Origin of the sequence: Halomonas urmiana (assembly GCF_005780185.1) — a bacterium.
GTDB lineage: Bacteria > Pseudomonadota > Gammaproteobacteria > Pseudomonadales > Halomonadaceae > Halomonas > Halomonas urmiana.
The window spans coordinates 56,912-113,375 of the sequence record NZ_VBUI01000007.1 but is presented as its reverse complement, the minus strand read 5'-3'; the positions used below and the strand labels follow the sequence as shown (position 1 = coordinate 113,375).

Sequence of the window (56,464 nt, the reverse complement as noted above, 5' to 3'; positions counted from 1 at the left end):
TCCGCCTGCTGAGCGGCGAGAAGCGCCACGGCCGGCTGCTGGAGGTGACGCGCAGCCTGGCCGCCGAGCTGCTGGTGGCCGGCCGCCTGGTCGACTCACGCGAGGCCGCGCTGGTGAAGCTCGATGCGACGCTCGCCTCCGGGGCGGCCGCCGAGCGCTTCGCGCGCATGGTGGCGGGCCTCGGCGGCCCGCACGACCTGCTGGAGCGCCCCGCCGCCCACCTGCCGGAGGCCCCGGTGGTGCGCGCCGTCTACGCCGAGCGCCCCGGGGGTGTGCAGGCCATCGACACCCGCGCGCTGGGCCTTACCGTGGTGGCCCTGGGCGGCGGGCGACGCACGCCGGGCGCGGCCATCGATTCCGCCGTTGGGCTGTCGCGCATCGCCTCGCTCGGCGAGGTCGTCGACGGCGACCGCCCCCTGGCGCTGGTCCATGCCGCCAGCGTGGACGATGCTGACATGGCCGGGAGACGGCTGCGCGACGCCATGCGCGTCGGCGACGAACACGTTTCCCTGCCCCCACTGACCCACGACGTGATTCGTCGGGAGGTACCATGAGCCGCGCCGTCGTGCTGGTCCTCGACTCCTTCGGCATCGGCGCCACGCCCGATGCCGAGCGCTTCGGCGATGCCGGCGCCGACACCCTGGGCCATATCGCCGCCGCCTGCGCCCAGGGTGCGGCGGATAATGACCGTCCAGCGGGCCCCGATACCGGCCCGGGGCGCCGGGGCCCGCTCGCGCTGCCCAACCTAGCCCGGCTCGGGCTCTTCCACGCCCACCGCGAGAGTACCGGCCATTGGGCCGAGGGCGTCGAGGTGCCGGACGAGGTGATCGGCGCCTACGGTCACGCCCGGGAGCTCTCCTCGGGCAAGGACACTCCCTCCGGCCACTGGGAGATCGCCGGCGTGCCGGTGCGCTTCGACTGGGGCTATTTCCCGGCTCGCGAGCAGAGCTTCCCTGCCGAGCTGCTCGAGGCGCTGGTCGAGGAGGCCGGGCTGCCCGGCGTGCTCGGCGACTGTCACGCCTCGGGCACCGAGATCATCGCCCGGCTCGGCGAGGCGCATGTCGAAAGTGGCAAGCCCATCGTCTATACCTCGGCGGACTCGGTGTTCCAGATCGCTGCCCACGAGGAGGCCTTCGGCCTCGAGCGGCTCTATGAGCTCTGCGAGATCGCAAGACGACTGCTCGAGCCCTACAACATCGGGCGGGTGATCGCGCGGCCTTTCACGGGCAAGGACGCGACGACCTTCGCCCGCACCGCCAACCGCCGCGACTACAGCGTCGAGCCGCCCGCCCCCACGGTGCTGCAGCGGCTTTTTGAGGCCGGCGGCACGGTGATCGCCATCGGCAAGATCGCCGACATCTATGCCCACTGCGGGATCACGCAAACGCGCAAGGCGAGCGGCCATGATGCCCTGATGGACGCCACGCTCGCCGCCCTCGATGAGGCCGGCGAGCGCTCGCTGATCATGACTAACTTCGTCGACTTCGACATGCTCTACGGCCACCGCCGCGACGTGGCGGGCTACGCCGCCGCGCTGGAGGCCTTCGACGCCCGGCTGCCCGAGATGCTCGAGAGGCTGCGCGACGACGACCTGCTGATCCTCACCGCCGACCACGGCTGCGATCCCACCTGGACCGGCACCGACCACACCCGCGAGCACATCCCGGTGCTGGCGCTCGGCGCCGGGCTCGCCCCCGGCTCGCTGGGCGCCCGAGCGAGCTTCGCCGATATCGGCCAGAGCCTGGCGGTGTACCTGGGCCTGCCGCCCATGGACGATGGCGAGCGCTTCCTCTCACCCGCTGACACAGGAGCCTGGTGATGGCCACGCCCCATATCAACGCCGAACGCGGCGACTTCGCCGATACCGTGCTGATGCCCGGCGATCCGCTGCGCGCCCGCTACATCGCCGAGACCTTCCTCGAACAGGCGCGCGAGGTGAACACGGTGCGCAGCATGTCCGGCTACACCGGCACCTACAAGGGCCGGCCGATCTCGGTGATGGGCCACGGCATGGGCATCCCGTCGGTCTCGATCTACGCCAAGGAGCTGATCACTGAGTACGATGTGACACGGCTGATCCGGGTCGGCTCCTGCGGGGCGGTGCGCGACGACGTGGCGGTGCGCGACGTGGTGATCGGCCTCGGCGCCTGTACCGATTCCGGGGTCAATCGCACGCGTTTCGCCGGCATGGACTTCGCCGCCATCGCCGACTTCGATCTGACCCGCCATGCGGCGGATGCGGCCGCGGCGCTGGGCGTCGCGGTGAAGGTGGGCAACCTCTTCTCGGCGGATCTCTTCTACGACCCGCGCCCCGAGACCGCCGCGCTGCTCAAGCGCTACGGCATCGTCGGCGTGGAGATGGAGGCCGCCGGCCTGTATGGCGTGGCCGCCGAGTTCGGCGCCCGGGCCGCCACCATCTGCACGGTCTCCGACCACATCCTCAAGGGCGATTCGCTCTCCAGCGCCGAGCGTCAGAGCACCTTCGACGAGATGATGGAGATCGCCCTGGAGAGCGTGCTGCGCGACGACGCGCTCCGGGAGGACGAGGCATGAGCGAGCCCATGACGCCTGACGCCATTCCACAGGAAATCGTCGCGGCGCTGATCGACGTGCGCGAGCGCGCCTATGCGCCCTACTCGCACCATCCGGTGGGCGCGCTGGTGATCGGCGAGAGCGGCAGGCGCTACGCCGGCGCCAACGTCGAGGTCGCCCACTACAAGGGGCTCTGCGCCGAGGCCTCGGCCATCGCCGCCCTGGTCAGCGCCGGCGAGCGCGAGCTGCGCGAGGTCTACGTGATCGGCCCGGGAGAGCATCTCTGCACGCCCTGCGGCGACTGCCGCCAGCGCATCCGCGAGTTCGCCACCCCCGCGACGCGCATCCGGGTGGTCGACGCCCGCGGCACGCTGCTGCGCGACTACGACATGGAGGCGCTGCTGCCAGACTCCTTCGGGCCCGAGAACCTGAGCCCAGAGACCCTGCACGACTAGTGACAGCCACTATGCTTTCGTCACTCACTCTGGAAACGTCGGAGCCTGCTCATGTCTCGTGCCATCGACATACCCGCCGCCGACGGCAGCATCGACGCCTATATCGTCACGCCCGATAATGCCGCCGGCCCGCTGCCGGCGGTGGTGCTGTTCACTGATATCGGTAGCCTGCGCCCCTGCTATCACGAGAAGGCCCAGCGGATCGCGGACAACGGCTACGCCGTGCTGATGCCCAACCTCTACTACCGCGACGCAGCGGGTACCGTGGTACCGAAAGGAAAGTCCTTTCGCGACCCGGATGTGCGGCCGACCCTGCTCGAGTATGCCGCCCGCCTGACACCCGAGGCCCAGACCCGAGACTTCGCCGCCCTGCTGAGCTACCTCGATAATGAAGCCGAGTTCGCGCACGGCAAGGTGGGCGTGGTCGGCTACTGCATGACCGGCGCCTTTGCACTGCGCATGGCGGCACAGCACCCTCGCCACGTAGCCGCCGTGGCCGGCTTTCACTCGGCTCGCCTGGCAGAGGCGGACGACCCCGACAGTCCCGTACATGGGGTCGATACCATCGAGGCGCGGGTCTATTTCGGCCATGCCGACCAGGATGCGCTGCTGCCACCCGAGCAGATCGCCCGCATGGACGAGGCACTGGCCCACGCCGGCGTGCACTTCACCACGGAACTCTACAAGGGCGCGGCCCACGGCTTCACCGCCAAGGACGCCCCTTCCTACGACGCGGCCGCCGATGCCCTGCACCACAAGCGACTCGCCATGCTCCTGGAGGAGGCGTTGTAGCACGACCTTTTCAGCCCAGTCAGCGATCAAGGTAGAGGGCCCATCGAAGCCCCCACCCCACCCGATTAATGCATGAGGAGAGCTGATGGAGGGATGGATCTGGCCTCAATACGCAGCGGCTCAGCCGCCTGGCTTGGTCTTTTGCCCCGGCCCCTCCTCGTGCACCAGCTCGACGTCGACGATCTTCGAGCGGCTCATGACGATCTTCCAGCGCTGCAGCAGCGGCGTGCCGTTGCCCTCCACCTCGCGGATCACCAGGTTGATCAGGTGGCGCTTCTCCACCGGCTCGCGCACCACCTGCCCCTTCTCCTCGAGCCGATAGACGTGGTGGCTGCCCTTGTCCATCAGGCGCGCCAGGGGCGCGAGGTCCAGGGTCAGGACCTCGCGGGTGCGGTCATAGCCGCTGAGGAAGCGGGTCGGCGACATCCGTGAACTCGAGCGGTAGTGCAGCACCACTTCCTCGCGCTGGGCCATGTTGCGCTTGCGCACCCGGCGGATCTCCTCGTCGAGTCGCAAATAGCGCTGGTAGTCAAACCACTCGAGCTGGCGACCCAGGACGATATTGCTGGTGGGATCCAGGTACTGGCGCCGCCACTTGGGACGGCCCCGGCGCAGCCAGCGCCACAGGGTGATACGCAGGTCATCCTTGAACACTTCGCGCAGCGCATAGATCACCGCCAGGGTCAGTACGAACAGCGCGGTGATGTCGCCCAGGGACTCGCGGGCCTGCAGCAGGCCCAGGGAGACGAAGCTCATCACCACCGCCGTGGCGAAGGCCTTCACCGCCTTCTGCTCGCCACCGCCCAGCTCCTGGCTGCGCTGCTTGAGGGTCACGGGATGCTCGATCAGCCGCCTCAGCAGGCGCATCTTGTTGGACATCCGGGTGGGGTCCCGGGTCACCCGCTCGGAGTTGTACTCCCGGGCCCGGCGATGCTCGATCTCATCGCGGCAGATTGTCAGCAGGCGCTCGCGGATCGCGCGATAGTCGTTGCCCCGCGGCAGGTGGGCGATCAGCGCCAGCAGGTTCTGCTCGGTGAACCAGGAGAGGTAGTTGTCGATGTTGGCGTAGTAGCGGTGCAGGCTCTCGTCGCCGGGTTCCTGACGGCGCAGCCGCCTGAGGATACCCCGAGCCAGGTCGGCGGTCTCCTCGAGTTGGGTGCGCAGCTGTTCGACCTCCTCGTCGTCCTGTGCCGTGCTACTCCGGGCGGGCGCCGGCCCCTTCGCGGCCTTGTCGTCACCTCGTTTCTCCGCCCTTTGGGCACGACGCGACAGCTCCAGCAGCGTCTGGGTCGAGCGCTCCAGCGCCACCACGTACTGGTAGGCGTAGAGGCTCAGCCCCAGGCGGTACTGGTCGGCATCGAGGCGCTTGCCGGCGAGGCGGCTCATCACCAGCGGCAGCCGGTGACGGTCGCTGTAGTAGGTACGCTTGACGTGGATCGCGCCGTGGTAGAACGCCTCTTCCGACAGCACATGGGCGTTGAGGCCGAGCTCGACCGGCACGAAGAGGTAGGCGTCGAGCCGGTGCGAGCTCTCCTCGCGCAGCACCCGGGAGATCCGCAGGTGCAGGCTGTCGCGCCGTTCCACCGAGACCCGATGGGTCGCCACGCGCGCTTACCCCGGATCCGGGGCGGCGCCCCGGGCATTGGTGTCGCCCGCGGGGTCGGCGGCCCCCGCCTCGCCGGGTCGACGACCGCTGGCGTCGCGCCCCTCGGCGCCCTCGCCGGTGCCGTCCAGGCGGCCGCCGCCCTGGCCCTCCATGCTGACGCTGAGCCGTGGGACGCCGAGGTCGATGGCCTGGGCCTCCATCCGCTGCTTAAGCAGCAAGTTGTAGGCGCGTGCCACGTCCCACTGCATCTCCGGCGCGGTGCGAAAGCGCATGCGCAGGATGGCGCAGCCGTCCTGGAAGCTGTCGATGCCCTGCATCTCCAGGGGCGACCAGATGTGGTGGCGCATCATCGGGTCCTGGCGCAACTGCTGGGCCGTCTCCTGGATCAGCGTGGTGGCGTCGTCGATCTTCATGTCGAAGGGGATGCGGATGCGCATCAGGGCGATGCCGAACTGGCGCGACATGTTGTGGATCGACTCGATGCGGCTGAAGGTGATGATATGCACGATGCCGTCCAGGTCGCGCAGGCGCACGGTGCGCAGGGTCAGCCCCTCGACGGTGCCCATGTGGCCGTTGATCTTGACGAAGTCGTCCACCGCCAGCGAATCCTCAATGAGGATGAAGATGCCGGTGATCAGGTCCTGCACCAGGGTCTGGGCGCCGAAACCGATGGCCAGGCCGATCACACCGGCACCGGCCAGCAGCGGCGTGACGTTCACGCCGAGATTGGCCAGGCCGACGATGGTGGCGATGATCACGATGGTGGCGAAGATGATGTTGCGGATCATCGGCGTGATCGTCTGGGCGCGGGCCAGGTTGACGCGCCGCCCGCGGGCACGGGCGGGGCTGGTCAGCGCGCGCTGGATGGCGGTGTCGGCGAAGATCCAGGTCAGCCAGGCCAACAGCAGGGTGAAACCGATGGCCAGCAGGGCCTGGCCGATGCGCACGCTGGCCACCCCCTGCTGACCGATGCCGATCAGCGAGGCACCCCACACCTGCAGCGAAAGTTCGGCGAAGGCGATCCAGGCCAGCACATGGGACAGCGCGTAGCCGAAGCGCTCCAGGCGCCGGCGATAATCGCTCATGCGGCGCCGCTTGGAGCGGCGCTGGCCGTGGCGACGGATCAGGCCGGTCACCACCAGGGTCAGCACCAGCAGCGAGGCCGAGATGATCGAGCGCGCCAGCGCCGTCCCCACGTCGCCCACGGTGATGAAGATGGCCAGCAGGGAGCCGCCCACCAGCAGCATGGCGGGCACGTGCCACAGGCCGCCGACCAGCCGCATCACCTCGCCGATGCTACCCCGGTCGCGGCGCAGGGCGTAGGGCCGATTGCGGATCAGGTGCTGGATGGGGCGCTTGAAGCGCACGATGAAGCGCGCGCTGATCAGCGCCGCCAGCATGTTGGAGAGGATCGACATCAGGCTGGCCAGATCGGTGCCGATGATCCCCGAGAGCCGCGACGAGTTGAAGGCGTCGCCCAGCGCGATCAGCGCGCCGATGACGAACAGCGTGCGCAGGCTCTGGTGCTGCAGGATCTGCACCGCCGTGAAGCGGTGGCCGCTGGTGAATACCGAGATCACCGTCTCCACCACCACCGACAGGGTACGCCCGCACAGCGCCACGTAGGCGATCACCAGGGTCGCGGTGCGTCCGGCGCTCGGCGGCACCAGCTGGCCGATGCCCAGCACCAGCAGGAAGGCCAGCGCCCAGGGCAGCATGCGGCGCAGAAAGTGGATCATCAGCAACCCGCCTCGCGGCTCCCGGGGCAGGTCCAGCGGCCAGCCACGGCGCCGGGCCAGCTGTCGCCCGAGGCCGATCAGGATCACCAGCAGGCCGACCCAGATCGCCAGCAGCACGGCGAACTCGATCACGAAGCGCAACAGCTCCGCGTTGCCGGTCTGGACCACCAGATCCGCCAGGTCGCTCCAGCCCTGGCGCAGCTGGCGTCGCCACTCGTCCACCGGCGACTGGCCGGAGTCGGCCTGCTCGCCGAGCTCGGTGATGGTCTCCGCCAGCGCCCCGAGCAGCCCCTGGGGGCGGGTCAGGCCGCCCTGGTCGGTAGCCGCATCGTTGGCCTGCTGGAGCTGGCGCAGGTTCTCGAGCAGTGCCTGGCGCTGCTCGGCATTCTCCAGGGTGGCGATCACCTCGTCGAGCGAGGCCTGGAAGGCCTCGGGGTCGTGGATCTTGGTCGACTCGCCGCCGTTGGTCAGGCCGGACAGCGGCAGGGTCTGGGCCGACGCGACCGCCGGCAGTAGCAGTACCGACAGCAGCAGCCAGACCAGCAGGCCGCGAAAGCCAACGTACATGCGGTGCGCTACAGGCAAGATTCCCTCTCCACTCGCGTTGGAACGCGACAGGCGTCGCGTCCGTGATTCTTGAGGCAGTATGTTAGGCTGCCGACACCATGGCCTACAGGATGCCGACATGACGCCGCAACCGCCACCCGAACCCCGCAATGCCGACGGTGAGACGCGGCGCGTCGGGGTGGAGATCGAGTTCGCCGGCCTGCCCCCTCAGCGCACGGCCGAGCTGGTGCAGTCACTGTTCGGCGGCGAGATCGAGGTATTGAGCCCCCATCGGCTCAAGGTCGTCGGCGGCCGCTGGGGGGCGTTCGGCATCGAGCTCGACACCCAGTACGCTCACCCCGACCAGGAGATGATGGCCGCCGAGGCCGCCATCGACAGCGAGTGGGAGCGCATGCGCCGGGAGTTCCACACCCGCACCCGCGAGATGATCGGCGACATGGTGACGGGCCTGGTGCCCACCGAGATCGTCTGTCCGCCGGTGCCCTGGGACGAGCTGGACGAGCTGGATGCGCTATTCGAGGCGCTGCGCCAGCACGGCGCCAAGGGCAGCGACGCGAGTCTGCTCTACGGCTTCGGCCTGCACTTGAACCCCGAGGTGCCGAGCCTCGAGGTCGAGAGCCTGCTGGCCCACCTGCGCGCCTACCTGCTCACCGCCGCCTGGCTGCGCGAGCAGATCCACGTGGACATCACCCGGGAGGTGCTGCCCCACGCCAACCCCTTCCCCCGCGCCTACGCCCTCAAGATTCTCGACCCGGACTATGCCCCGGATCTCGAGACGCTGATCGCCGACTACCTGGAGGACAACCCGACCCGCAACCGGGAGCTGGACATGTTGCCGCCGTTCGCCCATCTCGCGCCCGACTTTCCCCATGAGCTGCTGCAGAACCGGCTGGTCAAGGCGCGACCGACCTTCCACTACCGCCTGCCCAACGCCCAGCTCTCGGAGCCGGGCTGGGGGGCGGTCACCGAGTGGAACCGCTGGCTCGAGGTCGAGCGGCTGGCCGCCACTCCCGGGACCCTGGCCGAACGCAGCGCCCAGTTTCTCGCCCGCCACCGGCCCTCGGCGCCCCGCCGACTGCTGATCCGCCTGCGTCGCTGGATCGCCGCACGATGAGTCTCCCGCCTCGCCCGCTGATCGGCATCACCACCTCCGATGCCAAGAGCCGGATCGCCTGGTGGTTCGACTGGTTCGCCGTGTGGCGCCACGGCGGCCGGCCACATCGCCTGTCGCCCTCCCGCCCCGTCCCCGAACACCTCGACGGCCTGATCATCGGCGGCGGCGATGATATCCAGGCACATCTCTACGACGATGAGGTGCGCCTGGACGTGCGCGTCGACCCGCAGCGCGACGAGCTCGAGCTCGAGCTGCTGGAGCGTTTCATCCCCCAGGGCACGCCGACGCTCGGGATCTGCCGGGGCGCCCAGCTGATCAACGTGCACCTGGGCGGCACCCTCGACCCGGATATCTACACCACCCACGAGGGGCTCAAGCGCCGCCGCACCGTGTTGCCGCGCAAGACCGTGGACATCGTTGCCGACAGCCAGCTCTACCGCATCCTCGAGGTCACCTGGTGTCGCATCAACAGCCTCCACCACCAGGCCGTGCAGAAGACCGGCAGGGGGATCGAGATCGTCGCCCGGGACCGCGACGGCCTGGTGCAGGGCATCGAGTCCCGTGAGCACGACTTCCTGATCGGCGTGCAGTGGCACCCCGAGTGGCTGATCTTCAACCGCCCCCAGCAGCGCCTGATCCGTGCCCTGGTGGAGGCCGCCCAGCGCGGCATCCCCTCGGCGTAGCTCGACCCGGGACAGGTGCAGTGCCCGGGTAAAGCAGTCGCTCGACACAAATCGCCGGGGCCACCTCACGGTGGCCCCGGCGCGATGAGACCGACCCTGCCGATCAGGCCGGCGCCTGGCTCAGTTTTCCAGCTTTGCCGACAGGCTGATCTCGGCGTTGAACAGCTTCGAGACGGGGCACCCTTCCTTGGCCTGGTCGGCCGCATCCTGGAAGGCCGCCTCGTCGGCGCCCGGGATCTTCGCCACGGTGTCGAGGTGGATGGCGGAGATGGCGAAACCGCCCTCGACCTCCTCCAGGGAGACCTTGGCCTCGGTGGCGATGCGCTCGGCGGTCATGCCGGCCTCGCCCAGGATCAGTGACAGGGCCATGGAGTAGCAGCTGGCATGGGCGGCACCGATCAGCTCCTCGGGGTTGGAGCCCGCCTCGCCCTCGAAGCGCTTGGCAAAGCTGTAGGGGGCATCCTGGATCGCGCCACTCTGGGTAGACACCGTCCCCTTGCCGTCCTTGAGGCCGCCCTGCCAGACGGCGCTGCCGGATTTATGAAAGCTCATATCGACTCCTTCTCGTTGTCAGGGGTAACTTGCTGCCTCTTCACCATACACCATGGGGATGCCCACCTCCTGAGGCAAGCTCGATTGCATCGGAGGCAGACAACGGCCAGACTTCATGAAAAACATTTCCACCTATATCAGGACAGGAGATCCCCATGCCGACACCGCCCAGCGTGCGACTCGCCGCCACCGCCCATGAGCCGGCCATCGACCTGCCGGCCATCGGCCAGGGCACCTGGTACCTGGGCGAGGGCCTGGCCCCGCGCAAGGACGAGGTGCATGCCCTGCAGCATGGCCTGGCGCTCGGCCTCACCCTGATCGACACCGCCGAGATGTACGGCGACGGCGGCGCCGAGGAGGTGGTGGGCGAGGCCCTCAAGGGACGCCGCGACGAGGCCTTCCTGGTCTCCAAGGTCTATCCCTGGAACGCCGGGCGCGACAGCGCCATCGCCGCCTGCGAGGCGAGCCTCAAGCGCCTTCGCACCGACCATCTCGACCTCTACCTGCTGCACTGGCCGGGCAATATCCCGCTGGAGGAGACCCTGGAGGCCTTCGAGCGGCTGCGCGAGGCGGGCAAGATCCGTCGCTTCGGGGTCTCGAACTTCGACGTCGACGAGATGGCTTCGCTCCAGAGCCTGCCCGACGGCGACGCCTGCGCGGTCAACCAGGTGCTCTACCACCTGGGCTCGCGGGGCATCGAGCACTCGCTGCTGCCCTGGCAGCGCAAGCAGGGCATCCCCACCATGGCCTACTGCCCGCTGGCCCAGGCCGGCAGCCTGCGACGCGACCTGCTCACTCACCCCGAGGTAACGGACATTGCCGCGGCGCTCGGCATCACCCCGGCCCAGCTGCTGCTGGCCTGGGCGATCCGCCCCGTCGCCGCGAACGGTGGCGACACCCGGCGCGACGTGATCGCCATTCCCAAGGCCACCGGCCTCGACCACGTGGAACAGAATGCGGCCGCGCTGGCGGTCGAGCTGGACGAGGCGAGCCTGGCGCGCCTCGACGCCACCTTCCCGGCGCCGAGCCGCAAGACAGCGCTGGATATCGTCTAGAGAGGCCCTGTCTAGCGGCGGGTGGAGGGAGCCTAGCCGCGCAGCCTGGCCAGCGCCTCGGCGAGCGCCTCAAAGCCCAGCGCACGCATCGCCTCGACGTTGCGCGCGGGAATGCCCTCGGGGTCGGGATGATGCTCGAGGGCCCGCTCCAGGCCCGCCTCGCGCAGCAGGTGCCACATCGGATAGGGCGAGCGGTTGGTGAAGTTGGCGGGATCGTCGGGCTCGGCGTCGGCGAAGACGTAGTCCGGGTGGAAGCTCGCCAGCTGGAAGGTGCCATCAAAGCCCTGATCGGCCAGCAGCGTCTCGGCGATCTCCAGCAGGTCCAGATAGTCGTCGAAGGCCTCGAGCCCCTCGGTGAGCACCAGCAGGGTCGTCTCCACGTCGGGCGTCTCGTCCAGGTGGCGGCACTCATCGAACAGCGCCAGCAGCGCCGCCTCGGGGTCGTCGGCAGGCACCGCCACATAGCGGACGGTATCGCGGGCGACCTCACGGCCGGCGAAGGGGCAGACGTCGCGGGCGACCACGAAGGTCTTCACCCAGGTACGGGTGGCGGCAAGGGGATCGGGGGGTGCTCTCATGGTCGGGCGCACTCGCTCTGGCTGATGCCGGTGGACAAGAACCGATAGCCTACACCCGTCACCGTCTCGATACAGCTTGCCTCCTCGCCCAGCTTTCGCCGTACCCCCACCACCACGGCGTCCACCTTGTTGCTCCAGCCCTGGTAGTCGCTTCCCCATACCGCTTCCAGAAGCCGCGTACGGGATACCGCCTCGCCGTCATGGTCGACCAGGTAGACGAGTACGCCGAACTCCAACGGCGTCAGCGCAACGCGCCGATCCCGTCGAACCAGTTCATGCGCCTGCCGATCCAGCCATGCGGTGTCATCCTGCAAGCCCAGCTCGCCCGCCGCCAGCCGGGCCAGCCAGCCATCCACCGAACGCGGCCCGAAATCGAGTACCGCCGAGGTATGCTCGAGGCCATCCACGGGCACGGTGTGCGCCAGAGGCTGAAAGCCGAGCGTCTTGGCCACGGCCGAATAGGGAGCGGGATCGGCAAGCACCAGGTAGGCGCGACGCAATGCCGGGCGCATCTCCATGTAATCCCGCTTGAGTGCCAGCCAACACGCGGCCTGAACCTCGCCCGGGCATTCACCGTCGTCGTGGCCCAGCCAACGGCGGATGAACAGCGCGCGTTGCCCGTCGGGCAAGGGCGAGTCTCTGAGCGCCCGCCCCCAGGCGGCGGTGACCGGATCGTCGGCCAGGCAGCCAGGCGGGGCTTGCTGTGAATCAAAACGACAACAGAAGCCCTGGCATCGACCGACGGCATCGCGCACCACCAGGAAGGCCTCGGGCATCACTTGCCACCAGCGCCAAAGGGCATGGGCGCCCTCGGGGCCTTCATGGCGGGCGAGGACGGCATGCAGGCTGGCAGCATCATCCGAGCGTGCCGGCTCGACGACCAGTTCGGGCCGATTGGAGGGGAAGAAAGCCTCTCGCACCACGGGATTCTCGATCAGATAGAGCAGATCGGCGGTGTAGCGCCATAGCTCGCTGCGTCCCGATGTGGTGCTCTGTGCCACCAACGCCTGCCAGGCCCGCCGCCGATAATGGCTATGGCGCCGCGGGTCACGTGCCAGCAGGCTGCGCTTCAGCGCCTCGCTCACCACCTCATGCAACACCAGCCCGTCTGGCAGGGCCTCGATGAGATCGAGCGTCCGCAGGCGAGCATAGGCATCATCGGACGAAATGCCGGGAAACATCGCCTGCAACAGCGGTTCGGTGATGCGGCGTATGACGCTGGCGCCCTCCAGCAGGCGCCGCAGGAGGGGGTCGGAGATATCCGCCAGGTAGAGATCGGTGAGGGCATCCATGAGGTGCTGCAGGGAGGCCTCCGGCAGCCGGAAGTCGGGGCGGGCGGGCAATGTCGCGGCGGCCAGCTGGATCGCCAGAGGGTTGCCGTGCAGCCGCCTGGCCAGAGCTGCCGCCTGAACCCCGGGAAAACCCCGCCTTTCCAGTAGCTGCAGCGCAGAGGACATGGTCAGAGGGCCCAACGACAACACACGGACCTCTCGCCCCGTCAGCCCGTCTAGCCAGCCCGTTGCCGGCCAATGACGCCCAGCGAGCAGCAGTCGTGCTCCCCGGGGCAACTGCGGTACCAGGCAGTCGCGTAGCCAGGTATCCAGCAGCCGCAGCGACTCGGCGGCATCCACGACAATGACCAGCGGCGCGCGCTGCTGAACGTGCACAAGCTCGGCCAGATCACGCGGCTGGTCGAGGCGGGTCTGTGCCGCCTCACCCAGGGCGGTCAGAAACCCCTCGGGCGTCGGCTCGACCTCCCGTCCGTTCAACCACAGGCCGCGTGCGCCGCCCCGCGCGGCATCACGCATGAAACGGCCCAGCAGCGTGCTCTTGCCGATGCCGGCAACGCCCTGCACCCACATCACGGCCGGCCCCGTCTCGTCCAGCAGGGTCGCCAGGTGGGCAAGTTCGGTTTCCCGGCCCACCAACATATCGTCGGGGCCCGAGAAAGCATGTTCCAGGCCAGCCATGGGTCCGTTCCGCGTGATGTCTTGCCTTCAGACTAACGCAAGCTCATCCAGCCGTCGTCCTACCTCGATTCTCATGGAATTCTCATCGTCTTTCGGCAGCGACCTCCTGCAAGAGCGCTATACCTGAGGGACACGGCATCAGCCGATGCCGGCCATCCCTGCCGACAGATGAGGAGGCTCTATCATGACAACGCAATGGCGAGTCGAGGGCACCTACTTCGAAGCCTGCACCTGCAAGGGGGCATGTCCCTGCCTCTTCGGCGGAGATCCCACCGAAGGCACCTGCGACGCCCTGGTGGCATGGCATATCGATCGCGGAAACATGGACACCCTCTCCCTTGACGGGCTGAACCTGGCCATGGCCCTGCACACCCCGGGTAACATGACCGCCGGCGACTGGCAGGTGGCGGTTTATATCGACGCCCGCGCCAGCCAGCAGCAGCATGATGCCCTGGTCGCGATCTTCGGTGGTTCCGCCGGCGGGCATCCGGCCACCCTGGCTGGCTTCGTCGGTGATATCCGGGGTGTCGAGTCCGTGCCGATGCGCTATGACATCGACGGCCGGCATCACCGACTCGAGGTGGGCGATAAGGCCAGCGCTTCGCTGACTGCCATCGCCGGACAGAACGGCGAGGAGGTCACTCTACACGGCCATCCCGTCGCCGTGGCGCCGGGTAATCCCGGTACGGTGGCGCAATCGGAACACGTCTCGCACCGCGGCTATGGTCTGGACTGGAGCTTCAGCGGGCGCACCGCCTTCTACTCTCCCTTCCAGTACCAGGCGGCTTGAGGAAAACGGAGGAGCGTGAAATGCTTGCCTTTTCCCTGCAACCGCTTCGCCATGAACGCGCCGTGCTGATCGGCTGCCTGACCCTGGCCATCGTGCTGAGCTGGTGGTTTCTGATACGCATGGCCGGGGGCATGCCGGCCATGGAGGGCCCGATGCCCTTCCGGCCCTGGGCCACCTTGAGCATGTGGATGGTGATGATGGTCGGGATGATGTTGCCAGGGGCGGCACCGGGCATCCTGATGTTCGTCGCCGCACGGCCACAGGACAACACAGGGGCAACGCTGCCCTACCTGTTCACGCTCGGTTATCTGCTCGCCTGGGCGGGTTATGCGGCGCTGGCCACCACCACCCAGTGGGGCCTCCATGCACTGGGACTGTTGACGCCGGCCCAGGCACTGGAGGGCAACGTCCTTGCCGGCCTGCTGCTGGTGGCCGCAGGCGCCTTCCAGTGGACGCCATGGAAACACGCCTGCCTGCGTCGTTGCCGCAGCCCATTGGGCATGGTCGCGGAAGGATTCCCGCAGACGCCGCACCGCGCCGTGGGCGGCGGCTTCCTGCTCGGCCTCTATTGCGCCGGCTGCTGCTGGGTGTTGATGGCCCTGATGTTCGTCGGCGGGGTGATGAGCCTGGCATGGATGGCCCTGATTACGCTGATCATCCTGCTGGAAAAAGTGATCGCCCCCTGGCGGCAGTTGGCCAATGGATTCGGCCTGGCACTGGTGGCCGTCGGTGGCTGGCTCGTGCTCATGTAATCGCCGCGATAGCAAGCCATCACGCCCCCCGCCGCGACGCCAGCCGATCGGCCAGCCGCGTCGGCTCCGGCAGCTTGGTGCGCCCCAGGCAGCGGACCACCCAGTCGAGCGCGGTGGCCAGCGACACCCGGTGCCCAGGCGAGACGAAGACCGGCTTCACCTTCGCCCGCGAGCGCAGCACCGCGCCGATCACCTCGTCGTCCGGGCCGTCGACCAGCGGCGTCCAGTCGCCCCGCACGGGGCCCGGCTCGCCGTGGCGACCGCAGAGCCGCGACTTGGCCACCCCGATGGTCGGCAGGTCGAGCCACAGCCCCAGGTGGCTGGCAATCCCGATCCGCCGCGGATGGGCGATGCCCTGGCCGTCGACCATGGCGAGCTGCGGCCGGATGCTGAGCTTCTCGAAGGCGCCGAGTGCCGCCGGCACCTCGCGAAACGACAGCAGCCCCGGCACGTAGGGCATGCGGGTCGGTTCGCGATGCACCACCCGCTCCACCACCGTGAAGGCGCCCTCGGCGACCGGCGGCCAGGCCAGCACCACCACCGCCGCCCGGGTGATCGCCCCCTCCTGCTCGAAGCCGATGTCCACGCCGGCGAGGTGGCGCACCGATTCGAGGCGATCCTCGCGCTCCACGCGCCCCGCCAGGCGCTTCTGCAGCGCGATGGCCTCTCTCGGGGCGAGGTTCCAGTCGTGCAAGGCGGTATCGGGCATCGGGGCTCCCTGAAGTGTCGGCGTCGCTCGGGTTAGACTACGGCCTTTGCCGCGCGACGGACCACCGGGGAGCCGACCTTGAGACTGATCCACACCGCCGACTGGCACCTGGGCCAGAGCTTCCACGGCCAGGAGCGCCACGTCGAGCACCGCGCCTTCCTCGACTGGCTGCTCGACACCCTGGTGGCGCGCCGGGCCGATGCCCTGCTGGTAGCCGGCGATATCTTCGACGTGGTCAACCCGTCGCTGGCCGCCCAGGCGCTGCTCTACGACTTCATCGTCGACGCCCACGAGCGGCTGCCGGACCTTCAGATCGTGCTGATCGCCGGCAACCACGACAGCGGCAACCGCGTCGAGCTGCCCGCCCCGCTGATGCGCCGGCTCAACACCCACGCCATGGGCCGGGTCCGCTGGCTGGACGACGGCTCCCTCGACGCCGAGCGCCTGCTGGTCCCGCTCACCGACGCCGAGGGCGCGACCCGCGCCTGGTGCCTGGCACTGCCCTTCCTGCGCCCCGCCGAGGTCACCGGCGCGCCCCGAGAAAGCGATGCTGATGCGCCCAACGACTACGTCGCCGGCATCGGCCGCGTGCATACCCAGCTGATCGAGGCCGCCCGTGCCCGGCGCGAACCCGGCCAGGCGCTGGTGGCGATGAGCCACGCCCACCTGCACGGCGCGGCGGTCTCCGAGGCCAGCGAACGGCCCATCGTGATCGGCGGCGAGGAGTCGATCTCCGCCGCCCTCTTCCCGGACGACGTCGCCTACGTGGCGCTGGGCCACCTGCACCGGGCGCAAAAGGTCGGCGAGGAGCGCATCCGCTACAGCGGCAGCCCCCTGCCGCTGGACTTCAGCGAGGTCAGCTATCCCCATCAGGTGGTGGAGGTCCTCCTCGACGGCGAGGCCCTGGTCGCCACCGAGGCGCTGCCGGTGCCCCGCCCGGTGGCCATGCATCGCGTCGGCCCCGCGCCCCTCGATGAGGTGCTGGCCGAGCTCGAGGCGCTCGAGGACGATCCCGACCTGTCGGATGCTCGGGGGCGGGAGCGTTCAAGAGACCGCTGGCCCTGGCTGGAGGTGCGCGTCGAGCTCGAGGCCCCGATCCCCGACCTGCGCGCCCGGGTGGAGACAGCCCTCGAGGGCAAGTCGCTGCGCCTGCTGCGCCTCGAGCGCCGCCTGCCCCGGGTCGAGGGCGAGAACGCCCCGGCGCGGGTCGACCTGGAGAGCCTCGGCCCGCGCCGGCTCTTCGAGCGCACCTGGGCGGCGCGCTGGGGCGAGCCGCCGGAGGCGGACGTGGTCGCCGACTTCGACCGGCTCTGCCAGGACGTGCTCGACGGCGACGATGCCGGCGCGGCAGGTGACAAGGAGCTCCATTCATGAGGATCCTCGCCCTGCGCCTGGAGAACCTGGCCTCACTGCCCGGCCCACTCGAACTCGACTTCACCGCCGCCCCGCTGAGCGAGGCCGGGCTGTTCGCCATTACCGGCCCCACCGGGGCCGGCAAGAGCACCCTACTCGATGCGCTGTGCCTGGCGCTCTACGGCGGCACGCCGCGGCTTCGCCAGGCGCCGGCCCGCGACAGCCAGATCGACGACACCCCGGACTCCACCCTGACCACCAGCGACCCGCGCACCCTGCTGCGTCGCGGCACGGCGAGCGGCTACGCCGAGGTCGACTTCGTGGGCCGCGACGGGCGCCGCTACCGCGCCCGCTGGGCGGTGCGCCGCGCCCGGGAGAAGGTCGGCGGCAAGCTGCAGAAAGCCGAGCAGTCGCTGCGCGATCTCGAGGACGACCGCCTGCTCACCACCCAGAAGCGCGAATTCGACCGCCTGCTGCCGGAGCGCCTGGGGCTCACCTTCGACCAGTTCACCCGCGCCGTGCTGCTCGCCCAGAGCGAGTTCGCCGCCTTCCTCCAGGCCGACGACAACGAGCGTAGCGACCTGCTCGAGCGCCTTACCGGCACCGCCGAGTACTCGGCGATCTCCATGGCCGCCTACCAACGCGCGAGCGCCGCCAAGAAGGCCGTCGAGGCCCTGGAGACCCGGCTCGCCGACGACCGGCCCGCCGAACCCGAGGCCCGCGCCGAGCTGGAACGCACGGCCGAGGCCACCCAGCAAGCGCTCACTGACCTGCAGCGCCAGGCGGCATCGCTTCAGGCCCGACGCCGCTGGCACGACGACGATGCCCGGCTTCACGAGGCCTATCGCCAGGGCCTCGCCCAGCAGCAAGGCGCCGAGGCCGACTGGCAGGCCCTCGGCGAGGCGCGCGCCGACCGCGAGTGGCGCCGGCTGATCGCGCCGCAGCGCCACGCCCTCGCCCGCCGGGCCGCCCTGCCCGACGAGATCGTCACCCTGGAGGCGAGCCACGCCGAGACGAAGCAAGCGCTCACCGACGCCGAGCGCGCCCAGGCACAGGCCCGCGAGGCCAGCGAGGCCAGCGAGCGCGCCCTGGCCGAGGCCAGTGAGGCGCGCCGAGAGGCCGAGCCCGAGCTGCGCGAAGCTCGTGAACAGGCCCAGCGCCTCGCCACCCAGGAGAAACAACTCGCCGACCTGGAAACCGCCCGCACCCGGCAACAGGCCCAGGCCGAGCGGCTGGCCCGGGAGCACCGCAAGGCCAGTGAGGCCCATCAAGCGCGGCAGCGACAGCGCGACGACTGGCAGGCGACTCTCGAGCGGTTGGTGGGCACTCACCCTCGCCTCGATGCCGCTCGCCAGGCCGCTCAGCAGGCCCACGACCAGGCGGCCCGGCGCCACCTGGCGCTGGGGGAGCTGGCCAGCCGCTGGCAGGAGCTCGGTCGCGCGGAGCAGGACCTAAGCCAGCTCTTCCTCCGGCTCGGCGACGATGAGACCCGCAAGAACAACTTGCTGACCGAGGGCCAGAGTGCCCGCCAGGCCCTGGACCGCGCCCAGGCCCACCTCGATAGCGTCGGCGCGCTGATCGATCGCAGCCGCGCCGTGCGCAGCGAGAGCGTGGCGCGGCTGCGCGAGGCCCTCGCCGAGGGCGAGCCCTGCCCGGTGTGCGGCGGCCACGACCACCCCTGGCGGCTGCACCCGCCGGCCACGCCGGAGGCCGCCCAGCTCGAGGCCCAGGAGGCGGAGGAAACCCGCCAGCTCGACACAGCCCGTGAGGCGCGCGACACGGCCCAGACGCAACGCGACGTGCTTTTCGGCGAGTATCGCGCCGTGGAGGCCGCCCTCGCCCGCCACCGGCAGGATCGCGAGACGGCCGAGCGGCAGCGCGATGCCGCCCGGGAGGCCCTGGAGGCGCATCCGCTGCAGCAAGAGCTCGCCGCCATCGAGGCGAACGAGCGCGACGCCTGGCTGCAGGCCGAGCGCGAGGCGAGCGAGACCCGTCGCCAGCAGGCACGGCAGCGCCTGGACGAGCTGGCCCGGGCCGAGGCCGAGCTCGCCCCGCTGGAGCAGGCGCTACAGGAGGGCCATGTCGCCCTGGCGCGCCTGGAGGCCGAGAAGCAGCACGCCGACACGGCGCTGGCCGAGCTGGACGAGCGGCTGCCGCCGCTGCGGGAAGAGCGCGAGCGGCTTGCCCGTGGGCTCGCCGCCCGGCTCGGCGAGCACGCCTCGCCGGATGCCTGGCAGCAGCATCTCGACGCCCGCCAGGAGCGGACCCGCCAGGCACGCGACGAGGCCCAGGCGCGCTGGCACGCGGCCCAGCAGGCGCAGCAGCGCCTCGCCCAGCGGGCCGAGCACGAGGCCGAGCGGCTGCAGGGGCTGCGCCAGGAGATCGACACCCTCACCCGCGAGCTTGCCGACTGGCGAGCGGCGCACCCCGAGCTGAGCGATACCACCCTCACGCGGCTGCTCGCCCAGACCGAGGAGGCGGCCCGCGATGAGGAGCGGCGCATCGAGGCCGCCGACCAGGCCCGCCAGCGCGCCGACGCCACCCTGGCCGAGCGCCGCGACGCCCTGCTGCGCCACCGCCGCGACCAGGGCCTGCTCGAGGAGACGGAGGAAGCGAGTCGCGAAGACGACAGCAACGAGGCGCTGCTCGGCGACGCCGTGGCCGAGGAACTGCGCCGCCGCCGGGAGGCGCTGGAAGAGGCCGAGGCCGAGCTGACCCCGCGCCTGGACGAGGCCCAGCGGGCCCGCGACGAGGCCGCCTTCGCGCTGAGCGATGACGATCGCAAGCGGGAGCGGCGCAAGGTCGGCCAGGCCGAGCTGGAGGCCGCTCAGGCCGAGTTCCGCCGCTGGGGCCAGATCAGCGAGCTGATCGGCTCCGCCGACGGCAAGGCCTTCCGGCGCATCGCCCAGGCCTACAACCTGGAGCAGCTGCTCGAGCACGCCAACGCGCACCTGAGTGGCCTCTCCCGCCGCTACCGGCTGGTGCGCGGCGGCAGCCCCCTGGGCCTGCTGGTGGTGGACATCGACATGGGCGACGAGCGCCGCTCGGTGCACTCGCTCTCCGGCGGCGAGACCTTCCTGGTCTCGCTGGCCCTGGCCCTGGGGCTCGCCTCCATGGCCTCCGGCGAGCTCACCATCGAGTCGCTGTTCATCGACGAGGGCTTCGGCAGCCTCGATCCGCAATCCCTGGCGCTGGCCATGGAGGCACTGGACGGCCTGCAGGCGCTGGGCCGCCGAGTCGGCGTGATCTCCCACGTGCAGGAGATGCACGAGCGCATCCCGGTGCAGATCCAGGTGGAACCGCTGGGCAATGGCACGAGTCGGGCGAAGCTCGTCAGCCAGTAAGGGCACTTAAGTCGGCTCGCGGGCGTGGATGGACACCTTCAGCGAGCCGTTTTCTCTGCATCGAGCCGTTAGCTTTCGGCCGAGTCAGACTTTGTCGTGGTGCCTCCCTAGATCTGGGCATGACGGCTTGCCTTACCTCGCCACCTCAAATTCACCTAAAGTGAACCTTAGCTTCCTTTACATGATGGCTTCATGTTGCGACGAGGCCAGGGCTGAATACCCGGCGAAACAGGAGAAACGATAGAGGTTGGGGCCACAGACTCGGCAAGACAGCAGTCTTGGCGCTGTGGTCGCCGGCTGGAAGACGCATCGTCCCGGCCGCCAAGCCGGGACGATGCGGGCTTTGCCCAGGGTCACAGCATACGTTTCAGCTCGCCGTAGTTTCCGTCGAGGCGCAGCACAACGGTCACGTCGTTGTCATTGCGATTCCGAAAGAACCAGCCGTGATTGCCGGTGAAGGCCGCTTCCAGGTCGCCCTCATCCTCGGGAACGCCACGACCCTTCTCATAACTGATGGCGTTACCGCCACCGTCGCCATGCGCGTCGAAGTTGATCGGGCCGCCCTCGGTCTCCCAGGCGAAGCTGGCCTCGGCGCCTTCCTCCATGGTCAGCTTGTACTCGGTGCCCTCGCCCGGCGTCAGGATGAAGCTCACCTCATCGCGCCAGGTAGCCGTCTCCTCGTTCGCTCCTGAGGCCTCTTCCTGGAAGGCGGAGATGCCGGCCATCGCTTGGTTAGCCTCGGGCTGCGCCGTCTCCTGGAAAGGCTCGGAAACCGCCACGGGATTAGCCTCGTCACCCGAGGGGGCCGCCGGCTGCTCGGTGGTGGAGCCGGCCGAGGCCTCCAGGGCCTCCTGTGATCCGCGACGGGTTGCGATGCCTCTTCCGTGGCGGCCTGTGTCGCCGCTCGGTCGAGCTCGGCTTCCTCGGCCAGCTGCTGCTTGTTCTCCCCCATGTCGGTCAGCCCCAGGAGGCGACCCGCTCCGGTGGGGTCGATGGCGTACTCTGCGGGCAGGATCACGGTCACCAGCAGGACGGTGGCCGCCACGGCGGCCAGCAGGGTCGAGCGGATCAGCTTCCCGGTAGAGGGCAGTTCGGCGCGGTTAGGCATATCGGTGTTGTACATCTCGGACTCGGTGAAATCAGGCGGTGAACAGGCCGGTGAGCTGATAGCCGATCAGTACGAAGCCGGCGCACATCATGGCGACATTGGCGGTGTAGGCATGGCGCAGGCAGCCGGCGGTGCGCCGCCAGAATCCCATCGCGATGAGGATGGCCCCCAGGGCCAGGAGCTGGCCGATCTCCACGCCGACGTTGAATGCCAGCAGGTCGGGGACCAGGCCGTCCGGCGAGATCTCGTACGCGATGATCTTGGTGGAGAGGCCGAAGCCGTGGAAGAAGCCGAAGACCAACGTCGCCGCCTTGGTATTGGGCTGGAAGCCGAACCAGCGCTGGTAGGCGCCGAGATTGTCCAGCGCCTTGTAGACGACGGACAGCCCGATGATGGCATCGATGAAGTAGCTGTTGATGCCGATGTTGAAGACCACCCCGAGCAGCATCGTCGTGGAGTGACCCAGGGCGAAAGGCTGACGTAGATGGCAATGTGCTGCATCCGATAGAGGAAGAAGATCACCCCTAGCAGGAACAGGATATGGTCGTACCCCGTCACCATGTGCTTGGCGCCGAGGTAGATGAAGGACATCAGGTGGATGCCGTAGATTTCCTGGATATAGCCCTTGTCGCCTTCCGCGACGGCATGGGCAAGGGCATCGCCGCTGGCTCCCAGGAGCAACACCAGCAGCGCGATCAGGGTCAGGGCATAGTGTCGGGCCTTGTCAGGCTCGCCGAACACGCCCCCATAGATGAGGGAAACATGAAACTCTCCACGGTTTAGGTATTGAATCACGGTCGCCCGCCGGGCGACCCCAGTCATGCGGCGATGACCGGCCGTGGAGGTCGTTCAAGAAGAAAGACTCGGCGTAGCGGGCTGCCATCCCGCCGGTGGCCCCGGACGGTGCCGGGCATCAAAGGTGGCATGACCACCCCAGTGGCGATCCGATCCGGACATGACCAGCCCCTGCACAATCAGCAGCAGGAGGGTCAGGTGACCAAGGCAATGACACAGGCGGTTGAGCATACGGGTAGACCAGCACCAGGGCGAAGACCGGGGTTATGCGCTATCTGGGCTTTTCCTCATGGGGCATTGGCAAGATAGCGGCTGAGAGCCTAGCATCCCCCCAAGGGGATAGGAACACCAACAGGGAACTGAGCATGACATCGCATACCCACCAGTCGCATCCCGACATCATCAAGCGTCTGAGTCGCGCCCGAGGACACCTGGAGAGCGTGACCCAGATGATCGAGGACGGGCGGCCCTGCCTGGACATCGCCCATCAGTTACATGCCGTGGAGAAGGCGATCCAGCAGGCCAAGCGGACCCTTGTGCAGGATCATATCGACCACTGTCTGGACGAAGCGATCGGTCCCCAGGACCAGGATCAGGATCAGGGACAGGGCCAGCGCGCGAAACTCGAAGACTTCAAGGCGATCGTTCGCTACCTGTAACCGACAGCCACGCCTAGAGGAGGCCCCATGCTCCAGGTGCTGAGCCACCGTCGTTACCGCCACTTGTTCCTGGCCCAGGTCACTGCCCTCGTCGGCACCGGTCTGACGACGGTCGCCCTGGCGCTGCTGGCCCATGACCTGGCGGCCGGACAGGCGGGGATCGTGCTGGGCACAGCACTCGCGATCAAGATGGTGGCCTATGTGGGCATCGCGCCGCTGGTCGGGGCCTACGCCTCGCGTCTGCCGCGCCGCACCTTGCTGGTCGGCCTGGACCTGCTGCGAGCGTCCGTGGTCTGTGCGTTGCCCTTCGTGACTGAGGTCTGGCAGATCTATGTGCTGATCTTCCTGCTCAATGCCGCCTCGGCGGGTTTCACCCCGGTCTTCCAGGCGACGATCCCGGATCTCCTCGATGACGAGGGGCAGTACTCCCGGGCGCTATCGCTGTCGCGGCTCGCCTATGACCTCGAGAACCTGCTCAGCCCCATGGCCGCAGCGGCGCTGTTGATGGTGATGAGCTTCGATGTGCTGTTCCTGCTCAACGGCCTGGCTTTCCTGGTCTCGGCCGGCCTGGTCGTCTCGGTGATCCTGCCATCGCCCCAGGACGCGGAAGACGAGGCTCCTAGCGTCTGGCGCCGGGTCTCCCACGGGATGGGGATCTACCTGAAGACACCCCGGCTGCGGGGGCTGCTGGCCCTGAACATGGTGGTCTCGACCGCCGGGGCCATGCAGATCGTCAACACCGTGGTCTATGTCCGCTCCGCCCTGGACCTGGGCGAGCAGGCGGTGGCCATGGCCTTTGCGGCGGTCGGCGGCGGCTCGATGCTGGTGGCCCTGCTGCTGCCGAAGGTACTGGAGCTCGTGCGCGAACGCCCGCTCATGCTCGCGGGCGGCGTCCTGATGACGCTGAGTCTCTACCTTGGCTTGTTCGCCCCGGGGTTCGTCGGCCTGATGGTGCTGTGGTTCTTGCTCGGCGCGGGCGCCTCGCTGGTCATGACGCCCACCGGACGCCTGCTCAAGCAATCGTGCCACCCCGAGGATCGCCCGGCGCTGTTCGCCGCCCAGTTTTCGCTGTCGCACGGCTGCTGGCTGGCGGCCTATCCGCTGGCCGGCTGGTTCGGGGCACGGGTGGGCCTGATCGAGACCTTCGCCCTGCTGGGGACGATCGCGCTGGTGTCGACGGCGCTCGCGATCCGTGTTTGGCCGTCACGAGACCCGATGGCGCTCGAGCATGACCATGAGGTCGTGGAGCACACCCACCGGCACTATCACGATGACCACCATCAGCATGAGCATGAAGGCTGGGAGGGACCGGAGCCCCACCGCCATCCCCATTACCATCCTGCCGGCCGGCATCGGCATGACTTCGTGATCGATCGCCACCACCTGATCTGGCCCCGGTGACCGCACCAGGGCCACCACCAAAAACGACGCGCCTCGCAGGGAACGAAACAATACTTCGAATGGAGAGGCGTATGACACAACTAAGATTCATGGCGGCATCACTGCTTGCCGCAACCACCCTGTCGGGCTGTGCCGTTTATGCGGATGGTTACGGTTACGGAACGGGCTATCCCGTGAATGAGCGAAGCTCAGGAGTGCCCAACGGTCACCTTCCGCCTCCCGGCGAATGTCGGATCTGGTATCCCGATCGCCCCGCGGGACAGCAGCCACCTCCCGGAGATTGTGCTGAATTTCGACATCATGTCCCACCTGGTGCGTGATTGATTCGGGGGTAACGTTGCACCGCACCGTTGGCCAAAAGTTTGCGTGATATTCATCTTTGGTACGTTTTTTCACATAAGAAAATTTACGGAATTTCTTTACGCAAAACCTGCCATCCAGGAAGTCTCCGTGTCATTTTCAGAAGACGACTTCACAGAACGTCAGAAGCCGAATGCACCACGGCAGCGGAGGGGGATCCATAAGGCAACGACGACTGTAGTACTAGAAGCAGCCGATCAGTGAGGTCCGATATGATGCAAAGCTTAGGGGTGCGAGCCTAGCGAGCATACCAGCGAGCGATCTGCTAAGTACTTGATCGTATATTTTCGCGCACCACTAGTGTACTGCCGAACCATTGACTGGTGAACTGGTGCGCAGTAACACAGTCAAGAACGGTCTAGGAGTAAATCACAGTCCGTTACCGAACAAAGGAGTTGGACCAAATGTTCCCTGCAACGGCTATGCCGGATCCTGGATGGTGGCACACTCTCTGGCCAAACCCGGAGGGCGTTATTCGATCTCTTGGCATAAGATCCAGCATGACTGTCGTGGACCTTTGCTGTGGAGACGGATACTTCACCGCACCTTTAGCCGCCTTCGTCAAGGGCAAGCTCTACGCCGTAGACCTTGATCGGGCTATGCTGGAAAAGGCGCAGGCCGAAGTCGAACACGTCGGTGCGAGCGTACGACAATGGATCTGTGCCGATGCACGCGACTTGGCGAAGCTAGTGCCGGAAGCCGTCGATTTCGTCATGATTGCTAACACGTTCCACGGCGTACCGGACAAAGCAGCCATGGCGCGCAGTGTAGCTGCCGCACTCACACCCGGTGGTCGTCTCGGGATTGTTAACTGGCACCAGCTCCCACTCGAGGAGACTGTCATTCTCGGACAGCCGCGTGGTCCCAAGACCGAGATGCGCATGTCGCCGGAGCAAGTTAAGAACATTGTGGAACCGGTGGGGTTTGAGTTGGAGAAGATCGTGCAATTCCCACCATTCCACTATGGCGCTGTTTTCCGCCGGAAAGAAGACAGCGATGAGCATATTACATAAGTTAGCATTCGATAATTCATCAATGTGACTTTATCTCAGCTGCATGATGAGAAGGAGAGAATGATGAGCGAAAAAGACGAAAAGGCGAAAGCCGAAGCCCAGGAACAAGATAGTGGTGGCAGCCCCATGGAAATGGGTATGGGCATGGCAAAGAAGATGATGGGCAAGGGTGGATCGAGTCCTATGGCCATGATGCAAAATATGATGGCGCAAATGGGTCAGGGGGAGCAAGGCGGCGCTCAGATGCCCCCGATGATGCAGATGTGCATGGGCATGTGTTCTGAGATGTTGACCACCATCAAGCGGACCACTGACATGGCGGCTTTCGCTACCCCTGAGCTGCACCAACTTTTTGCGGAGTGGCTGGAAACCTTGGAAGGTGAAGCGCTTCGACATCTGGAAGAGAGCGGGGAAACTGATGCAGCGGAGCTCGCAAAAGCGTTGAATATCGGCGAGAAGAGTGCCGCTTACCTCATTGCCCATATGGCCAGTATCGGTAAAGTACAGTCGAAAGTTTTGGCCTCCGAAAAGGGCCAAGAACAATAAATATTAAAGGAGAGGCGCAATGCCATATGGATGGAAAATGATGGCCCGCCAGTGGCTACCAGGCAGCTTCAGCGGGATTTATGCAGCGTTAGGCAGCGGCTCGCCTTTTCTGAACCTCACCGACGATGATGTAAGTGATGAGAAGCATCCAGGCTCCCAACAACGCGAAGTCAGTCACTACGCCAAGCAGCAGAGCTGCAGAGCTGCAGAGCTGCAGAGCTGCCAATCACCGTCCAAAGTAGAGGGATCACTACAAGCCTCCAAAGGGCTGGTGTCGACATGAAGAAGAGCCCGACCGTGAAGAGCGTGGTCGGACAAGGCACCCCAAACGTAGGGGTCTAAGGGTAGGGCTGAACGAGTGTCATGGCCAAGAGCGGGTAAGCCAAGGCGTACACGGCCAGTGAGACGCCAATCAAATGCCTTGCAGTACGCTTATAGACGTACCGAATCGGTTTGCGTTTGAGGCCAGCCCAACCAAGTAACAGCGCCTCGAAGAGGAAGATACCACCGAATAAGAGCGCCACCGAATTGATGGATGCGAAGTACCCAAGATGATAGGCAATACCAACCCAGGCAGAGTGCCATCGGGATGATCAGCCCAGAGGCCTTTGAGGCTCGAATGATCGCTTAGGTCGGTGTCCACCAATGCTGGGTAAGATCAGTACGTTGTAACCCACATTTCCTCAGCGGGCCTTGGCAAAGTGTAGCGGCCAGTGAATTTTCACACAGCCTCGGTCGATAGCTGTCATCCCCCTACTCCTGCCGAAAAACCAGAAACTGCTGCACACATTTCCGACAGCTGCCGGTGTACTCCGGGCCATCCTTGGACACGCGAACGCTCTTCCAGCCACAGGCGGGGCATGGCTGCTTCATCGAGGTGTTGGTGCTGCAGCGGCCGCACTTCACGTAGTAGCCGTACTGGCCGTACATGCCGGTGAGATGATGAACCTCTCCGCACTGCTTGCAGGTCACCAAGCTTTGGGTCTGCTCAGTAGGCTCGATTGGTGCTGAGGCTGCATCCGGCGCTGGGGTGGATGAATAGTGCGGCGCGGGCTCGGCAATGGGGGCGGCCGGTCCTGGCGTGGCGGGTGCGCTGGCGCTTCTGGCCGAGGCGGTGCTCACTTGGACGGTATGCTCGAGCAGGAAGCTGCCGATATTGTCGAGTTCCCCCGCGAAAAACCCGGCTCGTCCCTTGAGAAAGCCCACCTTCAAGTTGCCGACCAACTGCTTCACTTTGCTGGCCACGAACTCGGTTTTCACGACCCTGTTCGCTACGTCCTTCGGCATCTTGTCGCGATGCAGGATAGCGGTGCTGGAAATAGCGCACAGCGTGGTCCATTCGCGATGGGCCACTTGAGTCTGGATCCCCAGCAGCTTGCCGAGAAAATGTTCGACGTTATCGCTCAGCAGCGACTTAAGCAGGTCCAGTTGAAGCTCACCCTGGCAGATCGGCGACGGGATCCCCATCCAATTGCCCTGGTAACTGCGCGACCACTCGCCGGCGGCGTTGACCGTGACCTCGCCGACGATGCTCTTGGACTCGACGATGATGAACCCGTAGGGGTGGAGAATCAGGTGGTCGATCTGCGCCCACTCGCCGCGGTGTTCGAGGCGCAGGTCGTTGATGACGTGGATCTGCTTGTGCTCGCCGAACGCGCGGCGGAGCTGGAAAGCGACGTCCTGCTCCTGCTTGTGGCCGTAGAAGGCGCGCTCGTCGCCGCCCCGGCCCTCCCCGTTCGGGGAGGCATCCTTTTCCTTAAGGATCATCGTCTTATCCCTGCATATCGGCCCGATCAGCCGGCAATCGGTAGCATCTTGCAACTTTTCGTTACCGACCAGCCTGCCACCAAAGCGGCCTGGGGGCCAGCCATGCAAAGGTCGCGGGGGGAGCGGCGACGCTTATTTTAATTTACGAGCGAAATTAAAATAACGAACCTCGCTATTTTACTTTCGCTGAGAGGCGACGGCGCTGGCCGGAAGACGGCCCAGGCGCCTGCGGCGCCATTCGCGCTGCAAGCAGCGCTCCCACAAGGGCGGCATCATCCAGGCGCCTGCGGCGCTCATCGCGCTGCAAGAAGCGCTCCCACAAGGTTGGCTTTCGCGGGGTTATGCGACCGGCCTTGGCGGCGTCACGGCGAAGATGGTCACGCAGGACACGTCCTATGCGTCGGCGTAGATGGCAGCGATCCGCCGATCATCGCTCGTCAAGGGATGGAGCAGCATCAGCTGGTAGTAGTTGAGTCATTCAGCCATTGAAACAAACCGCGTTGCTATGTGAATGAGCAGCGTCATGATGCCGGGCAAGGCGCCACCTCGTTGCTGTCTTCGGTCATCAGGCGAACCAGCTTGGGATGCACGAACAGCTTTTCACGCCCGGCGCGGATCTCCTTGAGTACGCCGATCTCGCACAGCTGCTGCAGATAGCTGGAAGCGGTCTGCCGCTTGGCGATGTCGCGCTCCACCAGGTTGTTGATACGACAATAGGGCTGTTCGAAGATCACCTGCACCAGCTCGTGGCTGTAGACCCTGGGCAACTGCTGCTGGATATGGCGGGTCGTATCCTCGATGAGCGTGCGGGTCGCCGCAATCTTGTCGGTGGTCCAGCGAGCGGTAAACTCTACCGCCTTGAGCATGTAGAGCAACCACTCCTGCCACTGCCCTTCACGGGTCACGGCCAGCAGCAGGCGGTAGTAGTCGGGCTTGTGGAGCACGATATAGCGACTGAGATAGAGAATCGGCAGTGATATCAGTCGCTGCTCGATCAGGTAGAGGATGTTCAACACCCTGCCCGTGCGCCCGTTCCCGTCGGTGAAGGGGTGGATCGCCTCGAACTGGTAATGGGCCACGGCCATCTTGATCAGGGGATCGACACCATCCTCTTCGTGGAGGTAGTGCTCCCAGTTCGCCAGCAGCTCACGCAGCGCGTCCTCCCCCATTGGCGGGGTATAGATCACCTCGCCGGAAGCCTGATTGACCAGGGTGGTGCCGGGAACCCGGCGAATCTCCATATCGACGCCCTTGATGGTGCTGCAGATCTCCACCGCCGTATTGGTGCACAGAGGCCGCCTGGCCAGCTCACGATAGCCCTGGCTCAGCGCCGTGCGATAACGCAGCGCCTCCTTGGTGGCGGGATCGGCGTGGGTGCTTTCCTGGGCGAACTGAAAGAGCCTGTCGGTGGTGGTGACGATGTTCTCGATCTCGGAACTGTCACGAGCTTCCAGAAGAGGCAGCAGGTTGATGAGCAGGCCCTGGTTGGGCAGCAGCTCACCCGCCTGCTTCAGCTCCGCCAACGCGGCTCGAGCCGGAATGCAGGCCTTGAGCACAGCCGACGTCTCGAGCTCTTCGGCGGGCGGCAACGGCGGCAAACCGTTATGGGGATGATCGGGGCGCCAGCTCATGTTCATGTTTTCCAAAAAAATCGACATGTCGTCAGCTTATGTCGATGGCATGAACACTTCCAGCTGATGTGTCGAAGGAAATGGAATTTCTAAACATGTCTGATCGACATGCTTGCCGCATCGACACATCCATGTGACGTGTCGATAAAAACGCATTCTGCAAACATGTCGAAGCGAGCTGGCAATGACATCCTCCTCTTCAGGCGCCTGCGGCGCCATTCGCGCTGCGAGCAGCGCTCCTACAGGTAACGGTGTCGCCGCCCGGAGGCTGTGGACGCTGGGCATGCAAAGCGCTGGGCCGGGGTCGCTGATGCCGGCGCTGCGCGCCGGTTCGCGGTGCAAGCACCGCTCCCACAAGGGCGGGCATCATCCAGGCGCCTGCGGCGCCCTTTGCGCTGCCAGCAGCGCTCCCACAAGGGTGGCTTTCGCAGCCTTATGCGGCCGAGCGGCCGCTGGGGTCGAGGATCTCCCGGGCCATCTCGCGCCCCTGGGGGGTAAGACGCAGGGCCTCGCCTTCGCGCACGATCAGCCGCTGGTCGCTGCCGCGCTGCACCACCCGGCCGGCCTTGGCGGCGTCCCAGCGCAGGTGGTCGCGCAGGGCGCGGATGACGTTCTCCTCGCCCTGCTCCGGCTCCCCTTCGTGGTTATAGAGGTGCACGGCGAGGGTGCGGATCTCGTTGTGGCGGCGCTGGCCGCGGCGGCGCAGCAGCTGGGCGACGAGGCCGTAGCGCGGCCCGGCGAGGAAGGCCAGCATCAGGAAGACGCCGGTCATCACCGCCATCATGCCGCCGATCGAGACGTCCCAGACCACCGCCAGGGCGTAGCCGCTGACGCTGGAGGCGATGGAGACCGCGATGCCGTAGAGGAACATCAGCCACAGCCGGTCGGTGAGCAGGTAGGCCGTCGAGGGCGGCACGATCACGAAGGCCACGAAGAGCACCGCCCCCACCGCGTCGAAGGCCGCCACGGCGGTGCCGCTGGTCAGCAGCAGCAGGCCGTAGAAGAGCAGGCCCGGCGCCAGCCCCAGCGCCCGGGCCAGCGCTTCGTCGAAGGTGGCGAGCTTCAACTCCTTGAAGAACAGCACCACGAAGGCGGCGTTGAGCAGCGTCATGGCGCCCATCGAGAGCAGCGAGCGCGGCACCCGGTAGTCGCCGAGGGTCACGGTATCGAGCCACACGAAGCCGATCTCGCCGAGCAGCACGGTGTGGGTGTCGATGTGCACGTCCCGGGCGTAGAGGTTGAGCAGCAGCACGCCGATCGAGAACAGCACCGGGAAAACCAGGCCGATGGCGGCATCCTTCTTGACCCGCCGGGTGCTGACCAAAAGCTCGGTGAGAAACACCGTGAGCACGCCGGCCAGGGCGGCGCCGAGGATCTGCACCGGGCCGCTCTGCTGGTGGGTCAGCAGCCAGACGATGACGATGCCGAAGACGATGGAGTGGCCGATGGCATCAGACAGCATGCTGGTGCCGCGCAGCACCAGGAAGGTGCCCACCAGAGTGGAGGCGATGCCCACCAGGGCGCCCACCAGCATGATCTGCAGGGCCACGTTGTCGAGCAGGGCGGTGAGCATCAGGCGTTCTCCCTGCCAAGCGATGCCAGCACCCGCTCGGCCTCGGCGATGCCTGCCGGGGTCAGCACCCAGCGCCGGGGCGGCCCCGGCTCACCGGGCGGCGTGGCGCGCCATTCGGTCAGGCCGCGGCGCTCGAGCTGGCTAAGCACCGCACGGGTGCGCAGGCCGTGGTAGGTGTCGAGCATGCCCTGCTCCGAGCGGTAGACCGGGTCGTCGTGATGCACGGCGAGCCGGTAGAGGGTAGTCAGCACCTGCTGGTAGCGCAGCCGACGCCGCGCGCGCACCCGGCGCACCGCCTCCCACAGGAAGCCGCGCTCCGGCGCCAGGGTCATCGACACCAGCACCACGCTGGAAACGCTCAAGATGATCAGCGGCCCGGTAGCGAGCCCTCGGGAGAGGGCGCTTAACAGCGCGCCGAAGATCCCGCCGGCCACGCCGATCAGCGCGGCGAGCAGCACCATGTCCTCGAGGCGGCGGCTCCACTGGCGGGCGGCCACCGCCGGGGCGATGATCATCGCCGCCATCAGCACCACCCCGACCATCTGCAGCCCGACCACTACGGCCAGCGCCACCATCACCGTGAGCAGCACCTCCAGCCAGGCCACCGGCATGCCCAGGGAGGTGGCGAACTCGGGGTCGAAGGAGACCAGCTTGAACTCCTTCCACAGCGCCGCGACCAGCAGCAGGGCCACGGCGGTGATGCCGCCCATGATCCACAGGTCGGAGCGCAGGGTCGCCGCCGCCTGGCCGAACAGGAAGGCGTCGAGCCCACCCTGGGAGGCGTTGTTCATGCCCTGGATATGGGTCAGCAGCACCACCCCCATGGCGAAGAAGACGCTCAGGGTGATGCCGAGGCCGGCGTCGGTCTTGAGCCGGCTCATGCGGGTCAGCAGCAGCATCACCAGGGCGGCCAGCGCGCCGGTGGCCAGCGCCCCGAGCAGGATGCTGCCGATCTCCCGGGTGCCGGCGATGATGAAGCCCAGACAGACCCCGGGCAGCGCCGCATGGGACATGGTGTCGCCGAGCAGGCTTTGCTGACGCAGCACCGCGAAGGTGCCCAGCACGCCGCTGACCAGGCCCAACAGGGCCGCGCCGGCGACGACGTTCTGGATGGTGTAGTCGGTGAGCAGCTCGACGAGGGTCATTCGGCCTGCTCCGCGGGCTCGGCGGTGTCCTCGCGGGACAGGAAGGTGCCCTGGTCGAGCAGGGCGATCTGGCCACCGTAGGCCTGGCGCAGGTGCTCGGCGGTGTAGATCTCGGCGACCGGCCCCTGGGCGATGACCCGCACGTTGAGGATCAGCAGCCAGTCGAAGTAGCTGCGCACCGTCTGCAGGTCGTGGTGGACCACGATCACCGTCTTGCCCTCGTCGCGCAGGCGGCGAAGGATGTCGACGATGGCCCGTTCGGTGGTGGCATCGACCCCGGCCATGGGCTCGTCGAGGAAGTAGACGTCGGCCTTCTGCACCAGCGCCCGGGCCAGGAACACCCGCTGCTGCTGGCCGCCGGAGAGCTGGCTGATCTGGCGCCTGGCGAAGTCGGCCATGCCGACCAGCTCCAGCGCCGCCATCGCCTCGTCGCGCTCGCGCCGCCCGGGACGGCGCAGCCAGCCCAGCCGTCCGTAGAGTCCCATGGTGACGACGTCGAGGGCAGTAGTGGGGAAATCCCAGTCGACGCTGGAGCGCTGCGGCACGTAGCCGACCCGGCGGCGCTGCGCCTTGTAGGGGCGGCCGTGCAGGGTGACGTGCCCCGCCACCGTGGGCACCAGCCCCAGCACGCTCTTGATCAGGGTGCTCTTGCCGGCGCCGTTGGGGCCGACGATGGCGGCCATCACGCCGGGCGGCACGTCGAAGTCGATGTCCCACAGCACCGGCTTGCTGTGGTAGCTGACGGTCAGGTCCTCGACGTGCAGGGCCAGATCCGGTTCGTGTAGCGTCGTCGACATGGGGCTCTCCCGCGGGATGGCGGCTCTAGGGTGGCGGTCAGGACGAGGGGCTCGTCGGCAGCAGGCGATCAGCTGGCAGGGACCTCCCAGCGTTCGGCCCAGGCCTCGAGGGGCGCGGGCAGCGGGGCCAGCTCGCCGCCAAGCGCCTCGACGATGTGCCGAGTGTTGGCGTGGAGCATGCCGATGTAGGTGCCGCCGGCGGTGCCCGCCTCGCCCATGGCATCGGAGTAGAGCTGGCCGCCGATCTCCACCGCGTGGCCCTTCTCACGGGCGGCATCGATCACCGCCTGGACGGTGCGCGGGTTGATGGTGCTCTCGATGAACACGGCGGGCACATCGCGCTCGATCACCACCTGGGTCATGCGGCGGATGTCCGCCACCCCGGTCTCGGTCTCGGTGCTGATGCCCTGGATGCCGGCGACCTCGATGTCGTAGGCGCGGCCGTAGTAGTTGAAGGCGTCGTGGGCGGTGACCAGGATGCGCTGCTCCTCGGGAATCGTCGCGATGCTCGCCTCGATCCAGCCGTGCAGCGCCTCGAGCTGGGAGTTATAGGCCTCGGCGTTGGCGCGGATGTCAGCCTCGCAGTCGGGGCGTGCCTCGACGAAGGCATCGACGAGGGTGGGAATGATCCGCGACCACAGCGAGACGTCCATCCACAGGTGCGGATCGATGCCGTAGACGTCCTGCACGGTGATCAGGCTTGCCGTGTCGATGGAGGATGGCGCCACCGCCACCGTGGGCGTGATCTCGGCGAAGCGCGACAGCACCTCGCCGAGCTGGCCCTCCAGGGAGTAGCCGGAGTAGAAGATCTGCTCGGCCTGCTGCAGGGTCGCCACGTCCCGGGCGCTCGCCTGGTAGAGGTGGGGATCGACCCCGGGCCCCATGATCGCCGAGACGTCGGCGCACTCACCGCCCACTTCGCTGGCCACGTCGGCGATCATGCCGATGGTGGTCACGGTGGTCACCGGCGGCTCCGCCGCCATCGTCTGGCCGCCCAGCGCCAGCGGCACCAGCATGCCCAGCGTTACCTTCCAGCGTTTCATATGCCCTTCCTCATGAATGTGACCACAATGCTAATCAATATAGCCTTTGCTATACGACAGGTGAAAGCTTGCCATGTCTCGACTGCCCTGACATCCCCGGCGGCGTCCATTGTACGCCCCCAGCGGTGTCGCCTCGCCGGTCGGCACGGTAGGGAAGCGCGCATCGACGCCGCCCGTCAGCGACTCAGCCGTCGCCGAGAAAGCGCTCGAAGGCCGCCAGGGTCTCGCTACTGACGTGGTGCTCGATGCCCTCGGCATCGAGGCGAGCGGTCTCGGCGCTGACCCCCAGCTTGCGCAGGCAGGCCTCGACGAGGCGGTGTCGCCGCCGGCTCTCGGCGGCAAGGCGCTCTCCCGCCTCGGTCATGAAGATCCCCCGGTAGGGTCGCTTGACGATCAGCCCCTCCTCGTCGAGACGCTTGAGCATCTTGGCCACGGTGGGCTGGGCGACGCCGAGGCGACGCGCGATATCGATCTGCCTGGCCTCGCCGCTATCGGCGATCAGGTCCGAAATCAGCTCGACGTAGTCTTCCGCCAACTCGGTGCGCCGCGCATCGCGCGCCTTGCGAAAGCCCTGCACGTGGCTATCCGGCTCGATGAGTCGCTCATGGCGGGGCTGAAGCGCTGATGTCATCGGATCCTGACCTGAATGGATAGAAAGCTGGAAGGATAAGAGTGGGGCTTGGCCCCATGATGCATTGCGGCACCGAGATTGCAATTTTGGTGGCGCGCCGGAGCGCGTCGCCCGAATCGAGCAGCGGCGCTTTTGAAGGCGCGCACGCACTGCCGGCGGGTGCCCCGGCTCGCCCGCCCGAGACGCAGAACGCGCTCGGCTCACCATGCGCGGCCATTCAAGCAGAGCAAAACACTGCTTCGATACCTGTCATGCAGGCCGTATCACTATGATATGACCGAACCCTGGTATACTTATTGCCTATTACATCATGAGGGCCTACCCGGCCCGAGTGATCACGGCGCCCTAGCCGGGCACCGAACGAACGAGGAGAACCACGATGTCATCCGATCCGGTTACCCTGATGGTGGCGCGCCGCGTGGCCCGCGGCCGCTACCAGGACTTCAGCGCCTGGCTCGAGGAAGGCCGCGAGCTCGCCTGCGACTTCGCCGGCTACCTGGGCTCCGGCGTGCTGGCCCCGCCGCCCGGCGAGGACGAGTATCAGATCATCTTCCGCTTCCGCGACGCCGCCACCCTGGCCGCCTGGGAGCACTCCGCCTCGCGCCGTGCCTGGCTGGCCCGCGGCGAGGGGCTCTTCGAGGCGCCCCATGAGCACCGTGCCAGCGGCCTGGAGGGCTGGTTCCAGGAGGCCACCGGCCAGGCGCCGCCACGCTGGAAGCAGGCGATCGCCATCTGGCTGGCCTTCTTCCCGGTCTCGCTGGTGTTCCAGGCGCTGTTCGGCGAGGGGCTCGCGCCCCTGCCGCTGTTGCCGCGGGTGCTGATCGGCACCCTGATGCTCACCCCAGTGATGGTGTTCGTGTTCATCCCCCTCTCCATGCGCCTGCTGGGGCCGTGGCTGCGCGGCGAGCTCACCCCCTTGGCGCTTTTCCGCCGCCGCCTGCACCAGCGCAGGGCATGACGCCTCCGTGGCTCCTTGAGCGGCTCGTCGTTAACGGCTAGGGTCCACTTGCCGACCCAAGACGGGCGCGGCCATGGCCATTCCAAAGAGGGACAGTGACCCGATGAGCTCTAAAGAACACCGCATAGTGCTGCTGGACGGGGGCATGGGACAGGAGCTCAAGCGACGCAGCGACCGCCCCGCCACGCCGCTGTGGTCCGCGCAGGTCATGCTGGACGAACCGCAGCTGGTCACCGCGGTGCACCGCGACTTCATCGACGCCGGCGCCCGGATCATCACCACCAACAACTACAGCGCGACACCCCAGCGCCTGGCGCGCGACGGCGATCCCGCCATGTTCGTGCCACTGCAGGCCGCGGCGCTGAATGCCGCTCGCCAGGCCCGTGAGGAAAGCAGCCAGGCGGTGCGCATCGCCGGCTGCCTGCCCCCGCTGGTCGCGAGCTACCACCATGAGGTGGTGCCGGACGACGCCATCTGCCTGCGCGACTATCGTCGCCTGGTCCAGGTCCAGGCCGAGGGGGTCGACCTCTTTCTCTGCGAGACCATGACGCTGGCCCGCGAGGCGCTGGCCGCGACCCGTGCGGCGGTGGAGCACGGCATTCCGGTGTGGGTCGCCTTCACGGTGGACGACAGCGACGGCACGCGCCTGCGTTCCGGCGAGCCGCTGGCCGAGGCCGCCCGGGCGGTGGTGGCGGCCGGCGCCGAGGCGGTGCTGGTCAACTGCTCGGTGCCCGAGGCGGTCACCACCGCCATGTCGACGCTGGCCGATCTCGGCATGCCGTTCGGCGGCTACGCCAACGGCTTCACGGCGGCGGCGGATCTCGCGCCCGGCGGCACGGTGGAGGCGCTGGAGACGCGCGAGGACCTTGATCCCGCGGGCTATGCCGAGCACGCCTGCCGCTGGGTCGAGCAGGGCGCGACCATCGTCGGCGGCTGCTGCGAGGTCAGCCCGGCGCATATTGCCGCCCTGACCGAGCGCCTGACCGCCGAGGGCTATCGCCTGGTCTCCGCCTAAGGGCGAGAGGCCGAACTGACCCGGGCCGGCCGTGATAGGCTCGGTGCCACTATCACTGTGAGGAGCGCACCATGACCGCCGCCCAGCTACTCGACCGTCTGGTGGGCTTTGCCACCGTCTCCCGGGACTCGAACCTGGACCTGATCGCCTTCGTGGAGGGCTATCTGGACGAGCACGGCGTGGAGTACTGGCGCGTCGAGAGCGACGATGGTCGCAAGGCCAACCTGCTGGCGCGCATCGGGCCGGCCGTGGCGGGCGGCGTGGTGCTCTCCGGCCATACCGACGTGGTGCCGGTGGACGGCCAGCCGTGGTCCACCGACCCGTTCACGCTGGTCGACAAGGGTGACGGCCGCCTCTACGGCCGCGGCACCTGCGACATGAAGGGCTTCATCGCCTGTGCGCTGGCCGAGGTGCCGCGCTGGACTTCCCTGGAGCTCGCGACGCCGATCTGGCTGGCCCTCTCCTACGACGAGGAGGTGGGCTGCATCGGCGCCCCGCGCATGATCGAGACGCTGCTCGCCGATTATCCCCGTCCGGCGGCGGTGATCGTCGGCGAACCGACGATGATGCACCCGGTGGTGGCCCACAAGGGCGCCACCAACCTGCGCACCACCGTCACCGGCCGTGCCTCCCACTCCAGCCAGGTCAACCAGGGGGTCTCGGCGATCCACGTGGCCGCGCGCCTGGTGACCCGCATCGAGGACGTGATGGCCGAGCTCCAGGCCGAGGGCCGTGTCGACGAGGCCTTCAACGTCGTGCACTCGAGCCTGCACGTGGGCAAGATCCAGGGCGGCACGGCAATCAACATCATGGCCCGGGAGTGCGCCTTCGAGTGGGAGATCCGCCACCTGCCGAGCGACCGCTTCGAGGACCTGCTGGGCCGCGTGAACGCCACCGCCGCCGAGCTCGAGGCCGAGATGCGAAAGCGCGCGCCGGAGGCCGGCATCGTCACCGAGGCGCTCAACACCACGGTGCCGGCGCTAGCCGACGACAACAACGCCGAGGTGCTCGCCCTGTGCCGCGTGCTGCTCGACGAGCGCCCCGCCGGCGCCGTGGCCTACGCCACCGAGGCCGGCCAGTTCCAGCGCCAGGGGCTGCCCACGGTAATCTGCGGCCCGGGCAGCATCGGCCAGGCTCACCAGCCCGACGAGTACATCGACATCGAGCAGCTCGAGGCGGGCGCGCACTTCATGGCGGCACTGGGCGAGCGGCTACAACGAAAGTAGAATGCCGACTCCCACGCCATGGTCAGCGACGGTGAACCCTGGAGCGAGTTGCTCAAACCCTGGGCTCGTCAAGGCCCGTGACCGTGGCGCCGCCATGCTGAGCGTCTGCTACGGCCATCAGCTGATGGCGGCGGCCTTCGACGGCACGAGCGGCTACCCTCTGGGCGGCCGCGAGGTCGGCGGCCTGCTGGCCCGCTTCGCCGAGCAGCTCGTGCACGCGCCCAGCATCGCCCGAGCTCTTGAGACAAGCCCCTAAGATGAGCCCCGAATACAAGAGCGCCCCCGCACCACAGGGTGCGGGGGCGCTTTCATGCCATGACAGCCGTCCTAGCGGCGTGACGCCTCGGCGACCTCGCCAACCTTGCCGACCGGCACCTCGTCCTCGACGGTCTGCTGCTGGATGCGCCCGACATCCGGCGCCCCTTCGGCCGCCTTGCGGCGCTGGCGACGCAGGTCGCGCAGGGAGCTGATCGACATCGCGGCGACGATCATGCCGCCACCGATCAGCGCCAGCCGGGTCGGCACCTCGCCGACCCACCACCACACCAGCAGCGAGCCGAGCAGGGTCTCCAGCAGCATCACCAGGCTGACCTCGGCGCCCGGCAGGTAGCGGGCGCCGGTCTGGATCAGGAAGTAGGCCGCCGGCAGGAACAGCGCCATGATCGCCAGCAGCGGCACGTCCTCGGCCGGCGGCAGCATCATGCCACCGAACAGGGCGGCCGGCAGCAGCATCGCCAAGCAGCCCAGTGGCAGGATCACCGTGGTGTCGATGCCGCGACGCCGCTCGCCCTTCTGGGCGCTGGCCACCGTGGTATTGATGGCGATAGAGAGCGGCACGAACATCGCCACGCCGAGCCCCAGCAGGCTGCCCTGCCCCACCTCGCCGGCTGCCATCAGGCTGGCCCCGCCGACGCAGATGGCGATCACCACCCAGGTCTGGCGACGCAGGCGCTGCCGGAAGAACACCAGACCGATCAGCCCAGCCACCAGGGGCGCCAGGTTCATCATCACCAGCACGTTGCCGGCCGAGGTGGCGCGGTTGGCGATGACGAAGGCCCAGCCGCTGGCGGCGAAGGCCAGCGGACACCACCAGGCGGCGGGCCCGCAGGCACGGATCGCCTCGGGCAGACGATGGCCATAGCGCGCAAGGGCGATCATCAACAGCACGATGCCCAGCAGCAGGCCGCGCCAGAACATGAAAGTGACCGGCGACACGTCGGTCCCCTTGACCAGCAGGGCATCCGGCGAGAGCAGTAGCACCCCGGTCATGGTGATCAGGTAGCCCCGCAGCCGAAACGGCAAGCGCTTCCACATGCTCGTGTCATTCCTCTTTCGATGTCATCAACGACAAGCAGGCCGGGGGGATCCCCGGCCTGCCATGGTCACTGACGCCGACCGTCCGGGTGCTCCCCCGGGCGGCGACGTTGGCGGGGCTCAGGCCCGTTCGCGACGCTTCACCGGACCCTCGTCGTCACGACGACGACGCGGTGCACGCTCGGGTGCGCCCTTGTCTTCGCTGATCTCCAACGGACGACCGGCGACGCGAGCCCGGGCCATCTTGGTCAGGATGCTCTCCGGCAGTGAGGTCGGCAGCTCGACCACCGAGAAGGCGGTGCGGATGTCGATACGGCCGATCCGGTTGCCCTCGATGCCGCCTTCGTTGGCGAGTGCCCCGACCAGCTGACCCGGCTTGACGCCGTCCTGGTGGCCGACGGCGACGCGATAGCGGGTCATGCCCTCGCGCGGCGCGCTGTCGCGACGCTTCGGCTTGGCATCACGCGCGTTGCTGTCGTTGTTGCGCTCGGCGCGGGGCGCCTGCAGGCGACCAATGGGCGGCTCGTCGGCACGCGCCATGCGGGAGAAGGCGCAGGCCAGCTCGATGGGGTCGTGCCCCTCTTCGACCAGGCGCTCGATCAGCGCACGCTGCTCGTCGGCACCGGCGGTCAGGGCGGCGACCACGCGCTGGTGGAACATCTCGTCGCGATGGGCGCGAATGGCGACCTCGTCGGGCACCGCCATCTCGCTCATCTTCTGGCCGGTGGCCTGTTCGAGCCAGCCCACCTTGCGGCCTTCGCGGAAGCCGACGAAGGTGATCGCGATCCCGGTACGGCCGGCGCGGCCGGTACGCCCGATGCGGTGGGTATAGGCCTCGCCGTCCTGCGGCAGGTCGTAGTTGATGATGTGGGTGATGCGCGGCACGTCGAGGCCACGGGCGGCCACGTCGGTGGCGATCAGCACGTCGACCTTGCCGCGCTTGAGGCGCTGGATGGTGCGCTCGCGCAGGCTCTGGTCCAGATCACCCGACAGGCTGGCGACGCTCATGCCACGAGCGGAGAGCTGCTCCATCAGGGTGGTACAGGCGGCTCGGGTACGCACGAAGACGATGGCGCCATCGACGGGCTCGACCTCGAGGATGCGTGCCAGCGCCTCCTGCTTGGCACCGCCGTCGACCCGCACCATGCGCTGCTCGATGCTGGCCGCGGTGCCGGTCTTGGACTCGATGGCCACCTTGACCGGATCCACCAGGTAGCGATTGACGATGCGCTCGATCTCGGCCGGCAGGGTGGCGGAGAAGAAGACCCGCTGGGCATTCTTCGGGGTATCCGCGACCACGCGCTTGACGTCGTCGATGAAGCCCATGCGCAGCATCTCGTCGGCCTCGTCGAGCACCAGGGCGCTCAGACCGTCGAGCTTGAGGCTGCCACGATCCAGGTGATCGATGATGCGGCCGGGGGTGCCCACCACCACCTGGGCGCCACGACGCAGCGCGGAGAGCTGCTCACGGTATTCCTGGCCACCACACAGGGTGGCGACTTCCAGGCCCTTGAGGTTCTGTCCGTACTTGCTGAAGGACACGGCCACCTGCTGGGCCAGCTCACGGGTCGGCGCCATCACCAGCACCTGGGGCTCACGGCGCGTCAGCTCGAGGCGGGACAGCAGCGGCAGGGCGAAGGCAGCGGTCTTGCCGGTGCCGGTCTGGGCCTGGCCCAGCATGTCGCGGCCTTCCAGCAGCGCGGGAATGGTCTGCGCCTGGATCGGCGACGGGGTCGTATAACCCTGGGATTCGACAGCAGAAAGAACGGCAGGCAGCAGGGCCAGTTCGCCGAAGCTCGGCGAGACGACAGAAGTCGAGGTCATGAATCACACCTTAATAGGCCGGCATCGCCGGCAAGTAACATCGGTGGCGCCCCTGACGCGGTAAAGCCATCAAGGCACCCTGCCGACCGTCGGCCCGAAGGCGGCGGAGCAGAGCGTAAATCGGAGTCGGGGACGCCGGTCGCACCTGGCATTCGGCCCATGCCATCGCAGTCGATGGCCGCATGAGCCGCTGTGGCGACCGTTGGCGCCGATCTCGCCCGGGTGGCGGATCTCGGTGGCGCTCCATCTACACAATTCGAACGCGTGAGGCGCAGCTCTCGTGGCTGGGCTTCCCGCTTCGGCGCTTGCCTCGCCCGTCAGGGGGAGGTCGCGTCGTCATGATGGTGGGGTCAACACATGCGAGGAGCGCGCATGCTACCATCGTCTGAGTGAGCTGACCAGCCTTATTCGTTCCACCTCTTCAGGAGCCCTTCATGCCGAGCCTCTGGGTCGATGCCGACGCCTGCCCCCGGGCGGCGCGCGAGATCATCGTCCGCGCCGCCGAGCGCACCGCCACGCCGACCTGGTTCGTGGCCAACCACGCCGTGCCGCTGCCGCCCTCGAAATGGGTCAAGGGCCTCGCGGTGAGTCAGGGCTTCGACGCCGCCGACAACGAGATCGTCGAGCGCATTCAGCGGGGCGACCTGCTGATCACCTCGGACCTGCCGCTGGCCCTGGAGGCCATCGAGCGCGAGGCGCGGGTGATGACCACCCGCGGCGAGGCGCTGGATGCCAACAACATCCGCGCGCGGGTACAGATGCGGGACTTCATGGAGACCCTGCGCGCCAGCGGCGAGCACACCGGCGGCCCCAGCGGCTACTCCGACGCCGACCGGCGCGAGTTCGCCAACGCCCTGGACCGGTGGCTGGCGCGGCAGCGTTAGAGAGCGGCTTTCTGGCGACAGGCTGCGCGGAGGCGCTGTGAACCCTTCCCTGGGCGCTACTTTTTCCATCCCTGGAAAAAGACCTCCGCTTCGCTCTGGCCCAGCGCCGCTCCCCGGCACGCTAGATCACCACCCTGAGCGAACCCGCCCGGTTGTCGCTTAAGCCTTCTCGCGGATCCCCTGGCCCGGTAGGCGCTCGCGATCGTGGGGTCGCTCCAGGCTCAGGCGCGGGCCGGCCGGGACGATGCGGGTCGGGTTGATGTGCTCGTGGCTGTAATAGTAGTGGCGCTTGATCTGGTCGAGGTCGACCGTCTCCTTGATGCCCGGCCACTGGTAGAGCTCGCGCAGGTAGTTCGAGAGGTTCGGGTAGTCCTCGATGCGCTGCAGGTTGCACTTGAAGTGGCCGTGATAGACGGCATCGAAGCGCACCAGGGTGGTGAACAGGCGGATGTCGGCCTCGGTGAGCCATTCGCCGGCCAGGTAGCGCCACTCGGCGAGCCGCGATTCCAGGCGATCCAATGACGCGAACAGCGCCTCGACGTGCTTCTCGTAGATGGCCTGTTCGGTGGCGAAGCCCGACTTGTAGACGCCGTTGTTGACGTGGTCGTACACCTCGGCGTTGACGGCATCGATGGTCTCGCGCAGATCCGCCGGGTAGAGGTCCAGCCGGTTGCCGGTCAGGTCATCGAAGGCCCCGTCGAGGATGCGCATCAGGTCGGCCGACTCGTTGTTGACGATGCGGTCCTGCTGCTTGTCCCACAGGGCCGGCACGGTCACCCGGCCGGTGTAGTACGGGTCGGTGAGGATATAGAGCTCACGATGATAATCGACGCCGTTGACGGCATCACCGCTGGAGCCCTCGTCACGATGATAGCTCCAGCCTTGATCGAGCATCAGCGGACTGGTGTGGGAGACGCCGATCAGCCCATCGAGGCCCTTGAGACGCCGCATGATCAGCACGCGATGCGCCCAGGGGCAGGCCAGGGAGACATAGAGGTGGTAGCGACCCGCCTCGGCCAGCAGCCCCGGCTGGCCATCCGGCCCCGGGGAGCCGTCGGGGGTGATCCAGTCACGCAGCTTCGCCGATTCCCGCACGAACTCCCCGCCGTGCTTCTTGGTGTCGTACCACTGGTCGTGCCACTGTCCGTCGATCAAGAGCCCCATCTCGGCCTCCTCGGTTCATAATGATTTGCCTTCAGTTTAAGACGATAAAATCGAAGCTCAAGCGCACTTTTTCCGGCAAACCATTCGATTTTTTCATCCGATCGCGCTGAGTGCGCAGGCCTGGACGGCCTCCTGCAGGTGGCGGGCCATGGCGCGGGTGGCCGGCCCGGCGCGATCCCGGTCGCGATGAATGAGCTGGATCGGCACCTCGCGCCGCCCTCCCGCCGCCAGCGGCAACGGCGACAGACGCTCCGTTTCCAGGGCATCGGCGATGCGCGTCTCGGGCACCCAGGCGAAGCCGAGGTTGCGCTCGAGCATGTCGATGGAGGTATCCAGATGGCTCACCGTCCAGCGCTGTTCGGCCTTCAGCCAGCCGGCATCCAGCGACTGGCGCAGGGCGGAATCGCGCACCACGAGCTGCCGGTGCTGCTCCAGGTCGCGCAGGTCCAGCACCCGCCCCAGGCGATGCAGGGCGTGGTCGGGATGGGCCACGGCGACGAAGGCGACGGTCACCAACGGCTCGCCCAGGAACCCCTTGGCGGCCAGGCCCGAGATCAGCAGGTCGGCATGGCCGTCCTGAAGCATCTCCAGGCCGCCGTTGAGCACCGTCTCGTGGAGCTGCACCCGCACGTGGGGATAGGACGCAGAGAAGGCCTCCAGCGCTCGGGCCAGGGCATCCGGGGGAAAGATCTGGTCGATGGCCAGCACGATCTCCGCCTCCAGGCCCTCGGCCAGCCGAGTCGCCACATCCTCCAGGGAATGGGCGTTCTCGATCAGCTGGCGGGCGCGGCGCAGCAGCATCTCGCCGGCCTCGGTCAGCCGCACCTGACGCCCCACGGGCTCCAGCACCTTCACGCCGAGCTGCTGCTCCAGCTTGTGCACCGCATGGTTGAGGGTCGAGGGGCTCTTGTGGATGGCCTCGGCGGCGCGCGCGAAGCCGCCATGGTCGACCACGGCGGCCAGCATCTGCCATTGGGCGAGGGTGACACGTGACATTTCGATTTCCTCGAACATCAGTAGCGAAATATTGCGCTTAATTTTCGAAAAAACCGACCTAAAATACCAGTCACGATCCTGCATAAACGGAGATACATTCATGGCCCCCACCTCAACGACACGACAGATAGCACGCCTGGTGAACGCCCAGCCGAGCCAGGATGGCGATGGCGTCAAGATCCAGCGCCTGCATGACTTCGGCGGTGGCCTGGATCCCTTCCTGATGCTCGATGAGCTGGCCTCCGACCAGCCGGATGACTATATCGGTGGCTTCCCGCCCCACCCCCACCGAGGCATCCAGACGCTGACCTACGTGATCCATGGGGGCCTGACCCACGAGGACCACCTCGGCCACTCGAGCACCATCAACGCCGGCGATGCCCAGTGGATGCACACCGGCCGCGGCATTATCCATTCCGAGATGCCGCTGACCGATCACCAGGGGCTCCACGCCTTCCAGCTGTGGCTCAACCTGGCGGCCGAGGACAAGCTCAGCGAGGCTACCTACCGAGACGTGCGCGCCGACGAGATGCCAGAGCTTGCGGGCAGCGATGCCTTCTTGACGACCTTGGGCGGACACTGGCAGACGCTGGCCGGTGACAGCGTCGCTGGCCCCCTGACGCGGCTGGCCGGCCAGGGCGCCGTCGCCCACGCACGGCTGGAGCCCGGCGGCGAACTCGCGCTGGAAAACCACGCCACCACGCTGCTGGTCTATGTCTTCGCCGGCGGCCTGGACGTCGCCGGCACCCGAATCGAAAAAGGGCAGCTCGCGCGGCTGGACAGCGGGGAAGCGCTCAGGCTGACCAGCGCCGAAGGCGGGCAGGCCCTGCTGCTGGCCGGCGAACCGCACGGCGAGCCGATTGCCCACTATGGCCCCTTCGTGATGAACCGACAGGCCGAGCTGGAACAGGCGCTCAGGGACTACCGCGACGGCACTCTCACCGACTGATCGCGCCCCGTGGGTTGAAAAACCCCGCGTCACGCTATTCAATACGCTTAGAAAACGGCGTTCGCCCTCCGACGCTCGCTCGATAACCGCCGCCCTGGCGCATCGAGCGGGCGATTCTGTATATTCATACAGACTAGGCATCTCATGCATCATCGAGTATGGTTCTAAGGCCATTTTTTCGTCTCCTTCTTCAACTGTCACGGCCTTTTTCCCATGATGCGAATCCTTCATTCGCTACCCCGCACCCATAAGCTGCTGCTGTTACCCGTTGCCACCATGGTGACCGTGCTGGGAGCCCAGAAGGTGCTCACTACCTTCGAAGATGTTCAGCGTGATCGACAGACGCCCGATACCGTTCTCGTTCCTCTCGATGCCGACGCCAGCCCCGGCCTGCCCTCGCTCAATACCAAACGCGACGCGGTGAGCGACGTCCTGGCGAAGGCCAACCAGGCGCTGGACGCCACCCGCGGCCACGTGCCGATTTCCGTCCTGACCGCCTCGGAAGTCGTCGATATCGACTTCATCGATGCCGCACGGGCCAGCCGGACCGAGTCCGGAGTCCCCGCGACGCTGGCCATGCCCGCCCAAGGCAACGCCTCCCCCCGAACCGGCCAGGCGCCGATCGAAGGCGACGCGCTGCGGCTCGACGAGGGCGCCCAGCACATGGCCGTGGTCATCGGCACCATCGCCGCCGGCATGCTCGAGCTCGAGGACGGCATGGTGGCCGACGCCACCTCCTACGAAGACGTCACCGAGGACGAGCTCGCGCTGTTCGACGAGGGCCCGATCGCCCTGGAGCAGGAGATCGTCGCCAACGAGACCTTCGTCCCGCAGTGGCAGACCTATACCGTCCAGAGCGGCGACACCTTCGCCATCATGGCCCAGCAGCACCTCGAGATGGGCTACAGCGAGGTCATGGCCCTGCTCGACACCCTGCCAGAACCGCGCCTGTTGACCCACTGGCGGGTCGGCGACCATTTCGAATACCAGCTGAACGAGCAGGGCGACCTGCTCGCCCTGCGAATGATGAAGAACGCCCGCGACGGCTACCTGGTCGAGCGTCAGGACGACGCCTTCGAGGTCGCCACCATCGAGCGCGCCGGAGAAGCGACCCAACGACTCTTCGCCGGTACCATCAGCGGCAGCTTCGCGCGCTCGGCCAAGGCCACCGGCCTGACCAGCGCCGAGGTCTCGGAACTCGCGCGGGTACTGGAGAAGAAACTCGACTTCCGCCGCGATACCCGTCGCGGCGATCGCTTCCAGGTGCTGGTGGAATCCGACATCATCGACGGCAAGAGCCTCGATCCGCGTGTCCTGGCGGTGGAGTACGAGGGCGCGCGCATGAACCTCACCATCGTGCGCAACCCTGACGACAATCGCTTCTATACTCCCGAAGGCGAAAGCCTCGACCCGGCCTTCAACCGCTATCCTTTCGAGGGGCGCTACCGGCTGAGCTCGCACTTCAATCCCAACCGCCTCCACCCGGTCACCGGTCGCATCAGCCCCCACAAGGGCACCGACTTCGCGATGCCGATCGGCACCGCCGTGCGGGCCCCGGCCAACGGCCGCGTCGAGAAGGTGGGCAACCATCCGGCGGCGGGCCGCTACGTGGTGATCCGCCACGACAACGGCTACAAGACTCGCTACCTGCACCTCTCCAAGCCGGTAGTCAGCAACGGGCAGCGCGTCACCATGGGCGAGCGCATCGCGCTCTCCGGCAACACCGGGCGCAGCACCGGACCGCACCTGCACTATGAGGTCCTGGTCAACAACAGCCAGGTGAACGCCATGAAGGTCTCGCTGCCGGAGAATCAGAGCCTGCAGGGTGATCGTCTGGTGGCCTTCCAGCGTCAGGCCGAGCCGATGCTGGCGGCCCTGGAGAGCGGCCAGACCGGTACCGTGGTGGCCAGAACCGAGCCGCCGGTCGCGGACGACGACGAGGGCTGATCGCGCCTCGCCACCCGCTGCCCCTACTGCGCCCCGCCTCGTGCGGGGCGCCGTCGTTTCGGGCCCGGCTCAGCCCAGGATCATCACCACGCAGGCGGCGGTCAGAAGGCCCATCACCGCGTTGAAGATTCGCCAGTGGCGCCGTGTCGTCATCAGCCGGCCAACGGCCACGCCGAAGCCCGCCCAGAGCGCGATCGACGGCAGGTTGGTCATGCCCATCACCGCGATCACCACCACCGCCGAGGCCAGGAAGGCATCGCCAGAGAGCGTGAAGGAGGCGATCCCCGAGATCGCCATCACCCAGGCCTTGGGGTTGGCGAACTGGAAGACGGCGGCCTGCCAGAAGGTCAACGGCCGGGCCCCAGCGTCAGCGAGATCCCCGTCCGGCGGTGGCGCGGTGGCGATCCGGTAGGCGAGCCACAGCAGATAGACGCTGCCAATGAGCTTGAGCCCCTGCTGCAGCGGCGGCCACTGCTCGAACAGGGTGCCGAGCCCCAGCGCCACGGCCCCCATCAGCCCCATCACGCCGATCGAGATGCCGAGCATGTGCGGCAGGGTGCGCAGGAAGCCGAAGTTGGCGCCCGAAGCGGTCAGCATCATGTTGTTGGGGCCGGGGGTGGCGGACATGCTGATCGCGAACAGCATCATCGGACCCACCAGGGCGAGCAGTTCGGGCAGCACAAGGGTCATGGGGGCTCCTGTGAATCGGGCATCGAATCGGCATCGAGGCGAACGCCGACTATTGTAGGGGTACAATTTGGCGCAAACCGCCTGACAAGGCCGAGCATCGCGCGCACAATCTCAGTATGCGCCGCCGCTTTTGCCGATCAAGGTCGGCTTTGTCACCCCGACATTGTCCGATTCCCGAGCGATCCGGCCGCCCTGATGCTGTCTGACAGGATCACCCGCATGACCCAAGACCTTGCCATTACCCGAGGGAGAGACGCCACATGGACATCCAGGCCCAGGCTCGCGCCCGCTGCCACTGGCTGCCCGACCTCGAGGGAGCCGACACCCCGCGCTACCAAGCGCTGGTCGATCAGCTGGCCGCCGATATCGTCGCCGGCACGCTCGCCCCCGGCGAGCGCCTGCCGCCCCAGCGCCTGCTTGCCGATGCACTCAAGGTGACCGTCGGCACCATCACCCGCGCCTATCGCGAGGCCGAGCGCCGCGGCCTGGTCGAGGCCCGGGTCGGCAGCGGCACCCGGGTGCGCTCGCCGTCGATGGACACGCCGCGCTTCCACCACCTCTCCCACGCCGCCGAGGGCAGCATCGACCTGTCGCTCAGCGTCCCGATCCCCCACCCCTGGCGGGCAGAGCAACTCGCCATCGTGCTGTCGCGCCTGAGCCAGTCCCCGCACACCGTCGAGGCCGCCCTGGCCTACTCATCCGAGCAGGGCAGCCTGGCCAGCCGCGAGGCGCTGGCCGGCTGGCTGACCCGCCAGGGCCTGCCGATGAACGCCGAGGAGCTGATCCTCACCGCCGGGGGACAGCACGCCGACTTCCTGGCCCTGCAGGCGCTGGTGCAGCCCGGCGAGGCGGTCGCCTCGGCGGCCCTCACCTACCCCGGCATGATCGCCACCGGCCGCCAGCTGGGCCTCAAGCACGTGGCGGTGCCGATGGATGCCGAAGGCATACGGCCCGAGGCGCTGGAGCGCCTCTGCCAGCAGCAGCGCATCCGCCTGCTCTACCTGATGCCCGAGCATAACAATCCCACCGGCGCGCGGATGGGCGAGGCACGACGCCACGCCATCGTCGCGGTGGCCAGGCGCCACGACCTGCTGCTGCTCGAGGATGGCGTGCAGTTCGTCACCGCCGCGACCCGAGGCACGCCCTTCTACCGTCTGGCCCCGGAGCGCGCGCTCTATATCTTCAGCGTCTCCAAGCTGCTCGCCGGGGGGCTGCGCCTGGGCGCCCTGCGGGCCCCCGCCAACCTGATGCCGCGCCTCACCGCCGCCCTGCGGGCCCAGTGCTGGGCGATGCCGGAGCTGATGGCTCGCGCCGCCATCGACTGGCTGACCAGCGCCGAGGCCACGCCCCTGATCGAATGGCAGTGGCAGGAGGTGGCCGCGCGCCAGCGACTGCTCGCCGAGCGCCTCCAGGGTCATGAGATCGTCGCCCACCCCTGCGGCTTCCATGCCTGGCTGCGCCTGCCCGAGCCCTGGCGGGCGGTGGACGTGGTGGCCCGCGCCGCCGAACGCGGCGTCACCCTGCTCGGCGCCGATCCCTTCTGCGTGGGCAGCCAGCCCGCCCCGCAGGCGGTGCGCCTCTGCGTGACGCCGCCCGCCGAGCGCGCCCGGCTCGACGAGGGACTGACCCGACTGGCCGCGCTGCTCGAGGAAGAGCCTCGGCGGGTCTCGCCGCTGGTCTGACGGCCCCCCCCCTTCACTGCCAGGAGCCACGCGCTTGTCCTCACCTCACGCTCACGCCCCCTCTGCGCCGCGCCAAGGCGGCATGCTCGCAAGCTTCGTCGGCGTCTTTCGCTACAGCCATCGCGCCCTGGCGCTAGTCTGGCAGACCTCGCGCCCGCTGACCCTGGGGCTCGCGCTCTGCACCCTGGTCGCCGGCGTGCTGCCGGCGGTGGCGGCCTGGATCGGCCAGCTGATCGTCGACGCCGTGGTCGCGGCGATGGCCCTGCATCGCGACACCGGTCGCGTCGAGTGGTGGGGGGTGCTGCGCTACGTGCTGGCGGAAGCCGGGGTGATCGCCACGATCGCCCTGGCCCAGCGCGGCCTCGCGGCCCAGCAGTCGCTGCTGCGCGCCCTGCTCGGCCAGAAGGTCAACGTGATGATCCTCGAGAAGGCCGGCACCCTGTCACTCGAGCAGTTCGAAGACTCCGAGTTCTACGACAAGCTGACCCGCGCCCGCCGCGAGGCCTCGACGCGCCCGCTGGGCCTGGTCAACAAGACCTTCGGCCTCGCCCAGAATGCCATCTCGCTGGCGAGCTTCGGCGTGCTGCTGGTGCAGTTCTCGCCCTGGGCGATCCTGGTGCTGGTGATCGGCGCCCTGCCGGTGTTCGTCTCGGAGGCCAAGTTCTCGGGGGATGCCTTCCGGCTGTTCCGCTGGCGCTCGCCGCAGACCCGCATGCAGATGTACCTGGAGACGGTGCTGGCCCGCGAGGACAGCATCAAGGAGGTCAAGCTGTTCGGCCTGGAGCCGCTGCTGCTGGATCGCTACCGGACGATCTTCGACACCCTCTACGACGAGGATCGACGCCTGACCCTGCGTCGCGAGACCTGGGGCTTCCTGCTCGGCCTGCTCGGCACCCTGGCCTTCTACGGCGCCTACGCCTGGGTGGTGGTCGAGACCGTGACCGGCGCGCTGACCCTAGGCGAGATGACCATGTACCTGATGGTCTTCAAGCAGGGCCAGGCGGCGCTCTCGGCGAGCCTGACGGCGATCGGCGGCATGTACGAGGACAACCTCTACCTGTCGAACCTCTACGAGTATCTCGAGCAGCCGGTGCCGGCCGAGTGCGGCACGCTGACCGAGGGCGCGATGCCGGGCGACGGCATCCGCTTCGAGGCGGTGAGCTTCACCTACCCGGGCACCGCGACGCCGGCCCTCGAGGGGATCTCGCTGCACCTGCGGCCGGGCCGTAGCCTCGCCCTGGTGGGCGCCAACGGCTCGGGCAAGACCACGCTGATCAAGCTGCTGACGCGCCTCTATGAGCCGACCCGGGGGCGCATCCTGCTCGATGGCAGCGACCTGCGCGATTGGGAAGTCCAGACGCTGCGCCGGCGCATCGGGGTGATCTTCCAGGACTTCGTGCGCTACCAGATGAAGGTGGGCGAGAACCTCGGCGCCGGGGACGTCGAGGCCTTCAGCGACGAGGCACGCTGGAAGGAAGCGGCGCGTCGCGGCCTGGCCGACGACTTCATCGCCGAGATGCCGGGGGGCTACCACACCCAGCTGGGGCGCTGGTTCAAGGGCGGCCAGGAGCTCTCCGGCGGCCAGTGGCAGAAGATCGCCCTGTCGCGGGCCTACATGCGCGAGGGCGCCGACATCCTGGTGCTCGACGAACCCACGGCGGCCATGGACGCCGCGGCGGAGGCCGCCGTCTATGCCGACTTTCGCGAACACAGCCGCGACCGCATGACGATCCTGATCTCGCACCGTTTCTCGACGGTGCGGGCCGCCGACTGGATCCTCGTGATCGACAACGGCGAGGTCCTCGAGCAGGGCGATCACCCGAGCCTGATGGCCGCCAACGGCCGCTACGCCAGGCTGTTTCGCCTACAGGCAAAGGGCTATGAATGAAAGGCCATGAATGACAGGCCATCCATGAGCCCTGGCGTGCCGCGGGCCGTGCCTGGCCTTTCGCAGCGCCGCCGGCCGCCCTCCACTCCCCCTCTGCCGCGACCGTCGCCTCGCCATGCAGTGAGGCACCATGGCGGGGCAAGGCCCCGCAGCACATTGCTGCCATGCACCATCACGCCTCCACCACCACCTCGCCCTCTCCCGCCACAAAAACGATAAGCAACTGAAAAAAAACAACTTTTATTGTAGTGGCAAATTATATGCATAGTCATTGGCAGAGCGTGCCAGACGTGGACCAGGCCCCACCGGGGTACGAGTGCGTCGGACCCGACCTTCAACGGCGAAGGCCCAAGATCGTGTGTTCGAACGTCATTCGACGAGGTATGCCCCATGGAAATCCAAAATAAGGCCAACAGGATACGTCTGTTCAACTGGAAGATGCCGCAGATGCGCGCCTTCCACTTCTCCTGGTTCGCCTTCCACATCTGCTTCTTCGGCTGGTTCGGTATCGCCCCCCTGATGGCGGTGGTGCGTGACGACCTCGGCCTCACCAAGACCCAGATCGGCAACACCATCATCGCCTCGGTGGCCATCACCGTGATCGTGCGCCTGGCCATCGGCGTGCTATGCGACAAGATCGGCCCGCGCCGCGCCTATACCTGGTTGCTATGCCTGGGCTCGCTGCCGGTGATGTGCGTCGGCTTCGCCGACAGCTTCGAGTCCTTCTTCCTGGCTCGCCTGGCCATCGGCGCCATCGGTGCCTCCTTCGTGATCACCCAGTACCACACCTCGGTGATGTTCGCGCCCAATGTGGTCGGCACCGCCAACGCCACCTCGGCCGGCTGGGGCAACCTGGGCGGCGGCACCACCCAGATCCTGATGCCGCTGATCTTCTCCGGCATCCTGATGCTCGGCGTCAACGAGGCCCTCGGCTGGCGCCTGGCCATGGTGGTCCCGGGCATCGTGCTGTTCCTCACCGGTATCGCCTACTACTTCTTCACCCAGGACGCGCCGGACGGCAACTTCGACGAGCTTCGTGCCCGTGGCGAGCTGCCCGAGGCCAATGGTGAGCACGGCATGGGCGCCAGCTTCGCCACCGCCGCCAAGGACATCCGTGTCTGGGCCCTGTTCGTGGTCTATGCCGCCTGCTTCGGCGTCGAACTGACCATCAACAACATCGCCGCCATCTACTTCTTCGACAACTTCGGCCTGACGCTGGCCACCGCCGGCATGATCGCTGGCCTGTTCGGCCTGATGAACCTCTTCGCTCGCACCCTGGGCGGCATCTTCTCCGACCTCTTCGCCCGCAACTCGGGCCTCAAGGGGCGGGTGCGCTGGCTGTTCATCGCCATGCTCTGCGAGGGCGTGGCCCTGATGTTCTTCTCGCAGATGCATGTCCTGCCGCTGGCCATCGGCATCATGCTGGTGTTCAGCCTCTTCGTGCAGATGGCCGAGGGCGCGACCTTCGGTGTGGTGCCCTTCATCAACAAGAAGGCACTGGGCGCGGTAGCCGGCATCGTCGGCGCGGGCGGCAATGCCGGGGCCGTAGCCGCCGGCTTCCTGTTCCGCTCCGAGGCCCTGACCTACCAGCAAGGCCTGTTCTACCTCGGGGTGGCGGTGATCATCGCCTCGCTGTGTGCCCTGCTGGTGCGCTTCTCACCGGAGGTCGAGGCCGAGGAGAATGCCGCCTACCAGGATGCGGCCGGTTCCGAGCCCTCGGCGGCCCTGTCGCTGCGCTGAGCCACATCCCGACGGGGCAAGGGACGCCCCTGACGCTCGCCACGCCATCGTCGCCTCACCGCGGCGATGGCGTTTGCGTTTTCGTTTGCAGGAGGCCGTGGCCCGGGAAGCGGCCGACACTTCCCCGCGACGCGCAGTTCCAGGGCATCGCGAAAACGCGTGACGCGCCACCTACAGGCTGGCTATGTTAAGAACGTCAAGAAAGCGTGAATCAGCGAAGGCGACCAACGTCGAGGACGACCCCAATCATAGGCAAGGAGACCCCTGATGCGACACCTATTCACCCTGGCATGCCTGGCCGCAGGCCTGATGATCGACGCAGGCGGCGTCCAGGCCCAAACCGAGCCCGCACCCCCGTCCAGCGATGAGCAGGTCACTATCCAGTCCGGGCCACGCGTGGTCGGTGAGGTCTTCGAGTATGCCACCGGCGGCACCACCTATGAGGGCTACCTGGCGCGCAATGCCAGCACCGACCACCCGCAACCGGCGGTACTGGTGGTGCACGAATGGTGGGGGCTGGACAGCTACGCCCGTGCTCGGGCCGATCAGCTCGCGGCGCTCGGCTTCGTGGCCCTGGCCGTTGACATGTACGGCGATGGCCGGCTGGCCACCCATCCCGCCGAGGCCCAGGAGTTCTCCAACCGGGTGATGCAGGACTGGCCGGCGGCCCGCGCCCGGCTCGAGGCGGCGATGGCCAGGCTGGGCGAGCATCCGGCGGTGGCCGATAGCGGCATGGCGGCGATCGGCTACTGTTTCGGCGGCAGCGTGGTAATGAACATGGCGCTGTCAGGCATGCCACTCGAGGCCGCCATCAGCTTTCACGGGGTGCCGACGGTGGCGGTGAACAGACCCCAGGCCTTCGAAGGCAGCGTGCGCATCCACAATGGCGCCGAGGACGGCTTCGTCGCCCGCGACGACCTGGTGGCGATGGCCGGGTCGCTCAAGGCCCAGGGTGCCGACGTCAAGGTGACGAACTACCCCCAGGCCAAGCACGGCTTCACAAACCCCGAGGCCGATGCCTTCGCCACCCAGCACGACCTGCCGCTGGCCTATGATGCCGCCGCCGATGCCGCCTCCTGGCAGGCGGCGCTGCTGACCCTGGACGCCGCCCTCAACGACAACGACTGACCGGACGCGTCAGCCATCACGCGCAGGCTTCCTCCCTCAGGGATGACAGACCCCTGAGGGAGCCATGGCGGCCGGGCTGGTCTCGACCATACTCACCACGCTGCCCACCACGATCAGGCAGGGCGACGGCAGCGGGTGAGCGGCGAGCCTGTCCGGCATATCGGCCAGGGTGCCGGTGAGCGCCGCCTGGTCGGGCAGGCTGGCGTTGGCCACCAGCATGATCGGCCAGTCGTCGGGCAGCCCGGCCCCGCGCAGGCCGGCGCAGATGGCCGCGACCTTGGCCAGGCCCATGTAGAACACCAGGGTCTCGTCCCGCCGGGCCAGCGCGGCCCAGTCCGGGGCACCGCCCTCCCGGCACAGCTGGGCGGTGATAAAGCGCAGCTGCTGGGCGTGGCCACGGTCGGTCAACGGTATGCCCATGGAGGCGCAGGCCGCCGAGGCGGCGGTGATGCCGGGCACGATGTGCGCCGGCACCCCGGCCTCGGCCAGCGCCGCGAGCTCCTCGCCCATGCGCCCGAACACCCCAGGATCACCGCCCTTGAGGCGCACCACCGCCTTGCCCTGCCGCGCCAGGTCGACCAGCAGGGTGCCGATCTCGGCCTGGGCCACGCTGTGATGGCCCTGCGCCTTGCCCACGTAATAGCGCTCGCGTCCGGCGGGCACCAGGGCCAGCACGTCATCACCCACCAGGCGGTCGAAGACCACCGCATCGGCCTGCTGCAGCAGCCGGGCCGCCTTGAGGGTCAGCAGCTCCACATCGCCGCTGCCGGCGCCCACCAGGTAGACGCTGCCACGCCGACACTCGTCGCGCAGCGGCAGGCTCGGCTCGCTGCCGTCCGCCCTGGGCCCCTTCAGCTCGGCCAGGAAGCGGGTGGCGCCCATGCCCAGCCGGGCCAGGCCACCCAGGGTGTCAGGCCACTTGTACTGTTTCAGGCTTCTGCTCAGAACGCGCATGGGCACCCTCCTCTTGGGCACTGTCTTCGATAAGGGACTTGAGTTCGGGGATACAACTGCCGCACTGGGTACCACAGGCCAGCCGGGCGCCCAACGCCTCGACACTGCGGTCACCGGCGTGGATGGCCTCGACGATGGCCTTCTGCCCGACCTGGTGGCAGCTACACACCAGCGGCCCGCTGTCGGCCTCACCGGCATCGCAACCGGCCAGCAGCCGGCGACGCACCTCGCCGCCCAGTTGCGCCTCGGCGAAGCGCTCATCGAGCCAGGCCAGGCCCGGCAGCTCGGCGGGCGGGGCCACCATCAGCCACCAGCGCAGGCGTCCGTCCTCGATGCCAGCGGCGCGCAGCCGGCCGCTGGCGGGGTCGTCACACCACAGGGTGGGCGCCGCCGGTAGCCACTCCTGCACCCAGGCCAGCCAGTCGCGGGGCGCTTTCTCAACCCCACCGCAGGCGCTGTCGGGCTCCCCACCGGCCAGTTGCCAGCGCCGGCAGTGGGCCAGCGGGATGCGCGCCCAGTAGGCGCCGTCGTCGCGGCCCTCGAAGTCGCCGTCCAGGTCGCCCGCGACCAGCAGGGTGGCCTCCCAGCCCACCGCCAGCGACTCCAGCGCCACCGCGCCGTGCTTGGACTCGGGCTGGCCGGAGACCGGGTCGACATGGGCCGCGAGCAGGCTGCCCATGCGTGCCATCCCGCTGTAGCGGTCGGTCCAGTGCATGGGCACGAACACCTCGCCGCGGCGCTGCCCCTTGGAGACGCGCACCCGGCCGCGATACTCGCCGTTGGCACCGGTCAGCCGCGCCAGCTGCTGGTCGCCCAGGCCGTGTGCCTCGGCATCCTCCGGGGCCACCTCGATGAACGGCTCGGCGCGGTGATTCATCAACCGTGGTGCACGACCGGTGCGCGTCATGGTGTGCCACTGGTCGCGGACCCGGCCGGTGTTGAGGCGCAGCGGCCGCGCCTCGCTGAGCGCCTGTGCAGGGCCTTTCGGCCGCACCGCGATCAGCCTGGCCAGGCCATCCGGGGTGGCGAAACGGCCGTCCTCGAA

General features: G+C 67.7%; 50 protein-coding genes and 2 pseudogenes (2 of these 52 cut by a window edge). 29 read left to right on the top strand and 23 right to left on the bottom strand.

Annotation, left to right across the window (positions count from 1 at the left end):
- The 5 genes in view from deoA to FEI13_RS06240 are tightly spaced (at most 51 nt apart) and all read left to right on the top strand, a layout consistent with a single transcriptional unit that may run on beyond the window.
- Positions 1–554: the end of a thymidine phosphorylase gene (gene deoA / locus FEI13_RS06260; protein ID WP_138180469.1), read on the top strand. 787 nt of this gene lie to the left of the window's left edge; 554 of the gene's 1,341 nt are visible here — the last part of the coding sequence; its start codon lies beyond the left edge, outside the window; its stop codon occupies positions 552–554.
- On the top strand, positions 551–1,819 hold the full coding sequence (locus FEI13_RS06255) for a phosphopentomutase (RefSeq protein ID WP_138180466.1): 1,269 nt from the start codon (positions 551–553) through the stop codon (positions 1,817–1,819). The genes deoA and FEI13_RS06255 overlap by 4 nt, the downstream gene beginning before the upstream one ends.
- Complete coding sequence (gene deoD / locus FEI13_RS06250) at positions 1,819–2,553, top strand: purine-nucleoside phosphorylase (RefSeq protein WP_138180464.1); 735 nt, start codon at positions 1,819–1,821, stop codon at positions 2,551–2,553. The genes FEI13_RS06255 and deoD overlap by 1 nt, the downstream gene beginning before the upstream one ends.
- Positions 2,550–2,987: a cytidine deaminase gene (gene cdd / locus FEI13_RS06245; RefSeq protein WP_138180462.1), complete on the top strand. Its 438-nt coding sequence runs from the start codon at positions 2,550–2,552 to the stop codon at positions 2,985–2,987. Before deoD ends, cdd begins: the two co-directional genes overlap by 4 nt.
- A gap of 51 nt (positions 2,988–3,038) precedes the next feature.
- Positions 3,039–3,779 carry a dienelactone hydrolase family protein gene (locus FEI13_RS06240; protein ID WP_138180460.1) on the top strand — a complete coding sequence of 247 codons (741 nt, stop codon included), beginning with the start codon at positions 3,039–3,041 and terminating at the stop codon, positions 3,777–3,779.
- Between the two features lie 120 nt (positions 3,780–3,899).
- Here the strand turns inward: FEI13_RS06240 and FEI13_RS06235 are convergent, their stop codons facing one another.
- The gene (locus FEI13_RS06235; RefSeq protein ID WP_138180458.1) at positions 3,900–5,384 is read right to left on the bottom strand and encodes a hypothetical protein; all 1,485 of its coding nucleotides are present in this window, start codon (positions 5,382–5,384) and stop codon (positions 3,900–3,902) included.
- Positions 5,385–5,390: 6 nt separating this feature from the next.
- On the bottom strand, positions 5,391–7,691 hold the full coding sequence (locus FEI13_RS06230) for a mechanosensitive ion channel family protein (protein ID WP_138180531.1): 2,301 nt from the start codon (positions 7,689–7,691) through the stop codon (positions 5,391–5,393).
- A 118-nt stretch (positions 7,692–7,809) separates the two neighbouring features.
- On the opposite strand from FEI13_RS06230, the gene FEI13_RS06225 reads away from it, so the two are divergent.
- Both FEI13_RS06225 and FEI13_RS06220 read left to right on the top strand, forming a co-directional pair.
- On the top strand, positions 7,810–8,805 hold the full coding sequence (locus tag FEI13_RS06225) for an amidoligase family protein (RefSeq protein ID WP_138180456.1): 996 nt from the start codon (positions 7,810–7,812) through the stop codon (positions 8,803–8,805).
- On the top strand, positions 8,802–9,488 hold the full coding sequence (locus tag FEI13_RS06220) for a gamma-glutamyl-gamma-aminobutyrate hydrolase family protein (protein ID WP_138180454.1): 687 nt from the start codon (positions 8,802–8,804) through the stop codon (positions 9,486–9,488). The genes FEI13_RS06225 and FEI13_RS06220 overlap by 4 nt, the downstream gene beginning before the upstream one ends.
- 120 nt (positions 9,489–9,608) lie before the next feature.
- Here the strand turns inward: FEI13_RS06220 and FEI13_RS06215 are convergent, their stop codons facing one another.
- Complete coding sequence (locus tag FEI13_RS06215; RefSeq protein ID WP_138180452.1) at positions 9,609–10,040, bottom strand: OsmC family protein; 432 nt, start codon at positions 10,038–10,040, stop codon at positions 9,609–9,611.
- 155 nt (positions 10,041–10,195) lie between these two features.
- Between FEI13_RS06215 and FEI13_RS06210 the strand changes: the two genes are divergently transcribed.
- A complete protein-coding gene (locus FEI13_RS06210) occupies positions 10,196–11,095 on the top strand; it encodes an aldo/keto reductase (RefSeq protein ID WP_138180450.1) in 900 nt (299 codons plus the stop codon).
- A 32-nt stretch (positions 11,096–11,127) separates the two neighbouring features.
- Here the strand turns inward: FEI13_RS06210 and FEI13_RS06205 are convergent, their stop codons facing one another.
- Entirely contained in the window at positions 11,128–11,673 is a 546-nt protein-coding gene (locus tag FEI13_RS06205) for a DUF1415 domain-containing protein (protein WP_138180448.1), read from the bottom strand.
- Positions 11,670–13,643 (bottom strand): winged helix-turn-helix domain-containing protein, encoded by a 1,974-nt coding sequence (locus FEI13_RS06200; RefSeq protein ID WP_138180446.1) that lies wholly within the window; start codon positions 13,641–13,643, stop codon positions 11,670–11,672. Before FEI13_RS06200 ends, FEI13_RS06205 begins: the two co-directional genes overlap by 4 nt.
- 184 nt (positions 13,644–13,827) lie before the next feature.
- Between FEI13_RS06200 and FEI13_RS06195 the strand changes: the two genes are divergently transcribed.
- Together FEI13_RS06195 and FEI13_RS06190 are read left to right on the top strand one after the other, a co-directional pair.
- The gene (locus FEI13_RS06195; RefSeq protein WP_138180444.1) at positions 13,828–14,433 is read left to right on the top strand and encodes a DUF1326 domain-containing protein; all 606 of its coding nucleotides are present in this window, start codon (positions 13,828–13,830) and stop codon (positions 14,431–14,433) included.
- A 20-nt stretch (positions 14,434–14,453) separates the two neighbouring features.
- On the top strand, positions 14,454–15,185 hold the full coding sequence (locus FEI13_RS06190) for a DUF2182 domain-containing protein (protein WP_138180442.1): 732 nt from the start codon (positions 14,454–14,456) through the stop codon (positions 15,183–15,185).
- A 19-nt stretch (positions 15,186–15,204) separates the two neighbouring features.
- Here the strand turns inward: FEI13_RS06190 and nfi are convergent, their stop codons facing one another.
- Complete coding sequence (gene nfi, locus FEI13_RS06185; protein WP_138180440.1) at positions 15,205–15,894, bottom strand: deoxyribonuclease V; 690 nt, start codon at positions 15,892–15,894, stop codon at positions 15,205–15,207.
- Positions 15,895–15,972: 78 nt separating this feature from the next.
- On the opposite strand from nfi, the gene FEI13_RS06180 reads away from it, so the two are divergent.
- Together FEI13_RS06180 and FEI13_RS06175 are read left to right on the top strand one after the other, a co-directional pair.
- Positions 15,973–17,268, top strand: a complete 1,296-nt coding sequence (locus FEI13_RS06180) for an exonuclease SbcCD subunit D C-terminal domain-containing protein (RefSeq protein ID WP_138180438.1) — start codon at positions 15,973–15,975, stop codon at positions 17,266–17,268.
- Entirely contained in the window at positions 17,265–20,591 is a 3,327-nt protein-coding gene (locus FEI13_RS06175; RefSeq protein ID WP_138180436.1) for an AAA family ATPase, read from the top strand. The genes FEI13_RS06180 and FEI13_RS06175 overlap by 4 nt, the downstream gene beginning before the upstream one ends.
- Positions 20,592–20,944: 353 nt before the next feature.
- On the opposite strand, the gene FEI13_RS19425 is transcribed toward FEI13_RS06175, so the two are convergent.
- Together FEI13_RS19425 and FEI13_RS06165 are read right to left on the bottom strand one after the other, a co-directional pair.
- Positions 20,945–21,370 (bottom strand): hypothetical protein, encoded by a 426-nt coding sequence (locus FEI13_RS19425; RefSeq protein WP_240036452.1) that lies wholly within the window; start codon positions 21,368–21,370, stop codon positions 20,945–20,947.
- 360 nt (positions 21,371–21,730) lie between these two features.
- Positions 21,731–22,260 (bottom strand): annotated as a pseudogene (locus FEI13_RS06165) (HupE/UreJ family protein).
- On the opposite strand from FEI13_RS06165, the gene FEI13_RS19775 reads away from it, so the two are divergent.
- The 6 genes from FEI13_RS19775 to FEI13_RS06140 all read left to right on the top strand — a co-directional run bounded on the left by FEI13_RS19775 (position 22,240) and on the right by FEI13_RS06140 (position 26,756).
- The gene (locus FEI13_RS19775; RefSeq protein WP_476729735.1) at positions 22,240–22,482 is read left to right on the top strand and encodes a hypothetical protein; all 243 of its coding nucleotides are present in this window, start codon (positions 22,240–22,242) and stop codon (positions 22,480–22,482) included. The pseudogene FEI13_RS06165 and the gene FEI13_RS19775 sit on opposite strands and share 21 nt — an antisense overlap.
- Positions 22,483–22,859: 377 nt before the next feature.
- Positions 22,860–23,153, top strand: coding sequence for a metal-sensing transcriptional repressor (locus FEI13_RS06160; protein WP_138180434.1), 294 nt, complete (start codon positions 22,860–22,862; stop codon positions 23,151–23,153).
- 27 nt (positions 23,154–23,180) lie between these two features.
- Complete coding sequence (locus FEI13_RS06155; protein ID WP_138180432.1) at positions 23,181–24,554, top strand: MFS transporter; 1,374 nt, start codon at positions 23,181–23,183, stop codon at positions 24,552–24,554.
- Positions 24,555–25,318: 764 nt separating this feature from the next.
- Positions 25,319–25,927: a methyltransferase domain-containing protein gene (locus FEI13_RS06150; RefSeq protein ID WP_204758366.1), complete on the top strand. Its 609-nt coding sequence runs from the start codon at positions 25,319–25,321 to the stop codon at positions 25,925–25,927.
- Between the two features lie 63 nt (positions 25,928–25,990).
- Entirely contained in the window at positions 25,991–26,473 is a 483-nt protein-coding gene (locus tag FEI13_RS06145) for a hypothetical protein (protein ID WP_204758365.1), read from the top strand.
- Positions 26,474–26,510: 37 nt separating this feature from the next.
- Positions 26,511–26,756 carry a hypothetical protein gene (locus tag FEI13_RS06140; RefSeq protein ID WP_138180430.1) on the top strand — a complete coding sequence of 82 codons (246 nt, stop codon included), beginning with the start codon at positions 26,511–26,513 and terminating at the stop codon, positions 26,754–26,756.
- On the opposite strand, the pseudogene FEI13_RS19715 reads toward FEI13_RS06140, so the two are convergent.
- The 8 genes and pseudogenes from FEI13_RS19715 to mntR all read right to left on the bottom strand — a co-directional run bounded on the left by FEI13_RS19715 (position 26,644) and on the right by mntR (position 35,060).
- A pseudogene (locus FEI13_RS19715) lies at positions 26,644–26,997 on the bottom strand (DUF6064 family protein). The gene FEI13_RS06140 and the pseudogene FEI13_RS19715 sit on opposite strands and share 113 nt — an antisense overlap.
- Before the next feature lie 229 nt (positions 26,998–27,226).
- A complete protein-coding gene (locus tag FEI13_RS06135; protein WP_138180428.1) occupies positions 27,227–28,240 on the bottom strand; it encodes a nuclease-related domain-containing protein in 1,014 nt (337 codons plus the stop codon).
- A gap of 521 nt (positions 28,241–28,761) precedes the next feature.
- Positions 28,762–29,871 carry a protein adenylyltransferase Fic gene (gene fic / locus FEI13_RS06130; protein ID WP_138180426.1) on the bottom strand — a complete coding sequence of 370 codons (1,110 nt, stop codon included), beginning with the start codon at positions 29,869–29,871 and terminating at the stop codon, positions 28,762–28,764.
- Positions 29,872–30,304: 433 nt separating this feature from the next.
- Complete coding sequence (locus FEI13_RS06125; RefSeq protein ID WP_138180424.1) at positions 30,305–31,444, bottom strand: metal ABC transporter permease; 1,140 nt, start codon at positions 31,442–31,444, stop codon at positions 30,305–30,307.
- Complete coding sequence (locus tag FEI13_RS06120) at positions 31,444–32,589, bottom strand: metal ABC transporter permease (protein WP_138180422.1); 1,146 nt, start codon at positions 32,587–32,589, stop codon at positions 31,444–31,446. Before FEI13_RS06120 ends, FEI13_RS06125 begins: the two co-directional genes overlap by 1 nt.
- Positions 32,586–33,386 carry a metal ABC transporter ATP-binding protein gene (locus FEI13_RS06115; protein ID WP_138180419.1) on the bottom strand — a complete coding sequence of 267 codons (801 nt, stop codon included), beginning with the start codon at positions 33,384–33,386 and terminating at the stop codon, positions 32,586–32,588. Before FEI13_RS06115 ends, FEI13_RS06120 begins: the two co-directional genes overlap by 4 nt.
- A 68-nt stretch (positions 33,387–33,454) precedes the next feature.
- Positions 33,455–34,429: a metal ABC transporter solute-binding protein, Zn/Mn family gene (locus tag FEI13_RS06110; RefSeq protein ID WP_240036450.1), complete on the bottom strand. Its 975-nt coding sequence runs from the start codon at positions 34,427–34,429 to the stop codon at positions 33,455–33,457.
- Between the two features lie 184 nt (positions 34,430–34,613).
- Positions 34,614–35,060, bottom strand: coding sequence for a manganese-binding transcriptional regulator MntR (gene mntR, locus FEI13_RS06105; RefSeq protein ID WP_138180417.1), 447 nt, complete (start codon positions 35,058–35,060; stop codon positions 34,614–34,616).
- Positions 35,061–35,439: 379 nt separating this feature from the next.
- Here mntR and FEI13_RS06100 point away from each other — a divergent pair, with 379 nt between their 5' ends.
- The 4 genes from FEI13_RS06100 (at position 35,440) to FEI13_RS19055 (ending at position 38,515) form a co-directional block, all read left to right on the top strand.
- Entirely contained in the window at positions 35,440–36,018 is a 579-nt protein-coding gene (locus FEI13_RS06100) for an antibiotic biosynthesis monooxygenase (RefSeq protein WP_193555719.1), read from the top strand.
- Between the two features lie 103 nt (positions 36,019–36,121).
- Positions 36,122–37,033: a homocysteine S-methyltransferase family protein gene (locus FEI13_RS06095; protein ID WP_138180415.1), complete on the top strand. Its 912-nt coding sequence runs from the start codon at positions 36,122–36,124 to the stop codon at positions 37,031–37,033.
- Positions 37,034–37,104: 71 nt separating this feature from the next.
- Positions 37,105–38,259 (top strand): acetylornithine deacetylase, encoded by a 1,155-nt coding sequence (gene argE / locus FEI13_RS06090; RefSeq protein WP_138180413.1) that lies wholly within the window; start codon positions 37,105–37,107, stop codon positions 38,257–38,259.
- Positions 38,260–38,353: 94 nt separating this feature from the next.
- On the top strand, positions 38,354–38,515 hold the full coding sequence (locus FEI13_RS19055; RefSeq protein WP_158294518.1) for a type 1 glutamine amidotransferase family protein: 162 nt from the start codon (positions 38,354–38,356) through the stop codon (positions 38,513–38,515).
- Positions 38,516–38,586: 71 nt separating this feature from the next.
- On the opposite strand, the gene FEI13_RS06085 is transcribed toward FEI13_RS19055, so the two are convergent.
- On the bottom strand, positions 38,587–39,573 hold the full coding sequence (locus FEI13_RS06085; RefSeq protein WP_138180411.1) for a DMT family transporter: 987 nt from the start codon (positions 39,571–39,573) through the stop codon (positions 38,587–38,589).
- 120 nt (positions 39,574–39,693) lie between these two features.
- Positions 39,694–41,397, bottom strand: coding sequence for a DEAD/DEAH box helicase (locus FEI13_RS06080; RefSeq protein WP_138180409.1), 1,704 nt, complete (start codon positions 41,395–41,397; stop codon positions 39,694–39,696).
- A gap of 434 nt (positions 41,398–41,831) precedes the next feature.
- On the opposite strand from FEI13_RS06080, the gene FEI13_RS06075 reads away from it, so the two are divergent.
- Positions 41,832–42,281 (top strand): YaiI/YqxD family protein, encoded by a 450-nt coding sequence (locus tag FEI13_RS06075; protein ID WP_138180407.1) that lies wholly within the window; start codon positions 41,832–41,834, stop codon positions 42,279–42,281.
- A 159-nt stretch (positions 42,282–42,440) separates the two neighbouring features.
- On the opposite strand, the gene FEI13_RS06070 is transcribed toward FEI13_RS06075, so the two are convergent.
- Both FEI13_RS06070 and FEI13_RS06065 read right to left on the bottom strand, forming a co-directional pair.
- A complete protein-coding gene (locus FEI13_RS06070) occupies positions 42,441–43,445 on the bottom strand; it encodes a glutathione S-transferase family protein (protein WP_138180405.1) in 1,005 nt (334 codons plus the stop codon).
- 93 nt (positions 43,446–43,538) lie between these two features.
- Positions 43,539–44,441 (bottom strand): LysR family transcriptional regulator, encoded by a 903-nt coding sequence (locus FEI13_RS06065; protein WP_138180403.1) that lies wholly within the window; start codon positions 44,439–44,441, stop codon positions 43,539–43,541.
- Between the two features lie 100 nt (positions 44,442–44,541).
- Between FEI13_RS06065 and FEI13_RS06060 the strand changes: the two genes are divergently transcribed.
- Complete coding sequence (locus tag FEI13_RS06060; RefSeq protein ID WP_138180401.1) at positions 44,542–45,390, top strand: pirin family protein; 849 nt, start codon at positions 44,542–44,544, stop codon at positions 45,388–45,390.
- A gap of 213 nt (positions 45,391–45,603) precedes the next feature.
- Positions 45,604–47,337 carry a peptidoglycan DD-metalloendopeptidase family protein gene (locus FEI13_RS06055; protein WP_138180399.1) on the top strand — a complete coding sequence of 578 codons (1,734 nt, stop codon included), beginning with the start codon at positions 45,604–45,606 and terminating at the stop codon, positions 47,335–47,337.
- Positions 47,338–47,406: 69 nt separating this feature from the next.
- Here FEI13_RS06055 and FEI13_RS06050 read toward each other — a convergent pair whose 3' ends face one another.
- Positions 47,407–48,027 (bottom strand): LysE family translocator, encoded by a 621-nt coding sequence (locus FEI13_RS06050; protein WP_138180397.1) that lies wholly within the window; start codon positions 48,025–48,027, stop codon positions 47,407–47,409.
- Between the two features lie 260 nt (positions 48,028–48,287).
- On the opposite strand from FEI13_RS06050, the gene FEI13_RS06045 reads away from it, so the two are divergent.
- From FEI13_RS06045 to FEI13_RS06030, 4 genes are all read left to right on the top strand, one after another.
- Positions 48,288–49,709 carry an aminotransferase-like domain-containing protein gene (locus FEI13_RS06045; protein WP_138180395.1) on the top strand — a complete coding sequence of 474 codons (1,422 nt, stop codon included), beginning with the start codon at positions 48,288–48,290 and terminating at the stop codon, positions 49,707–49,709.
- A gap of 82 nt (positions 49,710–49,791) precedes the next feature.
- A complete protein-coding gene (locus FEI13_RS06040) occupies positions 49,792–51,597 on the top strand; it encodes an ABC transporter ATP-binding protein (RefSeq protein WP_138180521.1) in 1,806 nt (601 codons plus the stop codon).
- A gap of 390 nt (positions 51,598–51,987) precedes the next feature.
- Positions 51,988–53,337: a NarK family nitrate/nitrite MFS transporter gene (locus FEI13_RS06035; protein ID WP_138180393.1), complete on the top strand. Its 1,350-nt coding sequence runs from the start codon at positions 51,988–51,990 to the stop codon at positions 53,335–53,337.
- Between the two features lie 267 nt (positions 53,338–53,604).
- On the top strand, positions 53,605–54,465 hold the full coding sequence (locus FEI13_RS06030; protein WP_138180391.1) for a dienelactone hydrolase family protein: 861 nt from the start codon (positions 53,605–53,607) through the stop codon (positions 54,463–54,465).
- Positions 54,466–54,501: 36 nt separating this feature from the next.
- Here the strand turns inward: FEI13_RS06030 and cobA are convergent, their stop codons facing one another.
- Both cobA and FEI13_RS06020 read right to left on the bottom strand, forming a co-directional pair.
- Positions 54,502–55,419 carry a uroporphyrinogen-III C-methyltransferase gene (cobA, locus tag FEI13_RS06025; protein ID WP_138180389.1) on the bottom strand — a complete coding sequence of 306 codons (918 nt, stop codon included), beginning with the start codon at positions 55,417–55,419 and terminating at the stop codon, positions 54,502–54,504.
- Positions 55,376–56,464: the final stretch of a nitrate reductase gene (locus FEI13_RS06020; RefSeq protein WP_138180387.1), read on the bottom strand. 1,662 nt of this gene lie beyond the right edge of the window; the window shows 1,089 of its 2,751 coding nt (coding positions 1,663–2,751); its start codon lies beyond the right edge, outside the window; it ends in the stop codon at positions 55,376–55,378. Before FEI13_RS06020 ends, cobA begins: the two co-directional genes overlap by 44 nt.

Coding starts and splice junctions, on each gene's coding strand:
- FEI13_RS06100 (WP_193555719.1), top strand. CDS start 35,440: ATGTCATCCGATCCGGTTACCCTGATGGTGGCGCGCCGCGTGGCCCGC.
- mntR (WP_138180417.1), bottom strand. CDS start 35,060: ATGACATCAGCGCTTCAGCCCCGCCATGAGCGACTCATCGAGCCGGAT.
- FEI13_RS06045 (WP_138180395.1), top strand. CDS start 48,288: ATGGACATCCAGGCCCAGGCTCGCGCCCGCTGCCACTGGCTGCCCGAC.
- argE (WP_138180413.1), top strand. CDS start 37,105: ATGACCGCCGCCCAGCTACTCGACCGTCTGGTGGGCTTTGCCACCGTC.
- FEI13_RS06075 (WP_138180407.1), top strand. CDS start 41,832: ATGCCGAGCCTCTGGGTCGATGCCGACGCCTGCCCCCGGGCGGCGCGC.
- FEI13_RS06040 (WP_138180521.1), top strand. CDS start 49,792: ATGCTCGCAAGCTTCGTCGGCGTCTTTCGCTACAGCCATCGCGCCCTG.
- FEI13_RS06050 (WP_138180397.1), bottom strand. CDS start 48,027: ATGACCCTTGTGCTGCCCGAACTGCTCGCCCTGGTGGGTCCGATGATG.
- FEI13_RS06230 (WP_138180531.1), bottom strand. CDS start 7,691: ATGTACGTTGGCTTTCGCGGCCTGCTGGTCTGGCTGCTGCTGTCGGTA.
- FEI13_RS06190 (WP_138180442.1), top strand. CDS start 14,454: ATGCTTGCCTTTTCCCTGCAACCGCTTCGCCATGAACGCGCCGTGCTG.
- FEI13_RS06065 (WP_138180403.1), bottom strand. CDS start 44,441: ATGTCACGTGTCACCCTCGCCCAATGGCAGATGCTGGCCGCCGTGGTC.
- FEI13_RS06210 (WP_138180450.1), top strand. CDS start 10,196: ATGCCGACACCGCCCAGCGTGCGACTCGCCGCCACCGCCCATGAGCCG.
- FEI13_RS19775 (WP_476729735.1), top strand. CDS start 22,240: ATGGTCGTACCCCGTCACCATGTGCTTGGCGCCGAGGTAGATGAAGGA.
- FEI13_RS06240 (WP_138180460.1), top strand. CDS start 3,039: ATGTCTCGTGCCATCGACATACCCGCCGCCGACGGCAGCATCGACGCC.
- FEI13_RS06140 (WP_138180430.1), top strand. CDS start 26,511: ATGATGGCCCGCCAGTGGCTACCAGGCAGCTTCAGCGGGATTTATGCA.
- FEI13_RS06150 (WP_204758366.1), top strand. CDS start 25,319: ATGTTCCCTGCAACGGCTATGCCGGATCCTGGATGGTGGCACACTCTC.
- FEI13_RS06205 (WP_138180448.1), bottom strand. CDS start 11,673: ATGAGAGCACCCCCCGATCCCCTTGCCGCCACCCGTACCTGGGTGAAG.
- FEI13_RS06220 (WP_138180454.1), top strand. CDS start 8,802: ATGAGTCTCCCGCCTCGCCCGCTGATCGGCATCACCACCTCCGATGCC.
- FEI13_RS06195 (WP_138180444.1), top strand. CDS start 13,828: ATGACAACGCAATGGCGAGTCGAGGGCACCTACTTCGAAGCCTGCACC.
- FEI13_RS06085 (WP_138180411.1), bottom strand. CDS start 39,573: ATGTGGAAGCGCTTGCCGTTTCGGCTGCGGGGCTACCTGATCACCATG.
- FEI13_RS06110 (WP_240036450.1), bottom strand. CDS start 34,429: ATGAAACGCTGGAAGGTAACGCTGGGCATGCTGGTGCCGCTGGCGCTG.
- FEI13_RS06060 (WP_138180401.1), top strand. CDS start 44,542: ATGGCCCCCACCTCAACGACACGACAGATAGCACGCCTGGTGAACGCC.
- FEI13_RS06070 (WP_138180405.1), bottom strand. CDS start 43,445: ATGGGGCTCTTGATCGACGGACAGTGGCACGACCAGTGGTACGACACC.
- FEI13_RS06115 (WP_138180419.1), bottom strand. CDS start 33,386: ATGTCGACGACGCTACACGAACCGGATCTGGCCCTGCACGTCGAGGAC.
- FEI13_RS06255 (WP_138180466.1), top strand. CDS start 551: ATGAGCCGCGCCGTCGTGCTGGTCCTCGACTCCTTCGGCATCGGCGCC.
- FEI13_RS06095 (WP_138180415.1), top strand. CDS start 36,122: ATGAGCTCTAAAGAACACCGCATAGTGCTGCTGGACGGGGGCATGGGA.
- FEI13_RS06135 (WP_138180428.1), bottom strand. CDS start 28,240: ATGATCCTTAAGGAAAAGGATGCCTCCCCGAACGGGGAGGGCCGGGGC.
- FEI13_RS06035 (WP_138180393.1), top strand. CDS start 51,988: ATGGAAATCCAAAATAAGGCCAACAGGATACGTCTGTTCAACTGGAAG.
- FEI13_RS06055 (WP_138180399.1), top strand. CDS start 45,604: ATGATGCGAATCCTTCATTCGCTACCCCGCACCCATAAGCTGCTGCTG.
- nfi (WP_138180440.1), bottom strand. CDS start 15,894: ATGCCCGATACCGCCTTGCACGACTGGAACCTCGCCCCGAGAGAGGCC.
- FEI13_RS19055 (WP_158294518.1), top strand. CDS start 38,354: ATGCTGAGCGTCTGCTACGGCCATCAGCTGATGGCGGCGGCCTTCGAC.
- cobA (WP_138180389.1), bottom strand. CDS start 55,419: ATGCGCGTTCTGAGCAGAAGCCTGAAACAGTACAAGTGGCCTGACACC.
- FEI13_RS06215 (WP_138180452.1), bottom strand. CDS start 10,040: ATGAGCTTTCATAAATCCGGCAGCGCCGTCTGGCAGGGCGGCCTCAAG.
- deoD (WP_138180464.1), top strand. CDS start 1,819: ATGGCCACGCCCCATATCAACGCCGAACGCGGCGACTTCGCCGATACC.
- FEI13_RS06120 (WP_138180422.1), bottom strand. CDS start 32,589: ATGACCCTCGTCGAGCTGCTCACCGACTACACCATCCAGAACGTCGTC.
- FEI13_RS06145 (WP_204758365.1), top strand. CDS start 25,991: ATGAGCGAAAAAGACGAAAAGGCGAAAGCCGAAGCCCAGGAACAAGAT.
- FEI13_RS06155 (WP_138180432.1), top strand. CDS start 23,181: ATGCTCCAGGTGCTGAGCCACCGTCGTTACCGCCACTTGTTCCTGGCC.
- FEI13_RS06080 (WP_138180409.1), bottom strand. CDS start 41,397: ATGACCTCGACTTCTGTCGTCTCGCCGAGCTTCGGCGAACTGGCCCTG.
- FEI13_RS06200 (WP_138180446.1), bottom strand. CDS start 13,643: ATGGCTGGCCTGGAACATGCTTTCTCGGGCCCCGACGATATGTTGGTG.
- fic (WP_138180426.1), bottom strand. CDS start 29,871: ATGAGCTGGCGCCCCGATCATCCCCATAACGGTTTGCCGCCGTTGCCG.
- FEI13_RS06160 (WP_138180434.1), top strand. CDS start 22,860: ATGACATCGCATACCCACCAGTCGCATCCCGACATCATCAAGCGTCTG.
- FEI13_RS06175 (WP_138180436.1), top strand. CDS start 17,265: ATGAGGATCCTCGCCCTGCGCCTGGAGAACCTGGCCTCACTGCCCGGC.
- FEI13_RS06125 (WP_138180424.1), bottom strand. CDS start 31,444: ATGCTCACCGCCCTGCTCGACAACGTGGCCCTGCAGATCATGCTGGTG.
- FEI13_RS06030 (WP_138180391.1), top strand. CDS start 53,605: ATGCGACACCTATTCACCCTGGCATGCCTGGCCGCAGGCCTGATGATC.
- cdd (WP_138180462.1), top strand. CDS start 2,550: ATGAGCGAGCCCATGACGCCTGACGCCATTCCACAGGAAATCGTCGCG.
- FEI13_RS06225 (WP_138180456.1), top strand. CDS start 7,810: ATGACGCCGCAACCGCCACCCGAACCCCGCAATGCCGACGGTGAGACG.